The 56,601-nt window shown below is 63.2% G+C and carries 52 protein-coding genes (1 of these 52 running past the window's edge); 37 read left to right on the top strand and 15 right to left on the bottom strand.

What is annotated here, in order from left to right:
• From mdh to MHY87_RS12250, 8 genes are all read left to right on the top strand, one after another.
• Positions 1-860, top strand: the 3' portion of a protein-coding gene (gene mdh / locus MHY87_RS12285) for a malate dehydrogenase (RefSeq protein WP_239352100.1). It extends 103 nt beyond the left edge of the window; 860 of the gene's 963 nt are visible here — the last part of the coding sequence; its start codon lies beyond the left edge, outside the window; it ends in the stop codon at positions 858-860.
• A gap of 72 nt (positions 861-932) precedes the next feature.
• Positions 933-2,132 (top strand): ADP-forming succinate--CoA ligase subunit beta, encoded by a 1,200-nt coding sequence (sucC, locus tag MHY87_RS12280; RefSeq protein ID WP_239352098.1) that lies wholly within the window; start codon positions 933-935, stop codon positions 2,130-2,132.
• A gap of 11 nt (positions 2,133-2,143) precedes the next feature.
• Positions 2,144-3,031: a succinate--CoA ligase subunit alpha gene (sucD, locus tag MHY87_RS12275; protein WP_239352096.1), complete on the top strand. Its 888-nt coding sequence runs from the start codon at positions 2,144-2,146 to the stop codon at positions 3,029-3,031.
• 61 nt (positions 3,032-3,092) lie between these two features.
• On the top strand, positions 3,093-6,053 hold the full coding sequence (locus MHY87_RS12270; RefSeq protein ID WP_239352094.1) for a 2-oxoglutarate dehydrogenase E1 component: 2,961 nt from the start codon (positions 3,093-3,095) through the stop codon (positions 6,051-6,053).
• 63 nt (positions 6,054-6,116) lie between these two features.
• Positions 6,117-7,343 carry a 2-oxoglutarate dehydrogenase complex dihydrolipoyllysine-residue succinyltransferase gene (gene odhB, locus MHY87_RS12265; RefSeq protein WP_239352092.1) on the top strand — a complete coding sequence of 409 codons (1,227 nt, stop codon included), beginning with the start codon at positions 6,117-6,119 and terminating at the stop codon, positions 7,341-7,343.
• A 9-nt stretch (positions 7,344-7,352) separates the two neighbouring features.
• Complete coding sequence (locus MHY87_RS12260; protein WP_239352090.1) at positions 7,353-7,811, top strand: hypothetical protein; 459 nt, start codon at positions 7,353-7,355, stop codon at positions 7,809-7,811.
• 14 nt (positions 7,812-7,825) lie between these two features.
• Positions 7,826-9,226 (top strand): dihydrolipoyl dehydrogenase, encoded by a 1,401-nt coding sequence (gene lpdA, locus MHY87_RS12255; RefSeq protein ID WP_239352088.1) that lies wholly within the window; start codon positions 7,826-7,828, stop codon positions 9,224-9,226.
• 9 nt (positions 9,227-9,235) lie between these two features.
• Positions 9,236-9,862 carry a thymidine kinase gene (locus MHY87_RS12250; protein ID WP_239352086.1) on the top strand — a complete coding sequence of 209 codons (627 nt, stop codon included), beginning with the start codon at positions 9,236-9,238 and terminating at the stop codon, positions 9,860-9,862.
• Positions 9,863-9,873: 11 nt separating this feature from the next.
• Here the strand turns inward: MHY87_RS12250 and MHY87_RS12245 are convergent, their stop codons facing one another.
• Positions 9,874-10,686: a hypothetical protein gene (locus MHY87_RS12245; RefSeq protein WP_239352084.1), complete on the bottom strand. Its 813-nt coding sequence runs from the start codon at positions 10,684-10,686 to the stop codon at positions 9,874-9,876.
• Positions 10,683-11,603, bottom strand: a complete 921-nt coding sequence (locus MHY87_RS12240; RefSeq protein WP_239352280.1) for a tyrosine recombinase XerC — start codon at positions 11,601-11,603, stop codon at positions 10,683-10,685. Before MHY87_RS12240 ends, MHY87_RS12245 begins: the two co-directional genes overlap by 4 nt.
• A 171-nt stretch (positions 11,604-11,774) precedes the next feature.
• On the opposite strand from MHY87_RS12240, the gene MHY87_RS12235 reads away from it, so the two are divergent.
• Both MHY87_RS12235 and MHY87_RS12230 read left to right on the top strand, forming a co-directional pair.
• Positions 11,775-12,395 carry a class I SAM-dependent methyltransferase gene (locus MHY87_RS12235; RefSeq protein ID WP_239352083.1) on the top strand — a complete coding sequence of 207 codons (621 nt, stop codon included), beginning with the start codon at positions 11,775-11,777 and terminating at the stop codon, positions 12,393-12,395.
• A 39-nt stretch (positions 12,396-12,434) separates the two neighbouring features.
• A complete protein-coding gene (locus MHY87_RS12230; RefSeq protein WP_239352081.1) occupies positions 12,435-14,597 on the top strand; it encodes a primosomal protein N' in 2,163 nt (720 codons plus the stop codon).
• Here the strand turns inward: MHY87_RS12230 and MHY87_RS12225 are convergent.
• Entirely contained in the window at positions 14,566-14,787 is a 222-nt protein-coding gene (locus MHY87_RS12225; protein ID WP_239352079.1) for a hypothetical protein, read from the bottom strand. The genes MHY87_RS12230 and MHY87_RS12225 overlap by 32 nt on opposite strands.
• 154 nt (positions 14,788-14,941) lie before the next feature.
• Here MHY87_RS12225 and MHY87_RS12220 point away from each other — a divergent pair, with 154 nt between their 5' ends.
• From MHY87_RS12220 to MHY87_RS12190, 7 genes are all read left to right on the top strand, one after another.
• The gene (locus tag MHY87_RS12220) at positions 14,942-15,502 is read left to right on the top strand and encodes a histidine phosphatase family protein (RefSeq protein ID WP_239352077.1); all 561 of its coding nucleotides are present in this window, start codon (positions 14,942-14,944) and stop codon (positions 15,500-15,502) included.
• 207 nt (positions 15,503-15,709) lie between these two features.
• Positions 15,710-16,282, top strand: a complete 573-nt coding sequence (locus MHY87_RS12215; RefSeq protein WP_239352075.1) for a F0F1 ATP synthase subunit delta — start codon at positions 15,710-15,712, stop codon at positions 16,280-16,282.
• Entirely contained in the window at positions 16,282-17,811 is a 1,530-nt protein-coding gene (gene atpA / locus MHY87_RS12210; RefSeq protein ID WP_239352073.1) for a F0F1 ATP synthase subunit alpha, read from the top strand. Before MHY87_RS12215 ends, atpA begins: the two co-directional genes overlap by 1 nt.
• Before the next feature lie 53 nt (positions 17,812-17,864).
• The gene (locus MHY87_RS12205) at positions 17,865-18,737 is read left to right on the top strand and encodes a F0F1 ATP synthase subunit gamma (protein WP_239352071.1); all 873 of its coding nucleotides are present in this window, start codon (positions 17,865-17,867) and stop codon (positions 18,735-18,737) included.
• 21 nt (positions 18,738-18,758) lie between these two features.
• Positions 18,759-20,213 (top strand): F0F1 ATP synthase subunit beta, encoded by a 1,455-nt coding sequence (gene atpD, locus MHY87_RS12200; RefSeq protein WP_239352070.1) that lies wholly within the window; start codon positions 18,759-18,761, stop codon positions 20,211-20,213.
• A 113-nt stretch (positions 20,214-20,326) separates the two neighbouring features.
• Positions 20,327-20,728 (top strand): F0F1 ATP synthase subunit epsilon, encoded by a 402-nt coding sequence (locus MHY87_RS12195; RefSeq protein ID WP_239352069.1) that lies wholly within the window; start codon positions 20,327-20,329, stop codon positions 20,726-20,728.
• 37 nt (positions 20,729-20,765) lie between these two features.
• Positions 20,766-21,281 (top strand): 2'-5' RNA ligase family protein, encoded by a 516-nt coding sequence (locus MHY87_RS12190; RefSeq protein WP_239352068.1) that lies wholly within the window; start codon positions 20,766-20,768, stop codon positions 21,279-21,281.
• Between the two features lie 71 nt (positions 21,282-21,352).
• Here MHY87_RS12190 and putA read toward each other — a convergent pair whose 3' ends face one another.
• Positions 21,353-24,451: a bifunctional proline dehydrogenase/L-glutamate gamma-semialdehyde dehydrogenase PutA gene (gene putA, locus MHY87_RS12185; RefSeq protein ID WP_239352067.1), complete on the bottom strand. Its 3,099-nt coding sequence runs from the start codon at positions 24,449-24,451 to the stop codon at positions 21,353-21,355.
• Positions 24,452-24,564: 113 nt separating this feature from the next.
• Between putA and MHY87_RS12180 the strand changes: the two genes are divergently transcribed.
• Positions 24,565-25,026 (top strand): Lrp/AsnC ligand binding domain-containing protein, encoded by a 462-nt coding sequence (locus MHY87_RS12180; RefSeq protein ID WP_239352066.1) that lies wholly within the window; start codon positions 24,565-24,567, stop codon positions 25,024-25,026.
• A 34-nt stretch (positions 25,027-25,060) separates the two neighbouring features.
• Here the strand turns inward: MHY87_RS12180 and MHY87_RS12175 are convergent, their stop codons facing one another.
• Positions 25,061-26,074 (bottom strand): TerC family protein, encoded by a 1,014-nt coding sequence (locus tag MHY87_RS12175; RefSeq protein ID WP_239352065.1) that lies wholly within the window; start codon positions 26,072-26,074, stop codon positions 25,061-25,063.
• Positions 26,075-26,393: 319 nt separating this feature from the next.
• Here MHY87_RS12175 and MHY87_RS12170 point away from each other — a divergent pair, with 319 nt between their 5' ends.
• The 3 genes from MHY87_RS12170 (at position 26,394) to MHY87_RS12160 (ending at position 29,163) form a co-directional block, all read left to right on the top strand.
• Positions 26,394-27,431: an ABC transporter substrate-binding protein gene (locus MHY87_RS12170; protein WP_239352064.1), complete on the top strand. Its 1,038-nt coding sequence runs from the start codon at positions 26,394-26,396 to the stop codon at positions 27,429-27,431.
• A gap of 165 nt (positions 27,432-27,596) precedes the next feature.
• Positions 27,597-28,388, top strand: a complete 792-nt coding sequence (locus tag MHY87_RS12165; protein WP_255726540.1) for an ABC transporter ATP-binding protein — start codon at positions 27,597-27,599, stop codon at positions 28,386-28,388.
• Positions 28,389-28,395: 7 nt separating this feature from the next.
• Entirely contained in the window at positions 28,396-29,163 is a 768-nt protein-coding gene (locus tag MHY87_RS12160) for an ABC transporter permease (RefSeq protein ID WP_239352063.1), read from the top strand.
• 30 nt (positions 29,164-29,193) lie between these two features.
• On the opposite strand, the gene MHY87_RS12155 is transcribed toward MHY87_RS12160, so the two are convergent.
• The 3 genes from MHY87_RS12155 to MHY87_RS12145 all read right to left on the bottom strand — a co-directional run bounded on the left by MHY87_RS12155 (position 29,194) and on the right by MHY87_RS12145 (position 32,725).
• Complete coding sequence (locus tag MHY87_RS12155) at positions 29,194-30,345, bottom strand: GTP-binding protein (protein WP_239352061.1); 1,152 nt, start codon at positions 30,343-30,345, stop codon at positions 29,194-29,196.
• Positions 30,346-30,349: 4 nt separating this feature from the next.
• Entirely contained in the window at positions 30,350-31,255 is a 906-nt protein-coding gene (locus MHY87_RS12150; protein WP_239352059.1) for a DMT family transporter, read from the bottom strand.
• 117 nt (positions 31,256-31,372) lie between these two features.
• Positions 31,373-32,725 (bottom strand): D-alanyl-D-alanine carboxypeptidase family protein, encoded by a 1,353-nt coding sequence (locus MHY87_RS12145; RefSeq protein ID WP_239352057.1) that lies wholly within the window; start codon positions 32,723-32,725, stop codon positions 31,373-31,375.
• A 292-nt stretch (positions 32,726-33,017) separates the two neighbouring features.
• Here MHY87_RS12145 and MHY87_RS12140 point away from each other — a divergent pair, with 292 nt between their 5' ends.
• Entirely contained in the window at positions 33,018-34,169 is a 1,152-nt protein-coding gene (locus MHY87_RS12140) for a 2OG-Fe(II) oxygenase (protein WP_239352055.1), read from the top strand.
• A 21-nt stretch (positions 34,170-34,190) separates the two neighbouring features.
• Here the strand turns inward: MHY87_RS12140 and MHY87_RS12135 are convergent, their stop codons facing one another.
• Positions 34,191-34,769, bottom strand: a complete 579-nt coding sequence (locus MHY87_RS12135; protein WP_239352053.1) for a TIGR00730 family Rossman fold protein — start codon at positions 34,767-34,769, stop codon at positions 34,191-34,193.
• 160 nt (positions 34,770-34,929) lie between these two features.
• Here MHY87_RS12135 and MHY87_RS12130 point away from each other — a divergent pair, with 160 nt between their 5' ends.
• A complete protein-coding gene (locus MHY87_RS12130; RefSeq protein ID WP_239352051.1) occupies positions 34,930-36,096 on the top strand; it encodes an acetyl-CoA acetyltransferase in 1,167 nt (388 codons plus the stop codon).
• A gap of 136 nt (positions 36,097-36,232) precedes the next feature.
• On the opposite strand, the gene MHY87_RS12125 is transcribed toward MHY87_RS12130, so the two are convergent.
• The gene (locus MHY87_RS12125; RefSeq protein ID WP_239352049.1) at positions 36,233-36,499 is read right to left on the bottom strand and encodes a BolA family transcriptional regulator; all 267 of its coding nucleotides are present in this window, start codon (positions 36,497-36,499) and stop codon (positions 36,233-36,235) included.
• 89 nt (positions 36,500-36,588) lie between these two features.
• Here MHY87_RS12125 and MHY87_RS12120 point away from each other — a divergent pair, with 89 nt between their 5' ends.
• The 8 genes from MHY87_RS12120 to MHY87_RS12085 all read left to right on the top strand — a co-directional run bounded on the left by MHY87_RS12120 (position 36,589) and on the right by MHY87_RS12085 (position 45,513).
• The gene (locus MHY87_RS12120; protein ID WP_239352047.1) at positions 36,589-37,221 is read left to right on the top strand and encodes a J domain-containing protein; all 633 of its coding nucleotides are present in this window, start codon (positions 36,589-36,591) and stop codon (positions 37,219-37,221) included.
• Between the two features lie 113 nt (positions 37,222-37,334).
• Positions 37,335-38,324 (top strand): cobaltochelatase subunit CobS, encoded by a 990-nt coding sequence (gene cobS, locus MHY87_RS12115; protein ID WP_239352045.1) that lies wholly within the window; start codon positions 37,335-37,337, stop codon positions 38,322-38,324.
• A 99-nt stretch (positions 38,325-38,423) separates the two neighbouring features.
• Positions 38,424-40,322, top strand: a complete 1,899-nt coding sequence (gene cobT, locus MHY87_RS12110; protein ID WP_239352043.1) for a cobaltochelatase subunit CobT — start codon at positions 38,424-38,426, stop codon at positions 40,320-40,322.
• Positions 40,319-41,335, top strand: coding sequence for an esterase-like activity of phytase family protein (locus tag MHY87_RS12105; RefSeq protein WP_239352041.1), 1,017 nt, complete (start codon positions 40,319-40,321; stop codon positions 41,333-41,335). Before cobT ends, MHY87_RS12105 begins: the two co-directional genes overlap by 4 nt.
• Before the next feature lie 197 nt (positions 41,336-41,532).
• Entirely contained in the window at positions 41,533-42,930 is a 1,398-nt protein-coding gene (locus tag MHY87_RS12100; RefSeq protein WP_239352278.1) for a circularly permuted type 2 ATP-grasp protein, read from the top strand.
• Between the two features lie 16 nt (positions 42,931-42,946).
• A complete protein-coding gene (locus MHY87_RS12095; protein WP_239352039.1) occupies positions 42,947-43,891 on the top strand; it encodes an alpha-E domain-containing protein in 945 nt (314 codons plus the stop codon).
• Positions 43,892-43,895: 4 nt separating this feature from the next.
• A complete protein-coding gene (locus tag MHY87_RS12090; protein ID WP_239352038.1) occupies positions 43,896-44,714 on the top strand; it encodes a transglutaminase family protein in 819 nt (272 codons plus the stop codon).
• 49 nt (positions 44,715-44,763) lie between these two features.
• Positions 44,764-45,513 (top strand): peptidase, encoded by a 750-nt coding sequence (locus tag MHY87_RS12085; protein WP_239352037.1) that lies wholly within the window; start codon positions 44,764-44,766, stop codon positions 45,511-45,513.
• A gap of 28 nt (positions 45,514-45,541) precedes the next feature.
• Here the strand turns inward: MHY87_RS12085 and MHY87_RS12080 are convergent, their stop codons facing one another.
• Together MHY87_RS12080 and rpmB are read right to left on the bottom strand one after the other, a co-directional pair.
• Positions 45,542-46,174, bottom strand: coding sequence for a queuosine precursor transporter (locus tag MHY87_RS12080; RefSeq protein ID WP_239352036.1), 633 nt, complete (start codon positions 46,172-46,174; stop codon positions 45,542-45,544).
• 96 nt (positions 46,175-46,270) lie between these two features.
• Positions 46,271-46,561, bottom strand: a complete 291-nt coding sequence (gene rpmB / locus MHY87_RS12075; RefSeq protein WP_091130872.1) for a 50S ribosomal protein L28 — start codon at positions 46,559-46,561, stop codon at positions 46,271-46,273.
• Positions 46,562-46,805: 244 nt separating this feature from the next.
• Here rpmB and MHY87_RS12070 point away from each other — a divergent pair, with 244 nt between their 5' ends.
• From MHY87_RS12070 to MHY87_RS12045, 6 genes are all read left to right on the top strand, one after another.
• Positions 46,806-47,687, top strand: coding sequence for a DUF3108 domain-containing protein (locus MHY87_RS12070; RefSeq protein WP_239352035.1), 882 nt, complete (start codon positions 46,806-46,808; stop codon positions 47,685-47,687).
• Between the two features lie 189 nt (positions 47,688-47,876).
• The gene (locus tag MHY87_RS12065) at positions 47,877-50,957 is read left to right on the top strand and encodes a helicase-related protein (RefSeq protein ID WP_239352034.1); all 3,081 of its coding nucleotides are present in this window, start codon (positions 47,877-47,879) and stop codon (positions 50,955-50,957) included.
• 15 nt (positions 50,958-50,972) lie between these two features.
• Complete coding sequence (locus MHY87_RS12060; protein ID WP_239352033.1) at positions 50,973-51,272, top strand: RNA-binding S4 domain-containing protein; 300 nt, start codon at positions 50,973-50,975, stop codon at positions 51,270-51,272.
• A gap of 164 nt (positions 51,273-51,436) precedes the next feature.
• Entirely contained in the window at positions 51,437-51,775 is a 339-nt protein-coding gene (fdxA, locus tag MHY87_RS12055) for a ferredoxin FdxA (RefSeq protein ID WP_239352032.1), read from the top strand.
• A gap of 383 nt (positions 51,776-52,158) precedes the next feature.
• Positions 52,159-52,740 (top strand): CarD family transcriptional regulator, encoded by a 582-nt coding sequence (locus MHY87_RS12050; RefSeq protein WP_239352031.1) that lies wholly within the window; start codon positions 52,159-52,161, stop codon positions 52,738-52,740.
• Between the two features lie 169 nt (positions 52,741-52,909).
• Positions 52,910-53,782 carry an RNA polymerase factor sigma-32 gene (locus tag MHY87_RS12045; RefSeq protein ID WP_239352029.1) on the top strand — a complete coding sequence of 291 codons (873 nt, stop codon included), beginning with the start codon at positions 52,910-52,912 and terminating at the stop codon, positions 53,780-53,782.
• Positions 53,783-53,934: 152 nt separating this feature from the next.
• Here MHY87_RS12045 and MHY87_RS12040 read toward each other — a convergent pair whose 3' ends face one another.
• The 3 genes from MHY87_RS12040 to MHY87_RS12030 all read right to left on the bottom strand — a co-directional run bounded on the left by MHY87_RS12040 (position 53,935) and on the right by MHY87_RS12030 (position 56,507).
• Entirely contained in the window at positions 53,935-55,356 is a 1,422-nt protein-coding gene (locus MHY87_RS12040; RefSeq protein WP_239352027.1) for a M48 family metalloprotease, read from the bottom strand.
• A gap of 6 nt (positions 55,357-55,362) precedes the next feature.
• Positions 55,363-56,190 carry a thermonuclease family protein gene (locus tag MHY87_RS12035; protein WP_239352025.1) on the bottom strand — a complete coding sequence of 276 codons (828 nt, stop codon included), beginning with the start codon at positions 56,188-56,190 and terminating at the stop codon, positions 55,363-55,365.
• Positions 56,191-56,294: 104 nt separating this feature from the next.
• Positions 56,295-56,507, bottom strand: a complete 213-nt coding sequence (locus MHY87_RS12030; protein WP_239352023.1) for a sugar phosphorylase — start codon at positions 56,505-56,507, stop codon at positions 56,295-56,297.
• Between the last annotated feature and the right edge of the window lie 94 nt (positions 56,508-56,601).

The raw sequence follows: 56,601 nt of genomic DNA, 5'->3' as shown, positions 1-56,601 counted from the left end.
TCGCGGAAGGCATTCCCCAGGGCAAAGGTCTCGATATCGCGGAATCCGCGCCGGTCGACGGGTTCGACGCCAAGTATAAGGGCGCGAACGATTACGCCGATATCGCAGGCGCCGATGTGATCATCGTGACCGCCGGCGTGCCGCGCAAGCCCGGCATGAGCCGTGACGATCTGATCGGCATCAACCTGAAGGTCATGGAAGCTGTCGGCAATGGCATCAAGCAATATGCCCCGAACGCCTTCGTCATCTGCATCACCAATCCCCTCGACGCCATGGTGTGGGCGCTCCAGAAGTTCTCCGGCCTGAAGCCCGAGAAGATCGTCGGCATGGCCGGCGTTCTCGACTCGGCCCGCTTCCGCCACTTCCTCGCCGAAGAGTTCAACGTGTCGGTCGAGGACGTGACCGCCTTCGTGCTCGGCGGCCATGGCGACGACATGGTGCCGCTGGTTCGCTATTCCACGGTTGCCGGCGTTCCGCTGCCTGACCTCGTGAAGATGGGCTGGACGTCTCAGGAGAAGCTCGACGCTATGGTCGAGCGCACCCGCAAGGGCGGCGGCGAGATCGTCAACCTGCTGAAGACCGGCTCCGCCTTCTACGCGCCTGCCGCTTCCGCCATCGCGATGGCCGAGAGCTACCTGAAGGACAAGAAGCGCGTTCTGCCCTGCGCCGCTTACCTGAACGGTCAGTACGGCGTGAAGGACATGTTCGTCGGCGTGCCGATCGTGATCGGCGAGAACGGCGTCGAGCGCATCGTCGAAGTGTCGTTCTCTGGCGAAGAAAAGGCCATGTTCGAAAAGTCGGTCGCTTCCGTGCAGGGCCTCATCGACGCCTGCAAGCAGATCAACCCGACGCTCGCTTAAATTCAATGACGTTATGGCCGCGTTCATGCGCGGCCATTCATGTCTTTCAACCGCCCAAGCGGAGAGAAACGAATGAATATCCATGAATATCAAGGCAAAGCCGTCCTGAAGGAGTTCGGTCTTCCGGTCTCCAACGGCGTCGCCATCTTCTCCGCCGACGAGGCGGAAGCCGCTGCCAAGAAGCTCGGCGGTCCGCTCTGGGTCGTGAAGTCCCAGATCCATGCGGGCGGTCGCGGCAAAGGCAAGTTCAAGGAAGCCGCTGCCGGCGAAAAGGGCGGCGTGCGTCTCGCCAAGTCGGTGGAAGAGGTGAAGGAGTTCGCCAAGCAGATGCTCGGCAACACCCTCGTCACGATCCAGACGGGCGAAGCCGGCAAGCAGGTCAACCGTCTTTATATCGAAGATGGCTCGGACATCGCGCGCGAGCTTTATCTCTCCATGCTCGTCGACCGCGCCACCGGCCAGGTCGCCTTCGTCGTCTCGACGGAAGGCGGCATGGACATCGAGCAGGTCGCTCACGATACTCCTGAGAAGATCCTCACCTTCTCGGTCGATCCGGCCACCGGCGTGATGCCCCATCACGGCCGCACGGTCGCCAAGGCGCTCGGCCTCACCGGCCCGCTCGCCAAGGAAGCCGAGGATCTGGTCACGAAGCTCTACAAGGCCTTCACCGCGAAGGACATGGAGATGCTCGAGATCAACCCGCTGATCGTCACGCAGGACAACCACCTGAAGTGCCTCGACGCGAAGATCTCCTTCGACGGCAACGCCCTTTACCGTCACCCTGACGTGGTTGAGCTGCGCGACATCACGGAAGAGGACGCCAAGGAAATCGAGGCCTCCAAGTACGACCTCGCCTACATCGCTCTCGACGGCACCATCGGTTGCATGGTCAACGGCGCTGGCCTTGCCATGGCAACCCTCGACATCATCAAGCTCTACGGCGAAGAGCCGGCGAACTTCCTCGATGTCGGCGGCGGCGCTTCGGAAGAGAAGGTGACGGCGGCGTTCAAGATCATCACCGCCGATCCGCAGGTGAAGGGCATCCTCGTCAACATCTTCGGCGGTATCATGAAGTGCGACGTCATCGCGCGCGGCGTTCTCGCTGCCGTGAAGGCCGTCGGCCTGCAGGTTCCGCTGGTGGTGCGCTTAGAGGGCACGAACGTCGAAGAAGGCAAGAAGATCATCCGCGAGTCCGGTCTCAACGTGATCCCCGCCGACGACCTCGACGACGCCGCCCAGAAGATCGTGAACGCCGTGCGCGGCGGAAAGTAAGGTTCGAGCTGATGTCCATTCTGATTGACAAGAACACCAAGGTCATCTGCCAGGGCTTCACCGGCAAGAACGGGACCTTCCACTCCGAGCAGGCCATCGCCTACGGCACCAAGATGGTCGGCGGTACCTCGCCCGGCAAAGGCGGCTCCACGCACCTGAACCTGCCCGTGTTCGACACGGTCATGGAAGCGCGTGAGAAGACCGGCGCCGACGCATCCGTCGTCTATGTTCCGCCGCCGGGCGCTGCTGATGCGATCTGCGAGGCCATTCAGGCCGAGATCCCGCTCATCGTCTGCATCACTGAAGGCATTCCAGTGCAGGACATGGTGCGCGTGAAGCGCTCGCTCGTGGGTTCCAAGTCGCGCCTCATCGGCCCGAACTGCCCCGGTATCGTCACCGCTGGTGAATCGAAGATCGGCATCATGCCGGCCAACATCTTCCGTCCCGGTTCGGTCGGCATCGTGTCGCGCTCCGGCACGCTGACCTATGAAGCCGTGTTCCAGACCACCAACGAAGGCCTCGGCCAGACCACCGCTGTCGGCATCGGCGGCGACCCGGTGAAGGGCACCGAGTTCATCGACATGCTCGACATGTTCCTCTCCGATCCCAAGACCGAGTCGATCATCATGATCGGCGAGATCGGCGGCTCGGCCGAGGAAGAGGCTGCCGAGTTCATCGCCCGCGAAGCCAAGAAGGGCCGCAAGAAGCCGATGGTCGGCTTCATCGCCGGCCGCACGGCTCCTCCCGGACGCCGCATGGGCCATGCCGGCGCGATCATCTCCGGCGGCAAGGGCGGCGCGGAAGACAAGATCGCCGCGATGGAAGCCGCGGGCATCCGCGTCTCCCCGTCCCCGGCACGACTGGGCAAGACCCTGGTCGAGGTTCTCAAGGGTAAGTAACCGAGAAAAAAGGCCGCCCCGGTGTCGGGGCGGCCAAACAGCTTTTGGATAGATATTTGCCATGGCACGCCAAGACGCCAACGAAAACTTCCTGAACACCGCTTTCCTCTATGGGGCGAACGCGTCCTATATCGAGGAGCTCCAGGCCCGCTACGAGAAGGATCCGTCCTCGGTCGATACCGAGTGGCAGGCGTTCTTCGGCGCGTTGAAGGACGACAAGCAGGCTGTCGAGAAGCTTGCCAATGGTCCATCCTGGGAAAAACAGAACTGGCCGATCCACGCCAACGGCGAGCTGATCTCCGCGCTCGACGGCAACTGGGCGCAGGTCGAGAAAGCCGTCGGCGACAAGATCAAGGCGAAGGCCGAAGGCAAGGGCGCCCAGATCAGCCAGGCCGATGTGCAGCAGGCAACGCGCGATTCCGTGCGCGCCATCATGCTCATCCGCGCCTATCGCGTCCGCGGCCATCTCCATGCGAAGCTCGACCCGCTTGGCATCAATCCGCGCCCAAGCGACGAAGAACTGCATCCCTCCCATTACGGCTTCACGGATGCCGATTGGGACCGCAAGATTTTCCTCGACAACGTGCTCGGTCTCGAATTCGGCACGATCCGCGAGATCGTCGCCATTCTCGATCGCACCTATTGCCAGACGCTCGGCGTCGAGTTCATGCACATTTCCGATCCGGTCGAGAAAGCCTGGATCCAGGAGCGCATCGAGGGGCCGGATAAAGAGATCACCTTCACCAACGAAGGCAAGCGCGCCATCCTCAACAAGCTCGTCGAGGCTGAAGGCTTCGAGAAGTTTCTCGATGTCCGCTATACTGGCACCAAGCGCTTCGGTCTGGACGGCGGCGAGTCGCTCATTCCGGCGCTCGAGCAGATCATCAAGCGCAGCGGAAATCTCGGCTGCAAAGAGATCGTGTTCGGCATGGCCCATCGCGGCCGCCTCAACGTTCTCACGCAGGTGATGGGCAAGCCGCACCGCGCGCTGTTCCATGAGTTCAAGGGCGGCTCCTTCGCGCCCGACGACGTGGAAGGCTCCGGCGACGTGAAGTACCATCTCGGCGCTTCTTCCGATCGCACCTTCGACGGCAACAACGTCCACCTGTCGCTCACCGCGAACCCTTCGCACCTCGAGATCGTCGATCCGGTGGTGCTCGGCAAGGTGCGCGCGAAGCAGGACCAGCATGGCTGCTCGGCTGACAACCGCACGGCGGTGATGCCGCTCCTCATCCACGGCGATGCGGCCTTCGCGGGCCAGGGCGTGGTGGCGGAGTGTCTCGGCCTTTCCGGCCTGCGCGGTCACCGCACGGGCGGCTCGATCCACTTCATTATCAACAACCAGATCGGCTTCACCACCGATCCGCGCTTCTCGCGCTCCTCGCCCTATCCGTCCGATGTGGCGAAGATGGTCGAGGCTCCGATCTTCCACGTGAACGGCGACGATCCGGAAGCCGTGGTGTTCGCGGCGAAGGTCGCCACCGAATACCGCCAGCGCTTCCAGAAGCCTGTCGTGATCGACATGTTCTGCTACCGCCGCTTCGGTCACAACGAAGGCGACGAGCCGTCCTTCACCCAGCCGCTGATGTACCGCAAGATCCGTCAGCATCCGGGCATCATCGAGCTCTACTCCAAGAAGCTCTTGGGCGAAGGCGTCATCACCGAGGCTGAACTCGAAGAGATGAAGGCAGCGTGGCGTTCGAAGCTCGACGCCGAGTTCGACATCGCGTCCAACTACAAGCCCAACAAGGCCGACTGGCTCGATGGCCGTTGGTCAGGCCTCAAGGCCGTGCGCGAGGATCAGGACGATCCGCGTCGCGGTCAGACGGGCGTGTCCGTCGAGACGCTCAAGCGCATCGGCGATGCGCTGACGAGCGTGCCGGAAGGCTTCCACGTCCACAAGACGATCCAGCGCTTCCTCGACAACCGCAAGAAGATGATGGAAACGGGCGAAGGCTTCGACTGGGCCATGGCCGAGGCGCTTGCCTTCGGCTCGCTCCTCCTCGAAGGTCATCGCGTACGTCTGTCCGGTCAGGATTGCGAGCGCGGCACCTTCTCGCAGCGCCACTCGGTTCTCACCGATCAGGAGAACGAAGAGCGCTACACGAACCTCAACCACATCTCCGAGGACCAGGCTCGCTACGAGGTCATCAACTCGATGCTCTCGGAAGAGGCGGTGCTCGGCTTCGAGTACGGCTACACGCTCTCCGAGCCTAATGCGCTGACCTTATGGGAAGCGCAGTTCGGCGACTTCGCCAACGGGGCGCAGGTGGTGTTCGACCAGTTCGTCTCCAGCGGCGAGCGCAAGTGGCTTCGCATGTCGGGCCTCGTCTGCCTTCTGCCACACGGCTATGAAGGCCAGGGCCCCGAGCATTCGTCGGCACGCCTTGAGCGCTTCCTGCAGATGTGCGCGGAAGACAACATGCAGGTCGGCTATTGCTCGACGCCTGCCAACTACTTCCACATCCTGCGCCGTCAGCTGAAGCGCGACTTCCGCAAGCCGCTGATCCTGATGACGCCGAAGTCCCTGCTGCGCCACAAGCGCTGCACCTCGACCCTTGCGGACATTTCGGAAGGCACGCATTTCCACCGCGTGCTTCAGGACGATGCGCAGGCAGGCCGCGACGGCATCAAGCTGGTGAAGGACGACAAGATCCGCCGCGTCGTGATCTGCACGGGTAAGGTCTATTACGACCTGCTCGAAGAGCGCGAGAAGCGGGGTATCGACGACGTTTACCTGCTGCGCGTCGAGCAGCTCTATCCTTTCCCGGCGAAGTCGCTGGCCGCAGAGCTCTCACGCTTCAAGAAGGCCGATGTGGTGTGGTGCCAGGAAGAGCCCAAGAACATGGGCTCCTGGATGTTCGTCGAGCCCTATCTCGAATGGGTGCTCAAGACGGCAGGCTCCAAGGTGGATCGCCCGCGCTATGTGGGCCGTCCCGCTTCGGCTGCTACCGCCACTGGCCTCATGTCGAAGCACATGGCCCAACTGCAAGCTTTCCTCGACGAGGCTTTCGCGGCGTAAAACCCGCGAAGGCTCTCCCATCCTCCATTGGGCTCCTCCAAGCTCCGAAAAGACTGAACGAACATGGCAACCGAAATCCGCGTACCCACTCTCGGCGAATCCGTTTCAGAGGCCACCATCGGCCGCTGGTTCAAGAAGCCCGGCGATGCCGTCAAGGCTGACGAGCCCGTGCTCGAACTCGAGACCGACAAGGTCACTCTCGAGGTGAATGCTCCTGCGAGCGGCACGCTCGGCGAAATCATCGCCAAGGACGGCGAGACGGTTGCTCCCGGCGCGGTGCTCGGCTCCATCGTGGAAGGCGGCGCTGCTGCGGCTCCCGCTGCCGCCCCCAAGGCTGAAGCTCCGAAGGCCGCTCCCGCTGCCGCACCGGCTCCTGCAGCCGCCGCTCCCGGCGCCGCGAAGGATCACGGTCCTGCCGTTGCCCGCATCGCCGCCGAGAGCGGTGTAAGCCCGTCGAATGTCGGCGGCACGGGCAAGGATGGCCGCGTGACGAAGGGCGACATGCTCGCTGCCATCGCGACCGGCGGTGCCGCTGCTTCCGCACCTGCCGCTCCGGTTTCGGTGCGCGCACCCTCCGCTCCGGTCGATGCCGAGCGTGAAGAGCGTGTGAAGATGACGAAGCTTCGTCAGACCATCGCCCGCCGCCTGAAGGAAGCTCAGAACACCGCCGCCATGCTCACCACGTTCAATGACGTGGACATGAGCGCGGTGATGTCCTTGCGCAGCCAGTACAAGGACGTGTTCGAGAAGAAGCACGGCACGAAGCTCGGTTTCATGGGCTTCTTCACCAAGGCTGTGGTCCAGGCACTGAAGGACATCCCGGCGGTGAACGCCGAGATCGATGGGCAGGATCTCGTTTACAAGAACTATTACCACATCGGCGTCGCGGTCGGCACCGAGAAGGGCCTCGTGGTTCCCGTGGTGCGCGATGCGGACAACCTTTCGATCGCCGGCATCGAGAAGACCATCGCCGATTTCGGCAAGCGTGCCCGTGACGGCAAGCTCGGCATCGAGGAGATGCAGGGCGGCACCTTCACCATCACCAATGGCGGCATCTACGGCTCGCTCATGTCGACACCGATCCTCAACGCGCCGCAATCGGGCATTCTCGGCATGCACCGTATCGAGGAGCGCCCGGTGGTCCGCAACGGACAGGTCGTCGTGCGCCCGATGATGTATCTCGCGCTCTCCTACGATCACCGCATCGTCGACGGCAAGGAAGCCGTGACCTTCCTTGTGCGCGTCAAGGACGCGCTCGAAGATCCGGCTCGTCTGGTTCTGGATCTCTGATACTCGTCAATGGCACGCCTGAATTCACGACTAGAAGCTGAGGGCGCAGAGTTCCTAGTGCTTGGCCAGTTGCTGATAGAAGGCGTGCCAACATTCAAGACGTATACCCGAAACCCGGACTACGATTTAGTCGCGACCAACCCAGAAAATAACAAATCTGCTCGTATTCAAGTGAAGAGTCGTTGGGCGACTGATTACGATGGTGGCTTCTTAATCAGCCGGTTTGATTTCGACTTTTTGGTCTTTGTCGAGCTTAATCGAGGTTACCGGTACGCAAGAAAAGCTTCCGTAGAGAACGGCAAGAAGTCTCCGTCCTACTACGTTTTTACTCCAGATCTGGCAAAGGCTGCGCTTTATGAGAAATCCTCTTGGGGTAAGGCGTTGCTGAACAGGATCCCAAATGTCGAGCATCACCGCGAAGCTTGGCATTTGATAAAAGAATACCTTGCAGACCCTTTAGAAAATTAGTTGGGGGAATACCCATGTCCTACGATCTCATCGTCATCGGCACCGGCCCCGGCGGCTACGTGGCCGCCATCCGCGCCGCGCAGCTCGGCCTGAAGACCGCCGTCGTTGAAAAGCGCAAGACGCATGGCGGCACCTGCCTCAATGTGGGCTGCATTCCGTCGAAGGCGCTGCTGCACGCCTCGCACATGTTCGAGGATGCACGCGATCACTTCGCCGGTCTCGGCATCGGCGTGTCCGCGCCGAAGCTCGATCTGAAGACCATGCAGGCTTTCAAGCAGGAAGGCGTCGACGGCAACACCAAGGGCGTCGAGTTCCTGCTCAAGAAGAACAAGATCGATGCCTACATCGGCACGGGCCGCATCGCCGCCGCCGGACAGGTGGAAGTGACCGCAGAGGACGGCTCCAAGCAAATGCTTGAGACCAAGAACATCCTCATCGCCACGGGCTCCGACGTCACGCGTCTTCCCGGCATCGAGATCGACGAGAAGGTGGTGGTGTCCTCCACCGGCGCTCTCGAACTCGACAACGTGCCGAAGCGCCTCGTGGTTATCGGCGCGGGCGTGATTGGACTGGAGCTCGGCTCCGTGTGGCGCCGCCTCGGTGCTGAGGTGACCGTGATCGAATATCTCGACCGCATCCTGCCCGGCATGGATGGCGAGGTCGCCAAGAACTTCCAGCGCATCCTTTCCAAGCAGGGCTTCCAGTTCAAGCTCGGCGCGAAGGTCACCGGCGTGAAGAACACCGGCAAAGGCGCGACGCTCACCTTCGAGCCCGCCGCTGGCGGTGCCGCTGAGACGCTTGAGGCCGATGTGGTGCTCGTGGCCGTCGGCCGCGTGCCTTATACACAGGGCCTCGGCCTCGACCATGTGGGCGTGCAGCTCGACAATCGCGGCCGCATTCTCACCGACGCGCATTTCTCGACCAATGTCACCGGCATCTATGCCATCGGCGATGTGATCGCGGGCCCCATGCTCGCGCACAAGGCCGAGGACGAGGGTGTTGCCGTTGCCGAAATCCTCGCCGGCAAGGCGGGCCACGTGAACTACGACGTGATCCCGAGCGTGGTCTACACGTTCCCCGAGGTCGCTTCGGTCGGCAAGACGGAAGAGGAACTGAAGGCCGCAGGCGTCGCCTACAATGTCGGCAAGTTCCCCTTCACGGCCAATGGCCGCGCCAAGGTGAACCGCACTACGGACGGTTTCGTGAAGATCCTGGCCGATGCCGCCACCGACAAGGTGCTGGGCGTTCACATCATCGGTCCGGAAGCTGGCAACCTCATTCACGAGGCGGCGATCACCATGGAATTCGGCGGCTCGTCCGAGGACATGGCCCGCACCTGCCACGCGCATCCGACCCTCGCGGAAGCTGTGAAGGAAGCCGCCTTGGCAGTGGAGAAGCGCGCCATCCATATGTAATATGGATTCATGGCAAAGCTCCACTTCATCCACTCGGTGATGAACGCAGGCAAGACGACCCATCTCCTGCAGGTTCGTTACAACTATGTCGAGAACGGCGGCAACGTGCTGCTGTTCACGAGCTTGATCGACGACCGGTTCGGCGTCGGCAAGGTGAAGTCCCGCATCGGCCTCGAGGCCGATGCGATCCCGTTGAGAAAAAACGACGACATCGCTGCCTATGTCGCGGCGGAGCATGCCAAGAAGAAGGTGACGGTCGTTCTGATCGACGAAGTTCAGTTCATGACCGCCGATCAGGTCCGTCAGCTGGCCTGGATCGTCGATGAGCTGAAAATCCCCGTCATGGCCTATGGGCTGAAGAACAACGTGTACGGCACGCTGTTCAGCGACGCCATCGCGACGATCATGGCGCTGGCTGAGGATTTTCAGGAGATCAAGCAGCTCTGTCATTGCGGCCGCAAGGCCACGATGATCCTGAAGTTCGATCCCAATGGAGAAGCGGTGCGCTCCGGCCCCGTGATCGAGATCGGCGGCGAGAGCCGCTACGTCTCCGTCTGCCGTCCGCATTGGACCAAGGGCAATATCGGCCCCGCCGCACGTCAGTTGCTGGCAGAGGCAGTGGTTGCTGCGGAATAAAGCGCGGATAATTACTGCCTGATGGCCGCCTTGGGCGGCCATTGCTTTTTCTGGCGCAGCACATGGCCTTCCTCTGCCGTCGGCGCGGGATCGGGAAAGCCGATGGCGTGCAGGCGCGCCAAGAGTTCGAGCCGGTGCTGATTCATGCGGCTTGAATGATCCCAGGCAGGCACACGGCCCGCTCTCTCGGCGATGGAGCCGAGAGTCGAGCCGAGCGCATCCATCACCCAGGGAGACGCGCCGAGATCGAGAAACTTCAATACCATGTCGAAGCGGCGCGTCATGGCGGCGGACAATGCGACGGAGCCGCCCGCCATGGCAGGCATGTTGAGATCGGCGCCGTTGCGGATGTAGAAGTCGAGCACCGCCTCATTGCGTGTGTCGAGCGCTTGAACGATGAGCAGGTCACCGCCGCCGTAATTGTCGAGGCTGGCGCCTGCGCGATGAAGGCGCTCCAGCCAGCGGATGCTGCCCTTGATGGTGGCGGAATACATCGCCTGTCCCGCGATCTTGCCCTTCGGCGGGCCTAACGCGTCCCATGTGACGAGCGTATCGAAGGCTTTGCGCTGATCCGCGATCACCGCGATCTCGATCCAGCTCGTCACTTTACGTCCGATAGCCTGCGGATCGATGGCTTTCGAGGAGAGAAGCGCCGTCATGGTCTCGATGTCGCCGGATGCCACGGCAATCGCCATCTGCTTGTCGGCGGGGGCATCGAAATACATGTCGGGGCCCGCAGCTGACGCCGGGCCGGGATATCCGAAGAGGCCGAGAAGAGTGAACAGAACGGCGCGAAGGCCGCCTCGGAGATGCCGGAGAATCATGCCGTCTCTTGTCGTTTTCTCCGGAAAGCCGGATGCGCTGCTTCAACGGCTTCCATGAGCCGGGCTGCATCCACCTTGGTATAAAGTTGCGTCGTCGACAAGGAGGCGTGGCCGAGCAACTCCTGAATGCCGCGCAGGTCGCCGCCCTTGGCGAGAAGATGCGTCGCAAAGGAATGGCGCAAGGCATGGGGCGTCGCGCTATCGGGCAAGCCGAGCGCGCCGCGCAGCTCCTCGACAGCCAGCTGAATGATGCGCGGCGAAAGCGGTCCGCCACGCGCACCGACGAAGAGCGGGCCTTCCGGCGGGATCGCATAGGGGCAGAGATGCAGGTAGTCCTCGACAGCTTGCTGGATCGCCGGGATCACGGGCACGCTGCGCATCTTGCCGCCCTTGCCCGTTACCGTGATCGAATCGATGCCGTTGACGGGCGCATCGCGTCGTTGAAGACCAAGCGCCTCGGAGATACGAAGCCCCGCGCCGTAGAGCAGGGAGAGCACGGCGGCGTCGCGTGCGAGAATCCAGGGTTTGCGGTCTGCGGAGGCGCGCGTTTCCTTGTCCGTCACCGCGACAGCCGAGGAGGCGGAGAGGGGACGCGGCAGATTCTTCTCTACCTTCGGGGTGCGAATCGCAGCAAAGGCCGAGGCGGTGCCGTGGCCCTCCCGCTCAAGATGGCGCGCGAAGGAGCGAAGGGCCGCGAGCTGACGCATGAGCGAGCGGCTCCCTACGGAATTCATGCGGCGCGCGGCCAGGAACGAGCGGATATCGAGGGGCTTCAATCCCAGCACGCCCTTGATCGTGGGGTTCTCGCCGAGATGCTCGGTGAGAAAGGCGAGGAATTGCCGGATGTCCCGGGCATAGGCCTCCACCGTCTTCGGGGAGAGCCTGCGCTCCTTGGCGAGGGATTGAAGCCACGCCATCACCTCCCGGCGGGTATCCTCCGCGCCAGGCAGGACAAGATCGAGGGCAGATGGTTGCGGCTTGGTGCTGGTCACATCCGCATTCTCCTCTCGTGGCCTTGCCAAAAGATGAAGCCGGCAGGAAACACTCTGATAAACTGGATAATGTCCGGGACAGTCTGGGAGAATAGCGTGAAAACCGAAGCGAAACTCATCCCGAGCATTGCAGGCTATGCCGAGGAAGCCGATTCGCTGGTTGATTCCTATGAGAGCATCACCTTTGAGGATGTCTATCAGCCGCTTCTCGATCTTCTGCCTGAAAGGGGGCATGCCCTGGACATCGGCGCGGGAACCGGTCGGGATGCTGCGGCACTTGCGGCAAGGGGATTTCGCGTTCATGCGGCGGAACCCACGGCGGAGCTGCGCGCTCATGCGCAGCGTCTGCATCCCGATCCCGCCATTACGTGGACGGATGACGCTTTGCCCGATCTCGCCGGGCTTCTTGCGGGAGGAACCCGTTTCGATCTCATCGTGATGACGGCGGTGTGGATGCATCTCGACGAGGAGGAGCGTGCCAAATCCCTTCCGCGCATCATAGATCTTCTCGCTCCGGGCGGACGCCTGTTCATGACCGTGAGAAAAGGTCCCATTCCTCCGGGGCGTCGGATGTTCCCCATTCCGATCGAGCCCTTGATCATCGCTGCGAAGAGCAACGGTCTTGTGCTTCTGCGAGCTGATGAGTTCGGTGATGCATTGGGTCGCCAGGATGTGACGTGGACCAAGCTTGCTTTCGAGCGGCAAAATCGGGTCTAAGCATCTCCTCATGCACTCGATGGACATGTTCGCTTCCTGATGGCCTCCAAGATCGCCGATGTCCTCATCCCGCTGGCGCTGGACACGGCCTATTCCTATGCCGTGCCGGACGACCTTGCGCTCGAGGAGGGCGATGTGGTGCAGGTGCCGCTCGCGACCCGCGAGGTGGCGGGCGTGGTCTGGGGATTGCGCGAAGGGCAGGGCGCCAATTTCAAGAAGGTGACCGGCGCTCTCGAAGGGCCGAACCTTTCCCCGAAGATGCGCAAGTTTCTCGATTGGGTGTCCTGGTACACGCTGGCGCCCAAGGGCTCGGCGCTGGCCATGAGCCTGAAGTTTCCCGATCCCGACCGTTCGGAGGTCGTGCGTGTCGGCGTGAAACTCACCGAGAATTTTCCGAAGCGCATGACGCCCGCGCGGCAGAAGGTGATCGAGGCGGCGCGGGACGGTGTCGTGCGCTTGAAAAGCGAGCTCGCCCATGCCGCGGGCGTCAGCAGCGGCGTCATCGACGGTTTGATCGACGAAGGCGTCCTTGAAACCCTCGCTCTGTTGCAGGAGCCGGTGGCGGGTCTGCCCAAACCCGATTTCGGCGACACCACGTTGTCCGACGGTCAGGGCGATGCGGCGAAAGAGCTCGTCGCTGCCATGGGCGAGGAGCATCCGCCCGTGATCCTGCTGGAGGGCGTCACGGGCTCGGGCAAGACGGAAGTGTATTTCGAGGCGGTGGCCGAGGCCGTGCGGCAGGGCCGGCAGGCGCTGATCCTCATGCCGGAAATCGCGCTCACCGCCCAGTTCCTTGACCGATTCGCCGCCCGCTTCGGCGTCAAGCCTGCCACCTGGCATTCGGGCGTGACGGGCCGCAAGCGCGAGCGCCTCTATGCGGCGATTGCGTCCGGCGAGGTGAAGGTGATCGCGGGTGCGCGCTCGGCTTTGTTTCTGCCCTATCAGGATCTCTCCCTCATCGTGGTCGATGAGGAGCACGAGACGGCCTACAAGCAGGATGACGGCGTGCATTACCACGCCCGCGACATGGCGGTGGTGCGCGGCAAGATCGAGAACGCCATGGTGGTGCTCGCCTCAGCCACGCCCTCCATCGAGAGCCGCGTGAATGTGGAGCGCGGGCGCTATCGCCATGTGAAACTGCCCGAGCGTTTCGGCGGACGCTCCATGCCGCAGATCCGCTCCGTCGATCTGCGTAAGGAGCAGATCCCGAAAGGCCGCTGGCTCTCGCCCTCACTCGTGCATTCCGTTGAGGAGACGGTTGGGCGCGGCGAGCAGGCGCTGCTCTTCCTCAACCGGCGCGGCTATGCGCCCCTCACTCTGTGCCGCAATTGCGCGCATCGCTACGAATGCCCCAACTGCTCGGCCTGGCTGGTGGAGCATCGCTTCCGCCGCTCCCTCGTCTGCCACCATTGCGGACACGTAGAGCGCACCCCGCAGGCCTGTGTGGAATGCGGCAGCGTCGATTCGCTCGTGCCCTGCGGTCCCGGCGTGGAGCGAATCGCGGAAGAGGTGACAGAGCTTTTTCCGGACAAGCGCGTCATCGTCCTCTCCAGCGACTTTCCCGGCGGCACCGAGAGGCTGCGGACGGAGCTTGCATCCATTGCGGCAGGCGAGGTCGACATCGTCATCGGCACGCAGCTCGTGGCTAAGGGGCACAACTTCCCGCTCATGACGCTGGTCGGCGTACTCGATGCCGATATCGGCCTGACCTCCGGCGATCCCCGTGCCGCCGAGCGCACCTTCCAAATGCTCCAGCAGGTCACGGGCCGCGCCGGGCGCGGCGAAAAGCCGGGGCGGGCTCTCGTCCAGACCTGGCAGCCGGACCATCCGGTGATCGCGGCGCTCGTCTCGGGCGATGCGGAGCGATTCTACGAGGAGGAGACCCGGGTCCGCGAGATGGCAGGGCTGCCGCCCTTCGGTCGGCTTGCATCTCTCATTGTTTCAGCCGAGGAGCGGGAGGTAGCCGAGGCCCATGCCCGGGCCATGGCCCTGGTGACGGAGCCGCCGCCCGGGGTCATGGTACTCGGCCCCGCCGAGGCCCCCTTGGCTCTGATCCGTGGCCGCTATCGCTATCGATTGCTGGTGAAGACGGAGCGGGAGGTGGACCTGCAAGCTTACTTGCGCTCCTGGCTCTCCCGCTGCCCAAAGGTGAGGGGCAATACCCGCGTTTCTATTGACGTGGATCCTCAGAGCTTTCTGTAAGATTGACGGACGCGGTCGTCTCGACCGCCGGCACGCGGAACTCCTTCGGCGCGAGCACGAGAACGGGCTCCCCGCCGCGTGGAGCGCGGGTGACCTGAGGCCGGGTGGCCTTCTCCAGCTCCGGAGCAAGAAAGGGGTAGCTCCAGAACAGGCCAAGCGCGAGCAATGTGAAGGCCGTGAACAAGCGCATGGGACATCTCCCGGGGTTAACCTTTCGTTAAGGGTGGGGTTCGGGTCCGACTTCTCAAGTGCGCAAAGGCACAGGTGCGGCCGACTACCTCATCCGGGTCGACGGAAACGCGATTCTGTGGTCGATAGCGGCCGAGAGGAGCCTCAAGACCCGCATGTCCAAGATCGTTCACTGCATTCGCCACGGCCAATCGACCTTCAATGCCCATTTCGCCGAGACCGGCGAGGATCCGCTGCATTTCGATGCCCCGCTCACCGAGCTTGGCCTTCGGCAGGTGGCCGAGCGGGCGCCCGAGTTGTGTCAGCATGCCTATGAATTGATCGTGACCTCGCCCCTGACCCGGGCGATCCAGACCACCTTGGGCCTGTTTGGGGAACACCCGGCCAAGCCTCCGATTCACATCGAATGCCTGCATCGGGAGCATCTGGAGAGCAGCTGCGACGTGGGGCGTGCCCCGGCCTTGCTCGCCCGAGATTTCCCGCATCTCTCCTTTGATCACTTGAACGAGGTCTGGTGGCACGACGAGGGAGAGCGGGACCCGCGCGGATTCGCCTGTGAGCCCGGTCACATTTTCGAGGGCCGGGTGGAGGAATTCCGGGGCTGGCTGAAGGCGCGGCCGGAGCGGATGATCGCGGTTGTGGGCCACGGCCTGTTCTTCAGCCGGCTTGTGGGCAAGTCTCTCGGCAATTGCGAGGTTGCCGTCCTGGAACTGTGATCCTTAACCCTGGCGTGGCCTCAGCGGCTTTTTACGGGCCGCTCTCCGCCCAGCTCGCCTTGCGCCCCAGGAAAACCCATGCTAGTGCACCCCCGCCTGGAGGCGGAGACGGTCCTGCCGCAGGCTCACTTCCATCGACCTGACGGGTTTCCCGAGAGCTTAAGCGCTTTCCCGGTCCGAGACCCGTAACTTGAGAGAGACGATTACGTGGCGCAAAGCGGCTCCCAAGAAGGCCCCCTCCTGTCAGGCGTAGCGTTGCGCTATGCCTCGGCGCTGTTCGAGCTTGCTCGGGAAGCGAATTCCGTGGATGCCGTCGCCGGCGATCTCGGCCGCTTCGATCAGCTGATCCGAGGCAGCGAAGACCTGCAGCGCCTGATCCGTAACCCTGTTTTCACGGCTGAAGAACAATCCCGCGCGATGGATGCCCTCCTGTCCAAGGCTGGCATCTCGGGCCTGACGGGCAACTTCATCCGTCTGGTGGCGTCCAAGCGCCGCCTCTTCGCTTTGCCCGACATGATCCGCGCGTATCAGGACCTCGTGTCCGACGCGAAGGGCATCGTCCGGGCTCAGGTGATCCTGGCGGAAACGCCGTCGGACGCCGTTCTCACCGAAATCAAGGCGGCGCTGCGCGACGTCGCCAAGGCTGACGTCTCCGTGGACGTCAAAATCGACCCGAGCCTCATCGGCGGCCTCATCGTGAAGATGGGCTCCCGCATGGTGGATGCCTCGGTGCGCACCAAACTCAATTCCATTCGTCTTGCGATGAAAGAGGTCCGCTGATGGACATTCGAGCCGCTGAGATCTCCGCGATCCTCAAAGAGCAGATCAAGAACTTCGGTACTGAAGCTGAAGTGACAGAAGTCGGACAGGTTCTGTCGGTTGGTGACGGCATCGCCCGTTGCTACGGCCTCGACAAGGTCCAGGCCGGTGAGATGGTCGAATTCGAGAGCGGCGTGCGCGGCATGGCCCTCAATCTCGAGACCGACAACGTCGGCGTCGTGATCTTCGGTTCCGACCGTGAGATCGCCGAAGGCCAGACCGTGAAGCGCACGGGCGCCATCGTGGACGTGCCGGTCGGCAAGGGCCTGCTCGGCCGCGTCGTCGACGCGCTCGGCAACCCCATCGACGGCAAGGGCCCGATCCAGTCCACCGAGCGTCGCCGCGTCGACGTGAAGGCTCCGGGCATCATTCCGCGCAAGTCGGTGCATGAGCCGATGGCGACGGGCCTGAAGTCCATCGACGCCCTCATCCCGGTCGGCCGCGGCCAGCGCGAGCTGATCATCGGCGACCGTCAGACCGGCAAGACCGCTGTCGCCCTCGACACGATCCTGAACCAGAAGCCGCTGAACCAGGGCAACGACGAATCGCAGAAGCTGTACTGCGTGTACGTCGCCGTCGGTCAGAAGCGCTCCACCGTCGCTCAGTTCGTGAAGGTTCTCGAAGAGAACGGCGCGCTGGAATACTCCATCGTCGTCGCCGCGACCGCTTCCGATCCGGCTCCGATGCAGTTCCTGGCTCCCTTCTCGGGCTGCGCCATGGGCGAGTTCTTCCGCGACAACGGCATGCATGCCGTGATCGTGTATGACGACCTGTCCAAGCAGGCCGTCGCCTACCGTCAGATGTCGCTCCTGCTCCGCCGTCCTCCGGGCCGCGAAGCCTATCCGGGCGACGTGTTCTACCTGCACTCCCGTCTGCTGGAGCGCGCAGCGAAGCTCAACGACGCCAACGGCGCCGGCTCGCTCACCGCTCTCCCCGTGATCGAGACGCAGGCGAACGACGTGTCGGCCTACATCCCGACCAACGTGATCTCCATCACCGACGGCCAGATCTTCCTCGAGACGGATCTGTTCTACCAGGGCATCCGCCCGGCGGTGAACGTCGGCCTCTCCGTGTCGCGTGTGGGCTCCTCGGCCCAGACGAAGGCGATGAAGAAGGTCGCGGGCAAGATCAAGGGCGAGCTGGCGCAGTACCGCGAGATGGCGGCCTTCGCTCAGTTCGGCTCCGACCTCGACGCCACCACGCAGCGCCTGCTGAACCGCGGCTCGCGCCTGACCGAACTCCTGAAGCAGCCGCAATTCTCGCCGCTGAAGATGGAAGAGCAGGTCGCCGTGATCTACGCCGGCGTGAACGGCTATCTCGACAGCCTGCCGCTCAACCGCGTGCGTGCTTTCGAGGACGGTCTGCTTTCGCTCCTGCGCGGCAAGCACGCTGACATCCTTGACGCCATCCGCGCTTCGAAGGATCTGTCGAGCGAGTCCGAAGCGAAGCTCAAGGACGTCGTCCAGAACTTCGCCAAGTCTTTCTCGTAAAGACTGACGTTCTCGTAGATCGAACCGGGATACCGGAGAGGTAGGGCTGCTCGATGCCGAGCTTGAAAGACCTTCGTAACCGCATCGCCTCGGTCAAGGCGACGCAGAAGATCACCAAGGCCATGCAGATGGTGGCCGCCGCGAAGCTGCGCCGCGCGCAGACCGCGGCGGAAGCCGCTCGTCCTTATGCGGAGCGCATGTCCGTGGTGCTCGGCAACCTCGCGTCCGGCATCACTGTCGGTCCCGAGACGCCGCGTCTGCTGGCCGGCACGGGCGCCGATCAGGTTCACCTCCTGATCGTCTGCACGGCCGAGCGCGGCCTGTGCGGCGCATTCAACTCATCGATCGCGCGTCTTGCGCGCGATCATGCCAACCGGCTTCTGGCCGAGGGCAAGACGGTCAAGATCATCTGCGTGGGCAAGAAGGGCTACGATATTCTTCGTCGCCAGTTCGCCCAGAACATCATCGAGCTGATCGACCTGCGCTCCGTGCGTCAGATCGGTTTCGAGAACGCGGATCAGATCGCGCAGAAGATCTTCAGCCTCTTCGAGGCCGGCGAGTTCGACGTCGCGACGCTGTTCTACTCGCGCTTCCGCTCGGTGATCGCGCAGATCCCGACGGCGCAGCAGATCATCCCGGCTCAGATCGAGGCCACCGGCACTTCGTCGGATGCGGTCTACGAGTACGAGCCCGAGGAAGGCGAGATCCTGGCGACCCTTCTGCCGCGCAATCTCACCGTGCAGATCTTCCGCGCGCTTCTTGAGAATGCCGCTTCCGAACAGGGCGCCCGCATGAGCGCCATGGACAATGCGACCCGCAACGCGGGCGAGATGATCAAGAAGCAGACGCAGACCTACAACCGGTCGCGTCAGGCGATGATCACCAAGGAACTGATCGAAATCATTTCGGGCGCCGAGGCGCTCTGACGAATCCGAGAGGAGCCTCACATGGCTAACACCGCTAAAGCCGGCAAGAATGTCGGTCACATCACGCAGGTCATCGGCGCCGTCGTCGACGTGCAGTTCGAAGGCCAGCTGCCGGAAATCCTGAACGCTCTGGAGACGACCAACCAGGGCAACCGCCTGGTGCTCGAAGTCTCGCAGCAGCTCGGCGAGAACACCGTGCGCTGCATCGCCATGGACACCTCCGAGGGTCTGGTGCGCGGCCAGGAAGTTACCGACACCGGCGCTCCGATCTCGGTTCCGGTCGGCGCTGCCACGCTCGGACGCATCATGAACGTCATCGGCGAGCCGGTGGACGAGGCTGGCCCGATCGTGGGCGAAAGCACCCGCGCCATCCACCAGCCGGCTCCGTCCTATGCCGAGCAGTCCACCGAGGGTCAGATCCTCGTCACGGGCATCAAGGTCGTCGACCTGCTCGCTCCCTACGCCAAGGGCGGTAAGATCGGCCTCTTCGGCGGCGCAGGCGTCGGCAAGACCGTTCTCATCATGGAGCTCATCAACAACGTCGCGAAGGCACACGGCGGCTACTCCGTGTTCGCCGGCGTCGGTGAGCGTACCCGCGAAGGCAACGACCTCTATCACGAGATGATCGAGTCGAAGGTGAACGTGAACCCGGCCGAGAACAACGGCTCTGCCGCCGGCTCCAAGTGCGCCCTCGTGTACGGCCAGATGAACGAGCCCCCGGGCGCCCGCGCCCGCGTTGCTCTGACCGGTCTGACGGTTGCTGAAAACTTCCGCGACCAGGGCCAGGACGTGCTGTTCTTCGTGGACAACATCTTCCGCTTCACCCAGGCAGGCTCCGAGGTGTCGGCGCTTCTCGGCCGTATTCCTTCGGCCGTGGGCTATCAGCCGACCCTGTCCACCGACATGGGCGCCCTCCAGGAGCGCATCACCACCACCACCAAGGGTTCGATCACCTCGGTGCAGGCCATCTACGTGCCCGCCGACGACCTGACCGACCCGGCTCCGGCCACCTCCTTCGCCCACCTCGACGCCACGACCGTTCTGTCGCGTTCGATCGCGGAAAAGGGCATCTACCCGGCCGTGGACCCGCTCGACTCGACCTCGCGCATGCTCTCGGCTGCCATCGTCGGTGAAGAGCACTACAACGTCGCCCGTCAGGTCCAGCAGGTGCTGCAGCGCTACAAGGCGCTTCAGGACATCATCGCGATCCTGGGCATGGACGAGCTTTCCGAAGAGGACAAGCTCACCGTGGCCCGCGCCCGCAAGATCGAGCGCTTCCTCTCGCAGCCGTTCCACGTGGCCGAAGTCTTCACTGGCTCGCCCGGCAAGCTCGTGTCGCTCGAAGACACCATCAAGGGCTTCAAGGGTCTGGTCGACGGCCAGTACGATCACCTTCCCGAGGCTGCCTTCTACATGGTCGGCACCATCGATGAAGCCGTCGAGAAGGCCCAGCGTCTCGCGGCCGAAGCTGCCTAATTGAAATTGAGTTTTCCCGAGGCGTGCCCGCACGCCTCGGGATTGCTTTATCCAGCCTGTCTCCACCGATTCCAGACCGCTTCCAACGGGCGGTCTGCTGACGAGAAGCTCAAATGGCCACCTTCAACTTCGAACTCGTCTCCCCCGAGCGCGTGCTGTTCTCCGGCGCCGTCGACGCGGTGGTTCTGCCTGCGAGCGAAGGCGACATGACGGTTCTCGCCGGCCATGCGCCGATGATGACGACCCTCAAGACCGGCTTCCTCGTCGTCACCAGCACCCCCGGCAATGGGACACGCGTTCTGGTGCGCGGCGGCTTTGCCGATATCAGCCAGAACGGTCTCACCGTTCTCGCCGAGCGCGCTCTTCCCGCCGAGGAGCTGACGCACGAGATCCTGGACAAGGAAATTCTCCAGGCCGAGATGGCCTGGGATGCCACCAACGATCCCATCGCCCGGCAGGCCGCTGAATCGGCCATCGCGCAGTTGCGCGAAGCCAAAGAGGCGCTGACCTACTGATCTGAAACAACCCGGCTCCGGCCGGGTTTTTCTTTTCATGACCAAGCCCGCGCCGCTCATTCTCACGCTCGCCCTGGACGAACGCTCCTTCACCTTCTTCGACGAGCAACGGCGGCGCTACTTTCCGCCCGAGCGGAACTTCATCCCCGCGCATCTGACGCTGTTCCATCATCTGCCGGGCGAGTACCTCGACAGCATTCAGCCGCTCATCGAGGACAGATGCTCCGCGCTGTCCTGCTTCCCGCTGGGCGTAACGGGCTTGCGCTCTCTCGGCCGCGGCGTCGCTTACACCTTGCAATCGGATGAGCTGAGAGACTTGCGGAGCGGTCTCATGCAGGAATGGGCGCAGTGGCTCACGCCGCAAGACCAGCAGAAGCATCAGCCGCACGTCACCGTGCAGAACAACGTCGAGCCACACAAGGCGAGGGCGCTGCTGACGGAACTGTCGGAGACGTTCCTGCCGTTCCAAGCGCACGCGCAAGGTGTGGATCTCTGGTGGTATCGCGGAGGGCCATGGGAGGCTGTGAAACGCTTTTCATTTAGAGGTCCATGACAGTGTCATGAATGCGAAAGCCCCGGATGTGATCCGGGGCTTTCGTTCTGTCGATCTCAGATCAGGGATGCTTACTCACCCATTGCGATCAGGTTCGCATTACCACCCGCAGCAGCCGTGTTGATCGTCACCGTCTGCTCAGTGGCGAAGCGCAGGAGGTAGTGCGGGCCGCCTGCCTTCGGGCCGGTGCCGGAGAGGCCGTGGCCGCCGAAGGGCTGCACGCCCACCACCGCGCCGATCATGTTGCGGTTCACGTAGACGTTGCCGACCGACAGTGCGTTGACGATGCGATGTACGGTGGCGTCGATACGCGAGTGCACGCCAAGCGTCAGGCCGTAGCCTGTTCCCTCAATGGCCTGGATCACCTCTTCGAGCTTGCCCGACTTGTAGCGCACCACATGCAGCACCGGGCCGAACACTTCTTGCGCCAGATCGTGCGGCTTGTTCAGTTCGAAGATGTGCGGCGCGACGAAGGTGCCGGTCGTGGGCGCGCTGCCCGCATAATGCACTTTCGCCTGGCGATTCATCGTCTCGATATGCGCATCGAGCTTGTCCTTCGCCTCGCGGTCGATCACGGGGCCGACATGAACCGATACATCGCGCGGATCGCCGAGCTTCAGCTCGCGCGCATTGCCGGCGATCATCTCGATCATGCGGTCGGCCACATCGTCCTGCACGCAGAGCAGGCGAAGCGCCGAGCAGCGCTGACCGGCGGAGCGGAAGGCCGACATCACAACGTCGTCGGCGACCTGCTCAGGAAGCGCGGTCGCATCGACGATCATCGCATTGATGCCGCCGGTCTCCGCGATCAGCGGGACGATGGCGGCATCCTTGTTCGCAAGCGTGCGGTTGATGATGCGCGCCACTTCCGTCGAGCCGGTAAAAACGACGCCCGCCACACTTTCATGCTCCACAAGCTGCGCGCCCACGCGTCCGTCGCCGGGCACGAGATGAAGCGCGGTCTTGTTGACGCCTGCTTCATGCAGGATGCGCACGGCGAAATCCGCGATCAGCGGCGTCTGCTCGGCAGGCTTGGCGACAACCGCATTGCCTGCCATCAGCGCCGCGCTCACCTGACCGAGGAAGATCGCGAGCGGGAAGTTCCAGGGCGAGATGGCGACGAACACGCCGCGTCCGCGCAGGCGCAGCACGTTGCTCTCGCCGGTCGGACCGGGCATCGCTTCGCCGTTGCCGAAGAGCGTGCGGCCCTGCACGGCATAGTAGCGGCAGAAATCCACTGCCTCGCGCACTTCGGAAAGCGCATCGTCGAGGGTTTTGCCTGCCTCGACCTGCAACAGATGCAGCAGCGCACCGCGGCGCTCTTCCATGAGGTCGGCGGCACGCTCCAGCGCCTTCGCACGCGTCTCTGCATCCGCGCGGCTCCAAGCATTGAAGCCAGCGCGGGCGGACGCCATGGCGCGATCGACAATCTCGGGCGTCGCTTCAGCCACCTGACCGGTAATTGTCGTGCCGTCGATGGGGCTGACGACGGGACGCGCCTCGCCGGAGGCCACCTTGCCGTCGAGCAAGGGATCCGCGCGATAATTCTGTGCTGCGGCTTGCCTGATTTCGGCAAGCAATGCATCGAGCGAAGCCTGGTGGCCGAACTCCACGCCCTTCGAATTCGGGCGCTCGGGGCCATAGAGATCGCGGGGCAGCGGCAACTTCGGATGTCGCGCCTGATCGGCCGATACGATGATGTCGGCGGGGCGCTTGAGCAGAGCCTGCACCGGAACGTTGGGGTCAGCCGCCACTGACACGAACGAGGAATTCGCGCCGTTCTCCAGAAGACGGCGCACGAGATAGGCGAGAAGATCGCGGTGGCCGCCGACCGGCGCATAGGCGCGGCAGGCAAGGCCCGGATTGTCCTCGAGCAGGCGCGCATAGAGCGCCTCGCCCATGCCGTGCAGGCGCTGGAACTCGTAGCCCTCCGTGCCGCCCGCACGCTCGATGATCGAGGCGACGGTGAGCGCGTTGTGAGTGGCGAATTGCGGATAGATGCGCGGACGAAGCGAGAGCATCTTCTCGGCGCAGGCGACGTAATGCAGGTCCGTCATCGCCTTGCGCGTGAAGACCGGATAATCGTCGAGCCCACGCTCCTGCGCACGCTTCACTTCCGTGTCCCAATAGGCGCCCTTCACGAGGCGCACCATCATCTGGCGATCATACTTCTCGGCCATGGCGGCAATCGCATCGATCACGGAGCCCGCGCGCTTCTGATAGGACTGGATGGCAAGGCCGAAACCCTTCCAGTCGGCAAGCGACGGATCGGCGATTACGGCCTCGATGACTTCGAGCGAGAGTTCGAGACGGTCCGCCTCTTCCGCGTCGATGGTGAAGTTGAGGTCGTAGGACTTGGCTTTGCGCGCCAGCTCGATCGTCAGCGGCACGAGCTCGCGCATCACGCGCTCGCGGCTCGTGGCCTCATAGCGCGGATGAAGCGCGGACAGCTTCACCGAGATGCCGGGACGGTTCGGCAGCGGCTCGTTGCCGGCGGAGCGCCCGATGGCGTCGATGGCGGCGGCGTAAGAATCGTAGTAGCGGCGCGCGTCGTCTGCCGTGCGCGCACCTTCGCCCAGCATGTCGAAGGAATAGCGATAGATGCGGCCCTTGGCGGAGCCCGCGCGCTTCAACGCATCCTCGATGGTCTGGCCGAGGACGAAATGGTTGCCCATCACACGCATGGCTTGGCGCGTCGCGGTGCGCACGGCGGGCAGGCCGATGCGCTTCGTGAGCTGGCCGAGAATGCTCTCCGGCGTCTCGCCGGGCTGGATCACGCGGGCGGTGATGCCGAGCGCCCAGGCGGATGCGGACACCAGAAAGGCATCGGACTTCGCCTCATGACCCGCGAAATCCGCGCTGCCGAGCTTGTCCTCGATGAGCTTGTCGGCGGTCGCGGCATCCGGCACGCGCAGCAGCGCTTCCGCCAGCACCATGAGCGCAAGCCCCTCCTTGGTGGAGAGCGCGTATTCCCGCAGCATCTCCTCCACGCCGCCCAAGCCCCCGCTTTTCGAGCGGATCGCCTCAATCAGGCGGGTGGCGCTCGCGTCCACGCGGCGCTCGCGCTCGGGCGAAAGGCGGGAGCTCGCCAGGAGGCGGGCCGCAATGGCCTTGTCGTCCTCGGCGAAGGGCGGGTTGAAGGGCAGGGGAGCGGTGGAGGTCTGGGGCATCGGTTTCCTCTGGAACTTTCCGGGAAATATACGGGTGCTTATACCGCGTTTCGATGGCAATATTCGGGTCTTTGCCGTAAATTCACCGTTCAACAGGCTCAATAGGCGTGAAAATGACGGAGATTGACCGTACTGATCGGAAGATCCTGAAGTTCCTCCAGCAGGACGGACGGATCTCGACCGTGGACCTTGCCGAGAAGGTGGGGCTTTCGCCCACCTCCACCAGCGACCGGGTGAAGCGGCTGCAGCGGGAGGGCTACATCGCAGGCTTCGGAGCGCGGCTCGATCCGCACCGGCTCGGGCTGGAGCTGCTGGTCTTCGTCGAGGTCTCCCTCGACAAGACAACGCCGGATGTCTTCGAGAAATTCGCCGAGGCCGTGAAGCGCGCGCCGGAGGTTCTCGAATGCCACATGGTGGCGGGAGGCTTCGACTATCTCGTGAAAACGCGCGTGGCCGACATGGCGGCCTACCGCCACTTTCTCGGAGAGATTCTGCTGGCGCTGCCGGGCGTGAAGGAAACTCGCACCTATGCGGTGATGGAGGAAGTGAAAAGCGACGGGATGCTGCCGGTGTGAAAATGAAAGAGGCGGCTTTCGCCGCCTCCTTGTTTTAAGCCTCGCTGGAAATCGTGTGCTGCTCGTCCTTCGTCTTCCACAGAGAGAAGACGACACCGCCTGCGATGAGCGCGAGGGTCACGCCGAGCGAGATGGTGGGGTCGAGCTTGCCCACGAGCTGGTTCCAGAAGATCTTGCCGCCGATGAAAACGAGCACGAGCGCCAGCGCGTATTTGAGGTAGTGGAACCGGTGCACCATGGCGGCCAGCGCGAAATAGAGCGCGCGCAGACCGAGGATCGCCATGATGTTGGCCGTGTAGACCACGAAGGTGTCCGTGGTGATGGCGAAGATCGCCGGCACCGAGTCGACCGCGAAGATCAGGTCGGCGACGTTGATCACGATGAGCGACAGGAAGAGCGGCGTCGCCCAGGTGACGATCCTGCCCGTCTTCGGATCGGGCTCGCGCACGAAGAAGTGCTGTTCGTGCAGGCTGTTCGTGACCCGCATGTGCTTGCGCAGGAAGCGGACCATCGCGTTCTTGTCGATATTCGGCTCGCTCTCGGGCACGAGCAGCATCTTGATGCCGGTCGCGATCAGGAACGCGCCGAAGAGATAGAGCATCCAGGCATATTCCTGCACCAGCGCCGCACCCAGCGCGATCATGAGACCGCGCAGAACGATGACGCCGATGATGCCCCAGACGAGGGCCCGGTACTGATATTTTCGGGGGATCGCGAAATAGCTGAAGATCAGCGAGATCACAAAGACGTTATCGATGGACAGGGACTTCTCGATGAAGAAGCCCGTGAAGTAGGAGATGCCCGCATGGGTGCCGTCCTCGGTCACCAGCAGGCCAGCCTCGTAAGACCACCAGATATAAGCGCCGAACAGCACCGCGATGGTGATGTAGAACGCAGACAGGAGAAGACTCTCCTTCACGCCAAGCTCTTTGTCCTTCCTGTTCAGGACACCGAGATCGAAAGCGAGAAGAAGGGCGACAAGGCTCAAGAAAGCCGTCCACATCCAGACGGGCTTTCCCAGCCATTCCACGAAGAGGAATTCTGGCATAACCGGACCTTTGATTGCTTTAAGTTCAAGCATCGGTTCCGACATCACAGGCGCTTTCTCGCCTGCCAGAGGGGCCCGGTTACCGATGGCAATCAAGGTGGGAAGAGGGGCTTCGAGCGTCAAGGGCAGCGAAGCCGAAAATCGCAACTGCTCAATTGCGCATCAAATGGCGGCGCCGAGGGCAGCTATGCCATGGCAAGAGGCTTGACCCTGAGCGCCGATCTGATGGCATGATGAAGAACAGGGCAAAAGCCACGCAGATGGCCAAGCTGAAAGCTTCCGGGTTTCCAGGAGCAGACCAAGAACAGAGGTGATGGTGATGGTGTCAGGACGTTCGACGAAGAAGCGATGGGTCGGAGGAATGCTCGCCGGCGCGGCTTTGCTTCTCAGCTCGGCTGCCGCACAGGCTCAGACGCCGGTGCGTTTTTCCCTCGATTGGCGCTGGGAGGGTCCGGCGGCACCTTTCGCGGTGGCGCTCGACAAGGGCTATTTCAAAGCTGAAGGCCTCGACGTGACGATCGATCCGGCTGCGGGCTCCCGCGAGCCGATCTCGCGCGTGGCGTCAGGCACCTACGATGTGGGCTTCGGTGACGTGAACTCCCTCGTGCGTTTCCGTGACGAGAATCCCGGCACGGACATCAAGGCCGTGATGGTGATCTACGATCGTCCGCCCTTCGCCATCATCGGGCGCAAGAGCCGTGGTATCTCCAAAGAGGTCTCGAGCCTCGCGGACAAGAAGTTCGGCGCGCCGGCCGCTGACGGCGCTTATGCGCAATGGCCGATCTTCAAGACGGTCAACAAGATCGACGAGACGGGCATGAAGTTCGAGAACGTGGGCTTCCCCGTCCGTGAGCCGATGCTGGCGCAGGGCGAGGTCGATGCCGTGTTCGGCTTCTCCATGTCCTCCTACATCAACCTGAAATCCCGTGGCGTACCGGCGGACGACATCGTCGTGCTGCTCATGAGCGATTACGGCGTGGATCTCTACGGCAACACCATCATCGTCTCGGAAAAGTTCGCCAAGGAAAAGCCGGACGCGGTGAAGGGCCTTCTGCGCGCGATCATGAAGGGCGTGCAGGACACGGTGAAGGATCCGTCGAGCGCGGTGGATTCCGTGATCAAGCGCAACGACGTCGCCAAGAAGGACGTGGAGCTGGAGCGCCTCAAGATGGTGCTGGAGCAGAACATGATCACGCCTTGGGTGAAAGAGAACGGCTTCGGCAGCATCGACAAGGCGCGCTTCGCGAAGGCTCTGGACCAGATCGGCCTGACTTTCACCTACAAGGAGAAGCCGAGTGTCGAGAGCGTGTTCACGGAGGAGTTCCTGCCCGCCGCTGACCAGCGGAAAGTGAACTGAGGCTTCCGTTTCCTCTTTTACCCTCCCCTTGAGGGGGAGGGTCGGACGTAAGGCCGGGGTGGGGTGGAAACACGACGTTCTGCAAGGTCGCGCTACTCACCCCACCCCGCTCGCTATGCTCGCGACCCTCCCCCTCAAGGGGAGGGTGAAACCACGGAGCGCCCTTTGCCGGTTTTCGTCGACATCCATAACGTCACCCATGTTTATGCGCGCGCAGAGGATGGCGTTCCCGCTGTCCAGAATCTGACCATCCGCATCAACGAAGGCGAGTTCGCCGCCATCGTCGGACCGTCCGGTTGCGGCAAGTCCACGCTGATGAAGCTCGCGACCGGCTTGCAGTTTCCGCGCGAGGGAACGGTCATTGTCGATGGCAGGCAAGTCGGCGCACCGGTGAAGCTCGCAGGCATGGCGTTCCAGAACCCGACCATGCTGCCCTGGCGCACGACCCTCGACAACATTCTGCTGCCGCTCGAAATCGTGGAGCCTCATCGCTCGCGGTTGCGCAAGCACAAGGCGGAGTATGTGGCGAAGGCCGAGAGCCTGCTGGAGCAAGTGGGACTGAAAGGGCAGGGCCACAAATATCCCTGGCAGCTCTCCGGCGGCATGCAGCAGCGGGCCTCGCTCTGCCGTGCGCTCATTCACGAGCCGAAGCTCTTGATGCTCGACGAGCCCTTCGGCGCTCTCGACAGCTTCACTCGTGAGGAATTGTGGTGCGTGATGCGCGATCTTCACGCCGCGCAGAAAGTCACCATCATTCTCGTCACGCACGACCTGCGCGAGGCCGCCTTCCTGGCGGACCGCATCTTCTGTATGAGTGCGCGGCCCGGCCGGATTGTGGCCGAGCGGGAAGTGACGTTCCCGCGCCCGCGCGATCTCGAGATCACCTACACACCGGAATTCTCCGAACTCGTTCATGAGCTGCGCGGTCACATCGCGCAGGCGCGCAAGGCGGCTTGAGGTTCGCATGAAAACCAAGAATCAGCTCGCCCTCGCGCCTTGGGTTTTCACTGTCGGCTTCTTCCTGCTGTGGGAGCTTGCCTGCCACGTCCTGAAGATTTCCAGCTTTATTCTGCCCGCGCCTTCTACGATCCTGCTCGCGGTATGGGAATATCGGAGCCAGCTTGCCTATCACGCCCTGCACACGCTCTGGATGACGCTCGCGGGTTTCGGCCTTGCGGTGGTATTCGGGTTGCTGCTCGGCATGGTGCTCGGCTCGTCGCGGCTCATCAATGCGGGCAGCTATCCGCTGCTCGTGGGCTTCAACTCGATTCCGAAAGTGGCGGTGGTGCCGATCCTCGTGTTCTGGTTCGGCGTCGGATGGGTGCCGCCGGTGCTCACGGCGTTCCTGATCTCGTTCTTTCCCATCGTGGTGAATGTCGCGACCGGCATCGCCACGGTGGAGCCTGAGATGGAGGACGTGCTGCGCGCGCTCGGCGCTTCCAAGAAGGACATCGTGTTCAAGGTCGGCGTGCCGCGCGCCATGCCCTACTTCTTCGGCTCGCTCAAAGTGGCGATCACGCTTGCTTATGTGGGCTCCGTCATCGGCGAGCAGAATGCGTCCAATGTGGGCATCGGCAATCTGCTCACCCGCGCCTCGGCGGCCTTCGAAGTGCCGCTCGTCTGGGCCGCCCTCCTGGTGCTCGCGGTGCTCGGCGTCGTCATGTACGCGATCACGGCCTATGCGGAGCGCTCCATGACCGGTTGGGCGCAGCGCTCGCAGATGGCGGCCTAAAGCATCATCCGGAAAAGTGGGAGCCGGAGGCTAACGGCGCAACGACAGCGGATTGTCGGAAAGCGCCGCTGCGTCCGGCTGGTCGACGGCGGGATTGCCGAGGAAGGCGTTCCAGAGATTCTCCACCGTCTCGCGCTCCAGATCGTCCACGATGAAGACGATGCGGCTGCGGCGGTCCTCGCTCGGCCAGCGCGGCAAAACGGCGGGCACGTGGATCACGTGCTGCACGCCATGGATGACGACCGGATGGTCCGGATCTTCCGCGAGCGCCACGAGGCCCTTCACGCGCAACAGCTTCGCGCCCTGCGATGAGCGCAGCAGGTCGAGAAACATATCCAGCGTGCCCTGCCGGATCGGCTTGTCGCTGGTGAGGCAGAAGGCGCGGATGCGCTCGTCGTGGCGGTTCACGTCATGGTGGTGATGATGGTGGCCGTGATCGTGATGATCGTGGTGATGATGCGCATGCTGATGCGCGTGGCTTGCGTGCTCGGCCTTCTCCACCGCTTCCGTCTTCAGCCATTCGCCCACATCGGCGATCTTGCCGTCGAGGCCGAAGAGGCCGCCTGCGATGATGTCTTCGACAGGCGCGCCCGCATTGAGGATCGCTGCGCCCGGATTGAGCTGGCGCAGTCTCTCCTGCAACTGCGAGACGCTCGATCCATCCTGAACGAGATCGGCTTTCGTGATGACGATCCGTTCTGCGACGGCGGCCTGCTTCACGGCCTCCCGGTGCGCATCGAGAGTTTGAGCGCCGTTCACCGCATCGATCACCGTCACCACGCCTTCCACCGCGTAGCGCATAGACAGATACGGATGGTAGAGCACGGCATGGAGAATGGGGGCGGGATCCGCGAGGCCCGTGGTCTCGATGATCACGCGCTTGAAGGGAATGATGCGGTTGTTGTCGCGCTTGCGCAGGAGGTCTTCCAGGGTCGCGATGAGATCGCCGCGCACGGTGCAGCACAGGCAGCCGGCGGACAGAAGCACCATGTTGTCGTCGATCTTCTCCACCAGCAGGTGATCGAGGCCGATCTCACCGAACTCGTTGATGATCACGACCGTGTCCTGCAGGGCCGGATCTTTCAGCATCCGGTTCAGCAGGGTGGTCTTTCCGGCGCCGAGAAAGCCGGTGAGGATCGTTAGCGGGATCGGTGCGGGGGGAGTCATGGGGGCATGGGTCATGGCGTTAATCCGCGATCGGAACCAGAGGAGCGTCCTTCAGGCTACGCTGCTCCAAGAGAACGTTGGTGATGATGGCGGCGAGCACAAGGGCGCCGCCCGCGATCTGAACAGGCGAAAGGGCCTCGCTCAGGATGAGCGCCGAGGCCAGGGAGGCGACCACGGGCTCCGTGCAATAGATGATGCCGGCAGCAACCGCTGTGATGCGCCCGAGCGCCAGGAACTGCAGCACGAAACCGGCAATGTATCCGCCGATGGTCATGGCGACGGCGAAGGGCGCAAGAGCCAGGATCGAAGGGGGCGCGAGCTGCCCGGTAACGAGGCTGATGAGGAGGGAGGTCGGCAGGACGATCAGGTGGATCCAGAACACCTTCGCCACCACACCCGTCTTGTTGCAGCGGGCCGCGATGAAGAACTGGATGGCGGTGGCGACGCTGGCGCCGAAGGCGAGCGCCAGGCCGCGCCAGTCGAGACCGGAGAAGGCCGGTCCCACCACCAGACAAACGCCCAAGGTCGCGATGACGACGACGCCGATGAGCGCGGGCGTCAGCGGCGTCTTCTCCACGAAGGGACTCGCCAGAACGATGAGGATGGGGAAGGTGTAGAACACCACCACGGCCACCGTCACCGGAATGAAGGCGACGGAAGACAGATAGCAGATGCCGACGAAGGCGGTGGATATGCCCAGCATGAGCATCTTGCCCCGCTCCTCTCGCGCCATGGCGAGCGAACGTCGCGCGGCGACGGCGACGATGGCCACGAGCGCGAGCATCAGAAGCACCCGGTACACCACGATGGCCGAGCCGCTGGCGCCGACAAAGGATGCCATGCGCGCAAAGACGATGTTGACGCCGTAGAGGCTTGCGGAGCCGATGGCGAAGAGAAGGCCCGTGGAGTGTGAAGAGCGCGTCATGTCAAGATCGTGGTTCGCGAGATGGCCACCGTTCGCGCGGATCAAGGGGGAATGCAAGAGGCGTAAAAAGCAAAACGCCCGGCACGGGGCCGGGCGTGAATGAAACATTGAGGAGGCTCAGTTCGCCGTCGCTTTGGCCTTAGAGGAGGCTTCCGCCTTCTGGTCCTTCTTCGCGGCGGGCTTCTGGGCATTGGCCTTCTGGCCCGTTACCGGCTTCACGGTGACGCTCACACGGCCCTTCGACTTGGCCTTGCCGTCGTCATCCGCCTCTGCGGTCTCGTCCGCGTCCTTGGCTGCGGCCTGCTTGCCGCCCTTCTTCTTGGCGGCGGTCGCCTTCTTCTTGTTCAGGCGGGCCTGTTCGGCGGCTTCCTCGGCTGCGGCCTGAGCGGCGAGCTCGGCCTCAGAAGGCGGGTTCAGGCCGATCCAGACGCGCTCCGGCTGCACGGCGGTGCGGGGGCCGAGCACCGTGCGCACGGGCTTCTGCGTCTCGCCGGCGAAGGCCATGACCTCGGACGAGAAGAGGTTCGGAACTGTCGAGTTCTCTTCGGCCACCACAGGAGCGTCCTCTTCCTGGGGCATCGGGCCACGGCGGTCGCAGATCACCGAACGCATGTCCGGCGGGGCGGTGCTGGCCGAGGCGGGCAGGGCGGCGAGTTCGGGATTCGTGAAATTCACCTTGCTGTTGAAGCCACGGTCGAACAGCTCGGCCGCCTTCATCGTGCGCTCGTTCGCGGAGGGAGCGCCGAGCACCACCGTGACCAGGTGGCGGCCATTGCGGGTAGCGCTCGCCACCACGTTGAAGCCCGCCGAGCAGATGAAGCCGGTCTTCATGCCGTCCGCGCCCGGATAGCGGCCGATGAGGCCGTTGGTGTTGCGCATGATCCGGCGGCCGAATTGCACCGCGCCGATGTGGAACAGATCCTGCTGATCGGGAAATTCCTTCAGCAAGGCGCGGGCCAGCAGCGCCATGTCGCGGGCGGTGGTCTGGTTGCGCTCGTCGGGAAGCCCGTGCGGGTTGGCGAAGTGACTGCTCGTCATGCCGAGATGCTGGGCATGGGCATTCATGAGCGCGGCGAAGCCGTCGATGGAGCCGCCGATGTTTTCGGCAATCGTCGCGGCCACGTCGTTGGCCGACTTCACCATCATGATCTTGAGGGCATTGTCGAGACGAATCTGGGTGCCGGGCTTGAAGCCCATCTTGGACGGCGGCAGCGCAGCGGCCACGTCGCTCACCGTGAGCAGTGTGTCCATGCTCATCTGGCCGGAGCGCACCTTGTCGAGGGCGACATAGGCGGTCATCAGCTTCGTGATGGAGGCCGGGTACCATGGGTCGGTCGCCCGTTCCGCATGCAGAACGCGACCGGATTCAACCTCGACAACAAGAGCGGGGCCACCGGCGGCCAGAGCCTGCCCGCCTGCGAGAGCGGCAACGACAAAGGCTGTCAGGCGTAGGGCACGGCTAACGTTCATACGGAACGACTCCTTGACTTGTACTAACGGTCGGAGAGGGGACAAAAGGAGCCCCGCTTGCCAGCTGGGCTATATTTTTAATCCCAAACCTTAGCTTTGGCTAGGTAAGGGTAGTGCATCACAACCCGCATCGCCCTTTGTAGCGAACTCCGTGGCAAGAGAGTGGCAATAGCAACTCTTCCTCCAAGAACTGCGAAGCGCGGCCATTGTTTCGCGGGCATCCGTATATTGTCGCTGCGGCAGGAGAATGCTATCACGAAATATAGTTTCGTTTTATGCATGGATCGACCTGATGACAGCTGCTGAGACCGCCTCCGTGAAGCCCGCCTACCGCGCCCTTCAGATCGGCGATCCGGCGCCGTGGTTCGCCCAGAACAGCACCAGCAATCCGCAGTTCCATTTCGAGACGGTGGCGGGGCGCTATCTCGTCCTGTGCTTCTACGGCACCGGAAGCGACGAGATCGGCCGCGAGGCTCTCAAGGCGTTTCAGGAGACGCACCGCACGCTCTTCGACGACGACAAGATCGCCATTTTCGGCGTGAGTTCCGATCCGTCCGACCAATCCTCGGAACGGGCAAAGCAGATCATTCCGGGCATCCGGCATTTCTGGGATTTCGATGGACGCGTCGGACGCCTCTATGGAGCTCTCCCCGGCAATGTCGAGCCGGGTCAGAATCGGATTCCCATCCGCCGGTTCTGGATGGTGTTCAACCCGACCTTGCGCGTGCGCGCCATCTTCCCTTTCAAGGAAGACGGCAGCGATCGCGAGGAGGTGATGGCGTATTTGCGCGCCCTGCCGCCGGTCGACCGATTCGCCGGTTTCGAGATTCCCGCTCCCATCATCATCGTTCCGGATGTGTTCGAGCCCGGTTTCTGCCGCCATCTGATTTCTCTCTACGAGCAGAACGGCGGCGAGGAATCCGGCTACATGCGGGAGGTCGACGGGAAGACGGTTGCCGCGCACGACCGCAACCACAAGAGCCGTAAGGATTTCACCGTTACCGATCCCGAGCTGATCAGGCAGCTGCAGCAGCGCATCATCCGCCGCATCAATCCCGAGATCGAGCGCGTGCATTTCTTTACGCCGACCCGCATGGAGCGCTACATCGTCTCCTGCTACGCGGCGGAAGACGGAGGGCATTTCCGTCCGCATCGCGACAACACCACCAAGGGCACGGCCCATCGCCGCTTCGCGGTGTCGATCAATCTCAACGACGAGTTCGAGGGCGGCGAAGTGAGCTTCCCCGAATACGGATCGCGCAGCTACAAGGCACCGCTTGGCGGAGCCGTGGTGTTCTCGACGCCGCTTCTGCACGCGGTGTCGAAAGTAACATCAGGCCGCCGCTACGCCTTCCTGCCCTTCCTCTACGATGAGGCCGCCGCCAAGGTTCGCGAGGCGAACAACGCGCATCTCGGCGAGGGCGTGGGCGCTTACAAGGCCTAAAGCATTTTTCGGCGAGATGGATCAGCGCTCTCCGGCCTTGATCCATTTCTCGACCTTCGGCGGCTCGTAGGCCCTGATCGCATCGATCAGGGCAGCAGGCTCGTCCTTCACGATCAGCATGGCGCGGTGGATGGATTTCACGAAGCCGCGCTCCACCACGTCGTCGAGAAAGTCCGCGAGCTTGTCATAGAAGCCCGCCACGTTGAGCAGGGCGCAGGGCTTCTTGTGATAGCCGAGCTGCGCCCAGGTCCAAACCTCGAACAGCTCCTCGAAGGTGCCGAGACCGCCCGGCAAGGCGATGAAGCCGTCCGAGAGTTCCGCCATCAGTGCCTTGCGCTCATGCATGGAGCCGACCACGCGCAAATCGCTCAAGCCCGTATGCGCAATTTCCTTGTCCACGAGCGCCTGCGGCATCACGCCGATCACATGGCCGCCATTCGTCAGCACCGCATCCGCCACCGCGCCCATGAGGCCGACGGAGGCGCCGCCATAGACAAGCTCGATACCGTTTTTCGCCAAGGCCTCACCGAGCAGGCGGGCAGTTTCGAGATAGACGGGATCCTGGCCCGCGCTGGAGCCGCAGAAGACGCAAAGACGCATGGGGCGTGTCCGATGATTCGTTTGAAGCGTCCATGGAGTCTGAAGCCGCGGGAAATACAAGAGGCTGAGGTGCGGGTCATCTACGACCAAGGCTGGCTTGCCGAAAGCCCGGAACCATTCCACCTTATGCGCAACACGTGAGTTTCATGAGGAGACACCCATGACTGCCTGCATCGTCGGCTGGGCGCATACCCCCTTCGGCAAGCTCGACGCGGAAAGCGTCGAGAGCCTTATCGTCCGTGTCGCCAATGAGGCGCTGGAACATGCGGGCATCGGCGCGGAGGATGTGGACGAGGTCATGCTCGGCCATTTCAACGGCGGCTTCTCGGCTCAGGAGTTCACGGCCTCGCTGGTGTTCCAGGCCAACGACAAGTTCCGCTTCAAGCCGGCGACGCGCGTGGAGAATGCCTGTGCCACCGGCTCCGCCGCCGTGCATCAGGCGATCAAGACCATCGAGGCCAAGCGCGCGAAAACCGTGCTTGTGGTCGGCGTCGAGCAGATGACCCGCACGCCGGGGCCTGAGATCGGCAACATTCTGCTCAAGGCTTCTTATCTGCCTGAGGATGGCGAAACGCAGGGCGGATTCGCGGGCGTGTTCGGCAAGATCGCGGGCCAGTATTTTCAGCGTTACGGCGACCAGTCGGATGCGCTGGCGCTGATCGCGGCCAAGAACCACAAGAACGGCGTCGACAACCCTTACGCACAGATGCGCAAGGATCTCGGCTTCGATTTCTGCCGTGCGGAGAGCGAGAAGAATCCGTTCGTCGCGGGGCCGTTGAAGCGCACGGATTGCTCGCTGGTTTCCGATGGTGCTGCGGCTCTCGTGATCGCGGACACCGAAACCGCGCTTCGCATGCGCCGCGCCGTGGCGTTCCGCGCCACCGCCCATGCGCAGGATTTCCTGCCCATGTCGAAACGCGACATCGTTCAGTTCGAGGGTTGCGAGGAAGCGTGGCGGCGGGCGCTCGCGCAGGCCGGCATTCAGCTCTCCGATCTCTCCTTCGTGGAGACCCACGATTGCTTCACCATTGCCGAGCTGATCGAATACGAGGCCATGGGCCTCACGCCGCGCGGGCAGGGTGCGATCGCGGTCAAGGAAGGCTGGGTGAACCGCGACGGCAAACTGCCGGTCAATCCCTCCGGCGGCTTGAAGGCGAAGGGCCATCCCATCGGCGCGACGGGCGTGTCCATGCACGCGCTCTCCGCCATGCAGCTGTGTGAGGAAGCGGGCGGCATTCAGGTCAGGAACCCGAAGCTTGGCGGCATCTTCAACATGGGTGGCGCGGCGGTCGCCAACTACGTGAGCGTGCTCGAGCGGATCAAATGACAAAGCACTTTGTGCTTTGTCATCCCCGGCGGTCCGTAGGACCGGGAAGGGGATCCATAGCGCAGCGCTTGTTCGTGGATTCCCTTCCCCTCCGATGGCTGCGCCATCTCCGGCCGGGAATGACACAGAGCGGAACTCACTCCCCCGGCGCCTTGGCCTGAACGGCCAGGGCGTGCAGGCCTCTGTCGAAAGCCTCCTTCAGCACCTCATTGACGAGGCGGTGTCGGTCGACGCGGCTCTTGCCGGTGAAGGCCTCAGATACGATATAGACTCTGAAGTGAGTTTCTCCCCCTTCCCGCCAGCCGCCGTGACCGCGATGCTGTTCCGACTCGTCCGTGACGGTCAGTTGGGACGGGTGCAGGCGCTCCTGCAGAGTTTGCGTGATCCAACGGTTAAGGGTCATGCGGTTTGTAAAACCTTTTTGAACGGGTCTGCGGCGAAAAGCGCTTAAGCCTTGGCTCAGGGCCTCATGCCCTTCATAATGTTTGAATCATGGATCTCAACTCGCCTCTTTTCGACCGTATCCGGATCAAGTCTTCCGCCGATGAGCCGCGGGAGACCAAAGGACCTGCCTGCGAGCATCCCGGCTGCAAGGCTACGGGTGAATTCCGTGCGCCGAAAGGCCGGGACCGGGAGGGCCAGTACTGGCGCTTCTGCCTGGAGCACGTGCGCGAGTACAACGCCTCCTACAACTATTTCACCGGCATGTCTGATTCGGCGGTCGCGGCCTATCAGAAGGATGCGATCATCGGCCATCGCCCCACCTGGGCCATGGGCGTGAATACATCCGGCAAGGCCGAGGGCGAGAGCAAGGCCCAGGAGCCCCGCGACTGGTCCTATTTCGATCCCTTGGGGGTTCTGAACGGCGAGGATTTCACCCAGGCCCGGAGCCGCCGGGCCGCCGCGCCTGAGCCGAAGCGCCCCCGCTATACGGGCGCGGTCCGCCGTGCCCTGGACATTCTTGGGCTCGACGAGACCGCCGACGGACCGGCCATCAAGGCCCAGTACAAGTCCCTGGTGAAGCGGTTCCATCCGGACGCCAATGGCGGCGACCGCTCCTTCGAGGAGCGCCTGCGCGACATCATCAAGGCGCATGACGCCCTCAAAAGCGCCGGTCTGTGCTGAAGCCCCGCTGTTTCATGCAGCCCTCTTAAGCGTTTAGGAAATTGCACCGCACCGCCATGGGGTTTAAGAAGCCCTGGCAAATCTTTGAAACAACAGTCCGACGAGAGGCCCTTATGACGGCACAAACCGATACAACGACCCGCCTGCCGGATATGAAAGTGTCCGTGCGACAGGTCTTCGGCATCGACTCGGATCTGGAAGTTCCGGCCTTTTCCCAGGCGGAAGAGCATGTGCCCGACCTCGATCCCGATTATCTGTTCGACCGGGAGACGACGCTGGCGATCCTCGCGGGCTTCGCGCGCAACCGCCGCGTGATGATCACGGGTTATCACGGTACCGGCAAGTCGACCCATATCGAGCAGGTGGCCGCCCGCCTCAACTGGCCCTGCGTGCGCGTGAACCTGGACAGCCACGTATCGCGTATCGATCTCGTCGGTAAGGACGCCATCGTGCTTAAAGAAGGCAAGCAGGTCACCGCCTTCCAGGACGGCATTCTCCCCTGGGCCCTCCAGAACAACGTCGCCCTCGTGTTCGACGAATACGATGCAGGCCGTCCGGATGTGATGTTCGTGATCCAGCGCGTGCTGGAGCAGTCGGGCAAGCTCACGCTGCTCGACCAGAAGCGCGTGATCCGTCCTCACCCCGCCTTCCGCCTGTTCGCCACCGCCAACACGGTGGGCCTCGGCGACACGTCGGGCCTCTATCACGGCACGCAGCAGATCAACCAGGGCCAGATGGACCGCTGGTCCATCGTGACCACGCTGAATTACCTGCCGCACGACAAGGAAGTGGACATCGTCCTCTCCAAGGCGAAGCATTATCAGGACAGCTCGGAAGGGCGCGACATCGTCAACAAGATGGTGCGTGTGGCCGATCTCACCCGCTCGGCTTTCATGAACGGCGATCTCTCCACCGTCATGAGCCCGCGCACGGTGATCACCTGGGCCGAGAACGCCGAGATCTTCGGCGACACGGGCTTCGCCTTCCGCGTCACCTTCCTCAACAAGTGCGACGAGCTGGAACGCGCGCTGGTCGCCGAGTTCTACCAGCGCTCCTTCGGTAAGGAACTGCCGGAAAGCGCCGTGAACATGGTGCTCTCGTAAGGCGTCATCCCGGACGCGCTGTGCGCGATCTGGGATCGTTTGGGAGCTTCGCCGGTTGTCGGCGCAGCTCCAACCGCGATGACGGATTGAAGGAACGCGATGTCCATCTCGAACCGCAAGCCAGGTGAGAAGAAGGAAGCGCCGGCGGAGCCGCTGAAGCGCTCCATCGCCGGCGCCATGAAGGCCATCGCCCGCAAGCCCGATCTGGAAGTGGCCTTCGCCTCCGACCGTCCGGTGCTCATGGGCCAGGACAAAGCCCGCCTGCCGGAGCCGCCGCGCAAGCTCACGTCGAACGATGTGGCGATCCTGCGCGGCAATGCGGATTCCATGGCGCTGCGGCTTGCCTGCCACGACGTTTCTCTCCATCGCCGCCTCGCTCCCGACGGCCAGGCTGCCCGCGCCGTGTTCGATGCGGTCGAGCAGGCGCGTGTGGAATCCATCGGCTCGCGCCGCATGGCGGGCATCTCGTCCAACATTTCCGCGATGCTGGAGGACCGCTATCATCGCGGCGGCAAGTACGAAGAGATCACGGACCGCGCCGATGCGCCCATCGAGGATGCGCTGGCGCTCATGGTGCGCGAGCGCCTGACCGGTGAGAAGCCGCCGCATGCGGCCGAAAAGGTCGTCGATCTCTGGCGCGATTTCATCGAGGATCGCGCGGGCAAGGATCTCGACGGGCTGTTGAAGAATATCGACAGCCAGCGCGAATTCGCGCGCGGCATCCGCGAGATGCTCTCCTCCCTCGACATGGCCGACGATGCGGCCCTTGAGCAGAACGAGGACGAGAACGAGGAAGACAACGAGTCCGAGCAGCAGGAGCAGCAGGGCGAGGGCGAATCCGAGCAGGAGAGCCAAGGCGACCGCGCCGAAATGGAGGTCAGCGAGGATTCGAGCGACGAGATGGAGGATGGCGCGACGGAAGAATCCGACGGGCCTTCCGGTGAGATGCCCGAGGAAGCGGAAGAAGCCGATTCCGAAGAAGCCGGCGAATCCTGGCGTCCGCCGTCCCGCGCCAACGAGAATCGTGGTCCCGATTACAAATCCTATACGTCCAAATTCGATGAGATCATCCATGCGGAGGATCTCTGCGACGCGGATGAGCTGACGCGCCTGCGCGCCTATCTCGACAAGCAGCTCGCGCATTTGCAGGGCGTGGTGGGCCGCCTCGCCAATCGTCTGCAGCGCCGCCTCATGGCGCAGCAGAACCGCTCGTGGGAATTCGACCTGGAAGAAGGAACGCTCGATCCGGTGCGCCTGCCGCGCATCATCATGGATCCGTTCCAGCCGTTGAGCTTCAAGCAGGAGCAGGACACCAATTTCCGCGACACGGTGGTGACGCTGCTCCTCGACAATTCGGGCTCCATGCGCGGACGCCCGATCACGGTGGCCGCCACCTGTGCCGATATTCTCGCGCGCACGCTTGAGCGCTGCGGCGTGAAGGTCGAGATCCTCGGCTTCACCACGCGTGCGTGGAAGGGCGGACAGGCCCGCGAGAACTGGCTGCAGAACGGCAAGCCCGCCAATCCCGGTCGCCTCAACGATCTGCGCCACATCATCTACAAGTCGGCGGATGCGCCCTGGCGGCGCGCCCGTAAAAACTTGGGCCTGATGATGCGCGAGGGCCTGCTGAAAGAGAACATCGACGGCGAGGCGCTCGACTGGGCGCACAAGCGCCTGCTCGGACGCCCCGAGCAGCGCCGCATCCTGATGGTGATCTCGGACGGTGCGCCGGTGGACGATTCAACGCTCTCGGTCAATCCCGGCAATTATCTCGAACGGCACCTGCGCTACATCATCGAGGAGATCGAGACGCGCTCGCCGGTCGAACTCATCGCCATCGGCATCGGCCATGACGTGACGCGCTATTACCGCCGCGCCGTGACCATCGTTGATGCGGAAGAACTCGGTGGCGTGATGACCGAAAAGCTCGCGGAGCTGTTCGAGGAGAATGCGCAACCGTCGCGCGGGGCAGCACCCCGTCGCCGGGCGCACGCGTGAGGCTTCTCTCCCGCAGAAATCTGCTCATCGGCGGCGGTGCGATCACTGCTGCCGGCATTGCAGGCGTTGCGGGAGGTGCGCTTGCACAGCGCCCGCAGGCGTTTCGCAATGCCACGCCGATCAGAGTTTCCGCGCAACCGATCAGTCATCTCTCCAACACCGATCCGGATCGCACGAAGTTCGGCTCGCTGTTCTTCCGTTCAGGCTTAAGCCTCAAATCCGATGTCTCCGCCTTCGGCGGCTTCTCCGGCCTCTGGCGTTCGCCAAGAGGACAGGAGATCGTGACGCTTGCCGACAATGCACAAGTGCTGCAAGCACGCATCGAGACGTCGGACGGACGCCTGTCGGGGCTGTCGGACGCGGTGATGTCGCCTCTGTTGCTGAGCAGCGGTACGCCTGCGCGACGCACCCGCTACTACGACACGGAAAGCCTCGCGATCTCCGGCAGCACGGCCTTCGTCGGCGTCGAGCGCAATCACGCCGTCATCCGGTTCGAACGCAGCCGCGAAGGGGCGCTCGTTCAGGGCGTTCCGATTGCCGTGCCGGACGCGCTCAAGGATCTGTCGAGCAATGGCGGCATCGAGGCGCTTGCCCTGGCGCCGCAGCGCTCAAACCTTGCCGGTGCGCTCATCGGCATCGCGGAAAGCGGCCAGGGCTTCATCCTGACCGGTTCGCGCCAGGGCCTGTTCGATGTCGTGCGCCGCGGCGGCTATGACGTGACGGATCTCGCGTTCCTCGATTCCGGCGATGCGATCCTGCTGGAGCGCCGCTTCTCCTTGTTCGGCGGCTTCGGGTGCCGTCTCCGCCGTGTAGCCGGCACGGCGATCAGGCCGGGCGCGCGGGTGGATGGCGAGGTGATCTACGAGAGCGAGGCCTCGCACCAGATGGACAACATGGAAGGGATCGCCATTCACCGGGAAGGGGCGGAGAATGTCATCTCGCTGATCTCCGACAACAACTTCAACACGAACCTGCAGCGGACTCTGTTGCTGGAATTCGCCCTTGCCGAGTGACGCATAGTCACCTGCCTTCTGTTTGAGCAATTGCGCTTTTTCTCAGCTCCGCTGCCCCTTCTTCGCTTTAAGTAGCCCTTGCCGTCCTTTGATTTAGGCAACTAACCTTCTGAAGGCGGGCAAGGCGCACATGATTGCGCCACTTGCCCAAAGGGGAGGCGGCAAACCCTGTGACGGCGCAAGCGATCTTCGACGAGATGAAAGGCCATGGGGCTGAGAGCCGCGAGGCCTACAGGGTGCTGCAGGAATGGCTGGCATCTGCGCCGCCGCACCTGCTGGAGCATCGCCGCGAGGAGGCTGAACTCTTTTTCCGCCGGGTCGGCATCACCTTTGCCGTTTACGGCACCACGGAAGCCGAGGAGCGGCTGATCCCGTTCGACATCATTCCGCGCATTCTCTCCGGCTCCGAATGGGCGCATCTCTCGCGCGGGCTGGAGCAGCGCGTCAAGGCGCTCAACCTTTTCCTGAAAGACATCTACGGCCCGCGCGAAATCCTGCGCGCTGGCATCATTCCGCCCGAGCTCGTCTATCTCAATCCTGCCTACCGTCCACAGATGCACGGGCTGTCGCTCAACAGCGACATCTATGTGCAGATAGCGGGCGTCGACATCGTGCGTGTCGACGACAAGGACTTTTACGTTCTCGAAGACAATCTGCGCACGCCCTCCGGCGTCTCCTACATGCTGGAGAACCGAGAGGTGATGATGCGCCTCTTTCCCGATCTTGTGGCGAAGCAGCGCATCCGGCCTATCGAGAACTACGTGAACGAGCTTCTGGGCACACTGAAATCCGTTGCACCGTCCAGCAGCCCTTGGGAGCCGACGGTGGTGCTGCTCACGCCGGGGTCGCTGAACTCCGCTTATTACGAACACAGCTTCCTGGCTGACCGCATGGGCGTCGAGCTGGTGGAGGGGCGCGATCTCTTCGTGCGCGACGAGGTGGTCTATATGCGCACGACGGAGGGGCCAAAGCGCGTCGATGTGATCTACAGCCGCATCGACGACGATTTCCTCGATCCGCTCGTGTTCCGTCCTGATTCCGCGCTCGGCGTGCCGGGGCTGATCGCGGCTTATCGCGCGGGCAATGTCGCTATCGCCAATGCACCGGGCACGGGCGTTGCCGACGACAAGGCCATGTATTCTTACGTGCCTGACATCGTGCGCTTCTACATGGGCGAGGAGCCGATCCTGAAGAACGTGCCAACCTATCGCTGTCGCGAGAAGGAGGCCTTGTCTTACGTGGTCGATCATTTGCACGAGCTGGTGGTGAAAGAGGTCAATGGATCGGGCGGCTACGGCATGCTCGTCGGTCCGCATGCGACGCAAGAAGCGCGCGAGCATTTCCGCGCGCGCATTCTCGCGGCACCCGACAACTACATCGCACAGCCGACGCTCGCGCTCTCGACGAGCCCCATCTTCACCGAGAAAGGGCTTGCTCCGCGCCATGTGGATCTGCGCCCCTTCGTCTTGAGCGGTCGCGACGGCGTGCGGCTCGTGCCGGGTGGCTTGACCCGCGTTGCGCTCACCGAGGGCTCGCTGGTGGTGAATTCGAGCCAGGGCGGCGGTACGAAAGACACCTGGGTATTGAGCGAATGAGCAGGGAGCTGTTGCCGTGCTGAGCCGTGATGCAGACAGCCTCTACTGGCTCTCCCGCTATGTGGAGCGCGCGGAGAACACCGCGCGCATTCTCGATGTGGCCTATCGCATGGCTTCGATGCCTATCTCGTATAACGGCATCGAGACGAACGAGTGGGAATCCGCTCTCACCACGGCCTATGGCATCGACCAGTTCCGCACGCTCTACGGCGAGGCGACGCCAGAGAACGTGATCGAGTTTCTGGCCTTCTCGGAAGACAACTCGTCGAGCATCCAAAGCTGCTTCAACACCGCTCGGCAGAATGCGCGCTCCGTGCGCTCCGCGCTCACCTCCGAGATGTGGGAGGCGATCAATTCCGCATGGCTCGATCTTCGGCGCTACCGGCCGAAGAAGATCAATGTCGAGGAGCTGCCGCGCTTCCTCAATCTCGTTAAGGAAGCCTCTCTTCGCTATGACGGTTCCGCCATGCGCACCATGCTGCGCAACGACGCCTATTGGTTCTCGCGGCTCGGCGTCTATATCGAGCGCGCCGACAACACCGCGCGCGTGCTCGACGTGAAGTATCACGTGCTGCTGCCGAAAGATGCGGAGGTCGGCGGCGGCATCGATTATTATCAATGGGCCGCCATTCTGCGCTCCGTCTCGGCGCTCGTGAGCTATCAATGGGTTTATCACCAAAACCTGCGGCCCTGGCTCGTGGCGGATCTCTTGATCCTGCGCGAGGAGATGCCGCGTTCGCTCGCTGCCTGCTATGGCGCGCTCTCCCGTCATCTCGATGACATCGGTCATCGCTATGGTGTCTCCGGCAGCGCGCAGCGTCAGGCGCGCTCCATCCATGCGCGTCTCGTAAACCGGAACATCGAAGACATCTTCCAGCATGGACTGCACGAGTTCCTGCAGGAATTCCTCGCCGAGAATAACCGCCTCGGTCTTGCCATCTCGCAGCAATATCTGGGCTAGACGAATGCGCATTCGCATCACACACGAGACGGTCTACAGCTATAGCGAGCCGGTGAAATCCGCGATCCAGCTGCTGCGCCTGACCCCGCGCGGGCACGAAGGGCAGACTGTCCTCAACTGGAATATCGATGTCGATTGCGAGGCCAAGCTCCTGCGGCGGGAAGATTGGTACGGCAACATCGCGCACAGCCTCTTCGTGGCAGGCCCTGTCGGAGAGATCACCTTGCGCGTGGCAGGCGAGATCGAAACCTCCGACACGGCGGGCGTGGTGCGCGGTGGTGTCGAGCGTTTTCCGGATCTGTTTTACTTGCGGCAGACGCCACTCACCCGTGACAGCATCGCCATCAGCGAGTTCGCCGACAAAGCGACCGCGAATCTTTCCAGTCCGCTCGATCAGGTCCACACGCTGAACCGCGCGATTTACGAGCGCCTGCGCTTCGACACGGATGCGACTCATCCCACGACGACCGCCACGGAGGCATTCTCGGCGGGACATGGCGTGTGTCAGGACTTCACCCATGTTTTCCTGGCAGCCGCGCGATACCTGAACATCCCGGCGCGCTACGTTTCCGGCTATCTCCACAAGCCGGGAGAGGCCGTTCAGGAGGCGGGGCACGCCTGGGCTGAGGCGTTTGTCCCATCCCTCGGCTGGGTGAGCCTCGATCCTGCCAATGGCATTTCCGCAACGGAACATTACGTCCGGCTCGCCATCGGGCTCGATTATCTTGATGCGGCTCCCGTCAGAGGCAGCTATTACGGGATCTCCCGTGAAGCGCTCGACGTTCGTTTGAGGATCGAGGGCGCCCGTCAAGCACAGGCGTGAGATGGCCTTGAAACCGCAGCTCGATCAGAAGGCACCCGTAGGAGCACCCATGACTTATTGCGTCGGCATCCTCGTGCGCGATGGCCTGGTGATGATCGCGGATACGCGCACCAATGCAGGCGTCGACAACATCGCCACCTTCCGCAAGCTGCACCTGTTCGAAAAGCCCGGCGAGCGGCTGGTGACGCTGGCGACCGCCGGCAATCTCTCGGCCAGTCAGTCTGTCATGTCGCTTCTGTCGGAGGGCATCGAGAATCCGGAGACGGGCGAGATCGAGACGCTGATGAATGTGCCCAGCATGTTCAAGGCCGCCCAGCTCGTCGGCCGCGCCATCCGCCATGTCTACGCCATCGACGGCATTGAGATAGAAAAGCGCGGCATGACCTTCGACGTCACCATGCTGATCGGCGGCCAGATCGGGCAGGGGCCGATGCGGCTTTACCAGATCTACGCGGCGGGCAACGCCATCGAGGCGACGCTCGATACGCCTTTCCTGCAGATCGGCGAGCCGAAATACGGCAAGCCGATTCTCGACCGCGCGATTGCGCATGAGACTGAGCTGGTGGAAGCGTTGAAACTCGGCCTCATTTCGATGGATTCAACGCTCAAATCCAATCTCGGCGTAGGCCTTCCCATCGACATCGTGGTCGCCAAGCGCGATGCGCTTCAGGCTCAAATCACCTACCGCATTCAAGAGGACGAGCCTTACTTCCGCGACCTGCGCGAACGCTGGTCGGCGGCGTTGCGCGCGGCGCATCAAGCCATTCCCCATCCGCCTTACGCGGACAAGGTTCTCTGATCGAGTAATGCGAGAACGGGACCGCCGATCAGGCGGTCCGGTGATGGTGCTTCGCTTCGAAGCGCATAAGCCGCAGGATTGCGCCGTAGGGAGCAATCGAGATGGCGGCGAGCGCGAGTTTCACCATGTAATCGGCAACGGCGAGATTCACCCACGGAAGTGCGATGCATTCATCCGCGATGCCGGCATGGCTAAGAACATCGGTGATCGTGAGGCCGAGGCCCGGGAGCGCGCCGCAATAGAAGGCGATCGAGAAGAAGATCGCCGTGTCGAGGCCGGACGAGATCACCGAGGACACGAAGGGCGGCATCCACCAGGCATGGCCGCGAAGGCGCGTGAAGATGTGGATGTCGAGAAGCTGGGCAACGAGGAAGGCGGCGCCTGAGGCAATCGCGATGCGCGGCGTTGCGAGATAGATCGACAAAGCCACGGCCAGAACGAAGCCGGCATAGACCACCCGGCGCGCGCCTTTGGGGCCAAAGCGGCGGTTCGACAGGTCCGTCACCAGGAAGGCGAAAGGATAAGTGAACGCGCCCCAGGTCAGGTAATCCCCTAAGCCCAGGTGCTGGAAGGGATACTGAACCAGAATATTCGACGAGAGGACGACGATGGTCATGGCGGCGAGCGCAATGAGGAAGTCGCGATGTCCGGTCTTAATCATGATCGGCCTTCTCGAAATTCAGCTAAGCTATTGAGGCAACGCAAAACGGGCGGCCGTGAGGCCGCCCGCAGCGTATAAAACTTTCGAGACGAAAGATTAGCTCGCAGCGGCGAGCTTCTTCTCGATCTCGCGCTTCACAGTGAGGGCGGTGCTCGACAGCTCGTCAGCCGAGGCCTTCGCGAGGAAGGCATCGAGGCCGCCACGGTGCTCGACGGAGCGCAGAGCATGGGCGGACACGCGCAGGCGCACGGAGCGCTGCAGGGTGTCAGACTGGAGCGTGACGTTGCAGAGGTTCGGCAGGAACTTCCGCTTCGTCTTGCGGTTCGAGTGGCTCACGAGGTGGCCACTCAGCACGGCCTTGCCGGTCAGTTCGCAACGGCGCGACATGGGTTCAATCCTATCGTATAAGGGGTCACGGCTTCGATCTCACGGGTTTGCTTCAACGCAGATCCCGCGCGGCCGGACACCAGAAGTCCTTGGAAGGTGCAGGGCTATAGGCTGAAAAGGGGCCCGGCGTCAAGAATAGTGCGACAGCAGAACTCGTTTTTTTGCGCTGCCATGGTCATGATTTATTCGGATTCTCATGGCATGCAACAGAATAGACTAACGGGACAGCCCCGAGAAAGCCTCCATGCGCCTCATCGCTTCCGCTCTGTTAACCTTAACCGTTGTCGGCCTCGGCTCCCAGGCTCAGGCCCAAGGTCAGGCATCTGCGGCACAGACCCTGAAGGTGAACTACAATCTCTCCCTGGCGGGCCTGCCGCTGGGGAAGGCTGATCTGTCCTCCACCTTCACCGGCCCGAAATACGAAGTGCAGGGCAATGTGAAGCTCTCGGGCCTCGTGAAGATGATCACCGGCGGCAAGGGGGCTGGCACCGCCTTCGGCACGATTGCCGGAGCCCAGCTTCAGTCCAACGGCTTTGCCGTCTCCTCCAAGTCCTCCGGCGAGCAGCGCACCGTGCGCATGGCGCTCGACAGCGGCAACGTGGTCGAGACCGAAATCACCCCGCCGGTCGAGCCGAAGGAAGACCGGGTGCCGGTAAAGGATGCCGACAAGAAGGGGGTCATCGATCCCTTGAGCGCCCTCATCATGCCAGCGGTTGCTTCAAAAGGCCTCACCGATCAGGCCAATTGCAACCGCGTCATTCCGGTTTTCGACGGGGCCGCCCGCCAGAACATCATCCTCTCCTATGCGGAGACGAAGAATGTCGCGGTGCCGGGCTATTCCGGTCCGGTCCTCGTCTGCAATGCTCGCTGGGTGCCGATCTCCGGCCACCGCACGCAACGCCCCTCCACCAAGTTCATGCAGGACAACAAGGACATGAACGTGTGGCTGGCCCCGGTGGAAGGCGCGCGGGTTCTCTTTCCCATCAAAGTCGCCGTGCGCACCATGGTCGGCATGGGCGAGCTGGAGGCCGCGAACTGGTCGCTTGAGGGCGATGTGAAGCCGGCCTCGGTAACGAGACCCGCAGGCAAGGCGCGGGAGCCCGTCAAGGCCGGAGCCGGGCAATAAGCCCTCATATTCCTTGAAGAATTCTCCGGTTTCCGGTAGCGAAACCGATGCAAGGTCCCATATAAGAAAGGGCCTGCCGAAGGTTCGGGCCAGGCCTGCTTTGTGAGAGGCTTCCTGCGTCGGTTCACGTGCGGGAGCGTCTCGACCCTCTCACCCGGGATCGTATCCGACATTACCCCGCATCCAGGCATGCTTCGCCGTTCTCTTCCTCCGCAAGTGCGCGCGCGCGGCGTCACCGCCGTGCTCGGGCCCACCAATACCGGCAAGACCCATCTCGCCATCGAGCGCATGCTCGGTCATGACAGCGGGATGATCGGCCTGCCGCTGCGCCTGCTCGCGCGTGAGGTTTATCAGAGGGTGGTCGAGAAGGCGGGCCATCACAACGTCGCCCTCATCACGGGCGAGGAGAAGATCAAGCCGGACAAGCCCCGCTATTGGATCTCCACCGTGGAGGCCATGCCGCGCGATGTGGACGTGTCGTTCGTCGCCATCGACGAGATCCAGCTCGCCTCCGATCTCGACCGCGGCCATGTATTCACCGACCGCCTCCTGAACCAGCGCGGACGTCAGGAGACCCTGCTCATCGGCTCGGCGACCATGCGCCCGCTGATCGAGGCGCTGATTCCCGGAATCCATGTGGTCACGCGGCCGCGTCTGTCGCAGCTGACGTTCGCAGGCGAGAAGAAGGTCTCGCGCCTGCCGCGCCGCTCGGCCATCGTCGCCTTCTCGGCGGAGGAGGTCTACGGCATCGCGGAGCTCATCCGCCGCCAGAGCGGCGGCGCCGCGGTGGTGCTCGGCGCGCTCTCTCCTCGCACCCGCAACGCCCAGGTGGAGCTCTACCAGAACGGGGATGTGGATTATCTGATCGCCACCGACGCCATCGGCATGGGCCTCAATCTCGATGTGAACCATGTGGCCTTCGCGTCGGACAAGAAGTTCGACGGCTTCCGCTTCCGCAAGCTCTACAACCCGGAACTCGCGCAGATCGCGGGCCGCGCAGGCCGCTACATGCGCGACGGCACCTTCGGCTCTACGGGCCGCTGCCCGCCTTTCGATGCGGAGACGGTGGAGGCGCTGGAAAACCACACCTTCGATCCCGTGCGCATCCTGCAATGGCGCAATCCGGATCTCGATTTCTCGTCCCTCGGGCGGCTTCGCGATTCTTTAGGGCAGCAGCCCCGGGAGCATGGCCTCGTGCGTGCGCCCACCGGCGAGGATCTGGCGTCCCTGGAGATTCTGGCCCGGGAAGACGACATCCAGGCCTTCGCCCGCACCAAATATGCGGTCGAGCGGCTTTGGCAGGTCTGCCAGGTGCCCGATTATCGAAAAGTTTCACCCCAGACCCACGCGGATCTGATCGGCCAGCTCTATCGATTCCTGATGAAGGACGGAGCGGTTCCGGCGGATTGGTTTGCCCGGCATTTGTCGGCTTCCGACCGTACGGATGGGGATATCGACACCCTCTCCAACCGCATCGCCCAGGTGCGAACTTGGTCTTTTGTCGCAAACCGTCCCGACTGGTTGAAGGATCCGGAGCATTGGCAGGGTGTTGCGCGTCAGGTAGAGGACAAGCTATCGGATGCGCTTCATGAACGTCTCGCCCAAAGATTCATCGACCGGCGGACGAGCGTTCTCATGCGGCGCTTGAGAGAGAACACGATGCTCGAAGCGGAAATTACGACCACCGGCGACGTCACCGTCGAGGGACAACATATCGGCCACCTGCACGGATTCCATTTCGTGCCTGATCCCCAGGCCGATACCACGGAAGCCAAGACCCTGCGCAATGCCGCCAGCAAGGCGCTGGCCGGCGAGATCGACGCGCGGGCCGACCGGTTCGCCGAAACCCCGGACACCACGCTGGTCCTGTCGAACGACGGCACGGTGCGCTGGCAGGGCGACCCGGTGGCGAAGCTGGAGCCCGGCGACAAGCTGTTCGAGCCGCGCGTGCGCATTCTCTCGGACGAGCACCTCACCGGTCCCGCCCGCGACAAGGTGGACAACCGCCTGCGCGCCTGGCTGAAGGCCTATGTGGTGCGCCTGCTCGGCCCCGCGATGGACCTTGAGACCAATGCTGAGCTCGCCGGCCTTGCCCGCGGCATCGCCTTCCAGGTCGGCGAGGCCATCGGCGTGCTCGAGCGCGCCAAGGTGCTCAACGATGTGCGCAGCCTCGACCAGGATGCCCGCGCGGCGCTCCGCAAGGCGGGCGTGCGCTTCGGTGCCTATCACCTTTACCTTCCGGCCCTGCTGAAGCCCGCCCCGCGCGTTCTCGCAACGCAGCTCTGGGCGCTCCAGAACGGCGGCCTCGACCAGAAGGGCATCGACGAGATCGCCCATCTCGCCCAGTCCGGCCGTACCTCGATCCCGGTCGATCAGGAGATCGCCCACGGCCTCTACCGTGCCGCCGGCTTCCGTGTCTGCGGCGGCCGCGCCGTGCGCGTCGACATCCTGGAGCGTCTGGCCGACCTGATCCGTCCGGCGATTTCCTACCGTCCCGGCATCACCCCCGGCGAGCCGCCGGCCGGCGCCGCCGATGGCGAGGGCTTCGTGCCGACGGTGGCCATGACGTCGCTCGTCGGCTGCGCGGGCGAGGATTTCGCGACCATCCTGAAGTCGCTCGGCTACGTGATGGAGCGCCGTCAGGGCCCGGCCATCACCGTGCCGCTGATTCCGGCCGCTTCCACCGAACCCGCTGCCGAGACACCTGCTGAAGCTCCCGCCGAGGCTCAGGCCCTGGCCGAGGAGACCGGCGCTGTCGCCGTGGAGGCTCCCGGGGCCTCCGTTCCGGCAGAGACCGTCGAGGCCAGCGCCGCCGAGGCCGTGGCCTCGCCCGAGGGTCAGGCGCTGGGATCGGCTGAAGGTGCTGCGGAGGCGCCTGCCGAGCCCGAGACGATCGAGATCTGGCGTCAGCATCGCCGTCATCACGAAGGCGGGCACGCCCGTCAGGGCCGCGAGGCTCGTGGCAACCGCGGTGAGCGCGGTGAGCGTTCCGAACGAGGCGAGCGTCCCGAGCGCGGCGACCGCCGTCCGCGTCATGGGGACGGTCAGGGCGAGCGCCCGCGTCGCGAGGCCCAAGGGGAGGGCGGCCGTCCGCAGAACCGTCCGCCGCGTGGCCCCAGGCCCGACGACCGGCGCGGTCCGCGTCCCGATAAGCGCGCCGACAACCGCCGTGAGGGCGGCCAGGAGCGCCGGGAGAAACAGCCGGACCCGAACTCGCCCTTCGCCAAGCTGATGGCCCTCAAGGCCCAGATGGAAGACGGCAAGAAGTAAGGATGAGGATGGCGAATGCGTGAGGACCGGCAGCGGCTCGATAAGTGGCTCTGGTTCGCACGCTTCGCCAAAACCCGGACGCTCGCCGCCAAGCTCGTGACGAGCGGGTTCGTCAGGGTCAACGGGCAGCGCACGGACAATGCCGCCAAGGCCGTCGCCCTCGGTGACGTGATCACCATCGCTCTCGCCCGCACGGCCCTGGTGGTGCGGGTGGAGGCCCTCGGCGAGCGCCGGGGCCCTGCGCCGGAAGCAAGGCAGCTCTACGCCGATCTCACCGAAGGCGAGGGAACGCTTGTCAGCGAGGACGACAAGTAGCGCATCGTGCGGAAAAGTGGTCCCGGTTTTCCGCTTTCACGATGCGCTCCCTTAGAGAGCATCGGTTTGGCTCCCAAAAGTGCCTTCCACTTTTGGGGCCGATGCGCTAGAGCGACTGAAAGACCTACGCTTTTTCTTTTTGGAAAGACCCTCGAAGGACCGTCATGACCTACGTCGTCACTGAAAATTGCATCAAGTGCAAATACATGGACTGCGTCGAGGTGTGTCCGGTGGATTGTTTCTACGAGGGCGAGAACATGCTCGTCATCCACCCCGACGAGTGCATCGATTGCGGTGTCTGCGAGCCGGAATGCCCGGCCGAGGCCATCAAACCCGATGCGGAGCCCGGCCTCGAGCAATGGCTGAAGCTCAATGCCGACATGGCCAAGAGCTGGCCCAATCTGACGCAGAAGAAAGAGCCGCCGGCCGACGCCAAGGAATTCGACGGCGTCGCGGGTAAGTTCGAGCAGTATTTCTCGTCCAATCCCGGCGAAGGCGACTAAGCGGGACAGGTGCTCCGGAGCCTTTAAGGCACGGCCATAAACCGTGCTTCTTTACGCTACGCTTTGAAATATTTTTGCTTTTTCGGCCGGACTGTGATAGGGTCCGCAAATGCCGTCGCTTGCGCTCAAGCCGTGCACCGTCCCTCGCAGGTCGTCGGTTCACACACTGAAGCAATGATGCACGAAACCTGGCCGAAGGGAGACGAACCTGCCTTGGGTCCAGGAAGAGCGTTTTTGAGCTGCTGCTTACATCAGGGAGTCGCGCGGAAGTGTCAAGTTCCGTTCGCGCTCATCTCATTCCTGTTCCCCTGGGTCCCTGCCCAGTGGAACCATCGCTCCTGAGCCCTTAAGGGCAAGGGACCATGCAAGGAGGCCCCTCTCGCATGACAACCGCTAAGAAGTCCACCCCGCGCCTGGGTTTCAAGTCCGGCGAAGCCATTGTTTATCCCGCTCACGGCGTCGGCCGCATCACGGCCATCGAGGAGCAGGAAATCGCCGGCTTCAAGCTGGAGCTCTACGTGGTCTCCTTCGATAAGGACAAGATGGTCCTGCGAGTCCCGACCGCGAAAGCTGCCACCGTCGGCATGCGTAAGCTCGCCGAACCGGCCCTCGTGCAAAAGGCTCTGGACGTTCTGACGGGTCGTGCCCGCGTGAAGCGCACCATGTGGTCGCGCCGCGCTCAGGAATATGAAGCGAAGATCAATTCCGGCGATCTGATCGCCGTGACGGAAGTCGTGCGCGACCTGTACCGCTCCGAGGCTCAGCCCGAGCAGTCCTACAGCGAGCGTCAGCTGTACGAATCCGCTCTCGACCGCGTCGTGCGCGAGATTGCGGCTGTGAACAAGATCACGGATACGGAAGCCCTCAAGCTCATCGAGCAGAGCCTGGCCAAGTCCCCGCGCCGCGCCAAGGGCGCCGAGGCGGACGATGCCGAGGGCGACGACGTGCAGGAAGAAGCCGCGTAATAACAACGCAGCTTCACGCAAACCCTTTAAAAGCCTGGCCTTGCGCCAGGCTTTTTGTTTGCGGCCGCACCTTGTCGTCGGGGTTTTGGAATCTATTTTGCAAAACTTAGCTATTCGGCGTGAACTTTTTCCCGCCTGAGCCGTTGTGTCTCTGCCAAGGGAGGACACAATGGGAGAAATCTCAGGCGTTCGGCGTCGTTTCGTTCGCGCCGCTATGAATGCACCTTTTCTCGAGAGAGAAGAGGAGCATCTGCTTGCCGTGCGCTGGAAGGAACAGCGCGACGAGACAGCTCTTCACCAACTGACAGCCGCGCATATGCGTCTCGTGATCGCGCTTGCGGCCCGCTTTCGTCATTATGGCCTGCCCATGGCGGATCTAGTGCAAGAGGGCCATGTAGGCCTTCTCGAAGCCGCCGCCCGCTTCGAGCCGGAGCGGGAAGTCCGGTTCTCGACCTATGCGACCTGGTGGATTCGCGCTTCCGTGCAGGACTACATCCTTCGTAACTGGTCAATTGTCCGTGGCGGAACAAGTTCCGCTCAGAAGGCTCTTTTCTTCAACCTCCGTCGTCTGCGCGCTCGCCTGACGCGTGGCGGTGAGGAGCGCATCTCCTCCGAAGTGCATGCGAAGATCGCCGAGGCGATCGGCGTGTCGAAGGCCGATGTCGCTCTCATGGATGCCCGCCTCTCGGCTCCCGACACCTCGCTGAACGCACCGGTGCTTGATGCGGACCCGTCGAATTCGGCGGAGCGCGTGGAGTTCCTTGTCGATACGAGCCCCTTGCCTGATGAGAGCGCGACCGACGTGATCGACACCGAGCGCCGCGTGCGCTGGCTCAGGCAGGCTCTCGAAGTGCTCAACGAGCGTGAGCTTCGCATTCTGCAGGCCCGTCGTCTCGACGACGAGCAGGTGACCCTCGAATTCCTCGGGGACCGCCTCGGGATCTCGAAGGAGCGCGTGCGTCAGATCGAGAACCGCGCGCTGGAGAAGCTCAAGCGCGCCCTGGTGGACAAATATCCGCAGGCCTCGGGCGCCTTCGTCTAAGGTTGATCGACAATCGTGAAACGGATCAGGCGAGCGGGAAACCGTCTCGCCTGATTTCGTTTGGCTGCGATGGTCAGGGGGCACAACCCTCATCCTGAGGAGGTCATGTAAGCGACCGTCGCGAAGGTGAGGCTGTGCGGATGGCTGAGCTGTTACTCGACGACGATCTTGTAACGCTCGCCCGGCTTCAGCGGCCCATTGCGTTCCAAACCATTGATCAGCAGGAAGCGGTCGAGGGCGCGGTCGATGGGCATGCGCGAAGCGAGCGACTGAGCCGTATCGCCACGCTTGGCCGTGACGATCTGGAGCTTAAGAGGGCGGATACGGCGGGCTTCGTCGGGCTGGACCTGGCGCACGCTGTTGAGGGTGCGCTGGAACATGTTCTCCAGGTCCGCGCCGCCGCTGCGGGCGGCCATGATCAGGCGGTAGGTGGTGTTGCCGATGCGGATGGCCGAAAGCCGGAAGGTCCATTCCTTGCCGTTCGACAGGGCGGTCACGACCGGCAGGTCGTTGATCGTCGTCGGTACAAGGCTGCCCGGCTCGATGGTATCGGTCCAGGTGGAGCGCAGAACCTCTTCGAGGCTCTGTCCGGCGGGGGTGTCGGCGGCATCGAAGAGCAGGCGGCGCTCGCCGTCGGAGGAGGAGCCGAGGACGGCCTGGGAGGTATTTTCCAGGGTGAAGCCCTCGGGCGCCTCGAAGGCGACACCGAGGCGGGCATGGGTGAAGCGGCGGCCCTTCACGACGCCGTCGCTCGGATCGTCCCCGTAAGCCAGTCCGTCGAGGGCCGCCAGGTATTCGAGCTTGCCGGTCTCGCCCATGCCCGGAGATCCAGCGCGTCGAGCGGCCTGCAGCGCCTTCGAAATGCGCTCCGACGTGCTCGGGTGGGAATCGACGCGGTCCGGGCCGCTATTGGCGGAGCTGCTGGCGGAGCGGCCGAGCGCCGTCAGGAAGCGCGGTGCGCCATAAGGATCGAAGCCTGCGCGGGCAAGCACGGTGATCCCGGTCTGGTCCGCCTCGAGTTCCTGCGAGCGCGAGAAGCTCGCGAGTGTCGAGCGCGCCTGGTTCTGCACCACGGCGGCTTCCTGGGAATCGTTTAAAACGTTTTCCGCCACGCGCTCGATCAGCTGCGAGCGGGCCTGCAGCTCGTTGCGCTGCGATGCATGGCGCAGGGTGACGTGGGCGATTTCGTGCGAGAGCACCGCCGCCACCTCGGAGGTGTCGCTTGCCAGCGCCAGAAGCCCACGCGTGACGTAAAGGCGACCGTTCGGCAGGGCGAAGGCATTCGCCACGGGAGAATTGAGGATTGTGACCTGATAGGCCTCGTCCGGCCGGTCGGTGGCCATGACGAGCCGGTTCACGGCATCGGTGAGAAGGCGCTGCATCTGCGGAGCGCGGCCTTCGCCGCCGAAGGCGGATATGAGGCGGATGTGGTCGCGGTCGCGATCCGGCCCGATCACCCGAGGCGCGTTGGCCGGGAGGGACGTGTTGCCGAAGCCTGTGCAGGCCGAGACCAGGCCTGCGATCATCAGGCCGGAGGCGATCCGGATCGTACCTTTGTGACGTCTATCGCGCATGCTCGCTCATCGGGCCAAGCGTTTGCCTTCACTTCGGTTGCCCGGAAGGTTTGTGCCTTCAAGGCGCTCGATCATCTCCGGTAAGTCAATGGTAAGGGCCGTGCCTTGCCAAGACTGCAAAATGCCTCGGGCCCGAAGGGTGCTGCCTTTCAGCGAAGCCGCCGAGAAGCCGCGTTCGGCCATCTGCATCCATGCCTTCCGAGGAATGATGATCGTGAAGTCTTCTGCCCAGTGCCCCCCGAAATTCAAATAGGTTCTCTGCTTGCGTTCGCCGACGCTGCGAACCCGCCCTTCGACGATCACGAAGCGACCGACGCGCTCTTTCAAGCGGTCGGCCTGATCGACAGGAATGGGGTTATAGCGGTCATCGGCCCAAAGACCAAGGTGTCGTTCCCTGGCCGTTTCTTCCAGGGCGAGCAATTCGGGATGACAAAAGACCGGATCGGCTCCGGCGTCCACGAGAGCCAAGCCCGCCTCGACGAGTCCATGGCCGAGATCGAGGGAGAGAGAACCCTGTTGCATCCTTGCGCGCAGGGGCATGCGGTCCCAGCGGTCGCGGCTTCCCTGAACGGTCACCAGAAGAGGCTGGCCGACCTTGGCCCTGAGCCAATCGAGGGCCTGTTGCCTGTGGGTGTCGGGAAACCGGATGCCCGAAAGCCGTGCCAGGCGCTCCGAAGCCAGGATGAGATCGCCCTCGGGGGAAATGCCCTCGAGACGATCCTGCTTCGCATCATTCACGCAGCTGAGTGGGGCTGGCCTCGGCGCCGTGCGCTCCTGCGCCGCCGCTTCAAGCGAAAACGCAGCCCATATGCCCAGCGCAATTCCGATCCGCATGCCTGATCCCAGTTGAGGTCAGGATCATAAGCGGACTTTCCGGAGCAGCTAGGCTTAGATTTGCAGGGCTCGTGCTTTTCCTGTGCGGGGCTGTGCTTTCGCTTCTACCAACGGATCACCAGCACCGTCTGGTTGCCGTTGCCGAGCTCGACCGCTTCCAAGCCTTCCGACCGCTTGTTCTGTGGCTTGGCATCCTCGACGATCTCGAATTCCTCCACATGGGTTGCGAAAGCCTCGTCCACTTCTGCAACGCAGAGCAGGGTATCGGGGGGAAGGTTTTCCACCTTCTTGAGAAAGTCGCGCAGGGTTTGAGCCATAGAATGAACGCCTCCGGTCCCTGTCAAATCTATCCATTGGCGGGGAGTTCCGGCAAGCGCGGCGCTTATCCTTCGATAAGCCGTTCTCTGCCCT

The organism is Microvirga sp. ACRRW (assembly GCF_022346925.1).
GTDB lineage: Bacteria > Pseudomonadota > Alphaproteobacteria > Rhizobiales > Beijerinckiaceae > Microvirga.
This window is presented reverse-complemented; position numbering and strand designations above follow the sequence as displayed.

Bases quoted from the DNA above. Each gene is read 5' to 3' on its own strand.
- sucC (WP_239352098.1), top strand. From the start codon at position 933: ATGAATATCCATGAATATCAAGGCAAAGCCGTCCTGAAGGAGTTCGGT.
- sucD (WP_239352096.1), top strand. From the start codon at position 2,144: ATGTCCATTCTGATTGACAAGAACACCAAGGTCATCTGCCAGGGCTTC.
- MHY87_RS12270 (WP_239352094.1), top strand. From the start codon at position 3,093: ATGGCACGCCAAGACGCCAACGAAAACTTCCTGAACACCGCTTTCCTC.
- odhB (WP_239352092.1), top strand. From the start codon at position 6,117: ATGGCAACCGAAATCCGCGTACCCACTCTCGGCGAATCCGTTTCAGAG.
- MHY87_RS12260 (WP_239352090.1), top strand. From the start codon at position 7,353: ATGGCACGCCTGAATTCACGACTAGAAGCTGAGGGCGCAGAGTTCCTA.
- lpdA (WP_239352088.1), top strand. From the start codon at position 7,826: ATGTCCTACGATCTCATCGTCATCGGCACCGGCCCCGGCGGCTACGTG.
- MHY87_RS12250 (WP_239352086.1), top strand. From the start codon at position 9,236: ATGGCAAAGCTCCACTTCATCCACTCGGTGATGAACGCAGGCAAGACG.
- MHY87_RS12245 (WP_239352084.1), bottom strand. From the start codon at position 10,686: ATGATTCTCCGGCATCTCCGAGGCGGCCTTCGCGCCGTTCTGTTCACT.
- MHY87_RS12240 (WP_239352280.1), bottom strand. From the start codon at position 11,603: ATGGCGTGGCTTCAATCCCTCGCCAAGGAGCGCAGGCTCTCCCCGAAG.
- MHY87_RS12230 (WP_239352081.1), top strand. From the start codon at position 12,435: ATGGCCTCCAAGATCGCCGATGTCCTCATCCCGCTGGCGCTGGACACG.
- MHY87_RS12225 (WP_239352079.1), bottom strand. From the start codon at position 14,787: ATGCGCTTGTTCACGGCCTTCACATTGCTCGCGCTTGGCCTGTTCTGG.
- MHY87_RS12220 (WP_239352077.1), top strand. From the start codon at position 14,942: ATGTCCAAGATCGTTCACTGCATTCGCCACGGCCAATCGACCTTCAAT.
- atpA (WP_239352073.1), top strand. From the start codon at position 16,282: ATGGACATTCGAGCCGCTGAGATCTCCGCGATCCTCAAAGAGCAGATC.
- MHY87_RS12205 (WP_239352071.1), top strand. From the start codon at position 17,865: ATGCCGAGCTTGAAAGACCTTCGTAACCGCATCGCCTCGGTCAAGGCG.
- atpD (WP_239352070.1), top strand. From the start codon at position 18,759: ATGGCTAACACCGCTAAAGCCGGCAAGAATGTCGGTCACATCACGCAG.
- MHY87_RS12195 (WP_239352069.1), top strand. From the start codon at position 20,327: ATGGCCACCTTCAACTTCGAACTCGTCTCCCCCGAGCGCGTGCTGTTC.
- MHY87_RS12190 (WP_239352068.1), top strand. From the start codon at position 20,766: ATGACCAAGCCCGCGCCGCTCATTCTCACGCTCGCCCTGGACGAACGC.
- putA (WP_239352067.1), bottom strand. From the start codon at position 24,451: ATGCCCCAGACCTCCACCGCTCCCCTGCCCTTCAACCCGCCCTTCGCC.
- MHY87_RS12180 (WP_239352066.1), top strand. From the start codon at position 24,565: ATGACGGAGATTGACCGTACTGATCGGAAGATCCTGAAGTTCCTCCAG.
- MHY87_RS12175 (WP_239352065.1), bottom strand. From the start codon at position 26,074: ATGCCAGAATTCCTCTTCGTGGAATGGCTGGGAAAGCCCGTCTGGATG.
- MHY87_RS12170 (WP_239352064.1), top strand. From the start codon at position 26,394: ATGGTGTCAGGACGTTCGACGAAGAAGCGATGGGTCGGAGGAATGCTC.
- MHY87_RS12160 (WP_239352063.1), top strand. From the start codon at position 28,396: ATGAAAACCAAGAATCAGCTCGCCCTCGCGCCTTGGGTTTTCACTGTC.
- MHY87_RS12155 (WP_239352061.1), bottom strand. From the start codon at position 30,345: ATGACCCATGCCCCCATGACTCCCCCCGCACCGATCCCGCTAACGATC.
- MHY87_RS12150 (WP_239352059.1), bottom strand. From the start codon at position 31,255: ATGACGCGCTCTTCACACTCCACGGGCCTTCTCTTCGCCATCGGCTCC.
- MHY87_RS12145 (WP_239352057.1), bottom strand. From the start codon at position 32,725: ATGAACGTTAGCCGTGCCCTACGCCTGACAGCCTTTGTCGTTGCCGCT.
- MHY87_RS12140 (WP_239352055.1), top strand. From the start codon at position 33,018: ATGACAGCTGCTGAGACCGCCTCCGTGAAGCCCGCCTACCGCGCCCTT.
- MHY87_RS12135 (WP_239352053.1), bottom strand. From the start codon at position 34,769: ATGCGTCTTTGCGTCTTCTGCGGCTCCAGCGCGGGCCAGGATCCCGTC.
- MHY87_RS12130 (WP_239352051.1), top strand. From the start codon at position 34,930: ATGACTGCCTGCATCGTCGGCTGGGCGCATACCCCCTTCGGCAAGCTC.
- MHY87_RS12125 (WP_239352049.1), bottom strand. From the start codon at position 36,499: ATGACCCTTAACCGTTGGATCACGCAAACTCTGCAGGAGCGCCTGCAC.
- MHY87_RS12120 (WP_239352047.1), top strand. From the start codon at position 36,589: ATGGATCTCAACTCGCCTCTTTTCGACCGTATCCGGATCAAGTCTTCC.
- cobS (WP_239352045.1), top strand. From the start codon at position 37,335: ATGACGGCACAAACCGATACAACGACCCGCCTGCCGGATATGAAAGTG.
- cobT (WP_239352043.1), top strand. From the start codon at position 38,424: ATGTCCATCTCGAACCGCAAGCCAGGTGAGAAGAAGGAAGCGCCGGCG.
- MHY87_RS12100 (WP_239352278.1), top strand. From the start codon at position 41,533: ATGAAAGGCCATGGGGCTGAGAGCCGCGAGGCCTACAGGGTGCTGCAG.
- MHY87_RS12090 (WP_239352038.1), top strand. From the start codon at position 43,896: ATGCGCATTCGCATCACACACGAGACGGTCTACAGCTATAGCGAGCCG.
- MHY87_RS12085 (WP_239352037.1), top strand. From the start codon at position 44,764: ATGACTTATTGCGTCGGCATCCTCGTGCGCGATGGCCTGGTGATGATC.
- MHY87_RS12080 (WP_239352036.1), bottom strand. From the start codon at position 46,174: ATGATTAAGACCGGACATCGCGACTTCCTCATTGCGCTCGCCGCCATG.
- rpmB (WP_091130872.1), bottom strand. From the start codon at position 46,561: ATGTCGCGCCGTTGCGAACTGACCGGCAAGGCCGTGCTGAGTGGCCAC.
- MHY87_RS12070 (WP_239352035.1), top strand. From the start codon at position 46,806: ATGCGCCTCATCGCTTCCGCTCTGTTAACCTTAACCGTTGTCGGCCTC.
- MHY87_RS12065 (WP_239352034.1), top strand. From the start codon at position 47,877: ATGCTTCGCCGTTCTCTTCCTCCGCAAGTGCGCGCGCGCGGCGTCACC.
- MHY87_RS12060 (WP_239352033.1), top strand. From the start codon at position 50,973: ATGCGTGAGGACCGGCAGCGGCTCGATAAGTGGCTCTGGTTCGCACGC.
- fdxA (WP_239352032.1), top strand. From the start codon at position 51,437: ATGACCTACGTCGTCACTGAAAATTGCATCAAGTGCAAATACATGGAC.
- MHY87_RS12050 (WP_239352031.1), top strand. From the start codon at position 52,159: ATGACAACCGCTAAGAAGTCCACCCCGCGCCTGGGTTTCAAGTCCGGC.
- MHY87_RS12045 (WP_239352029.1), top strand. From the start codon at position 52,910: ATGGGAGAAATCTCAGGCGTTCGGCGTCGTTTCGTTCGCGCCGCTATG.
- MHY87_RS12040 (WP_239352027.1), bottom strand. From the start codon at position 55,356: ATGCGCGATAGACGTCACAAAGGTACGATCCGGATCGCCTCCGGCCTG.
- MHY87_RS12035 (WP_239352025.1), bottom strand. From the start codon at position 56,190: ATGCGGATCGGAATTGCGCTGGGCATATGGGCTGCGTTTTCGCTTGAA.
- MHY87_RS12030 (WP_239352023.1), bottom strand. From the start codon at position 56,507: ATGGCTCAAACCCTGCGCGACTTTCTCAAGAAGGTGGAAAACCTTCCC.